Annotated in this window: 49 protein-coding genes (2 of these 49 running past the window's edge); 13 read left to right on the plus strand and 36 right to left on the minus strand. The window is 71.8% G+C overall.

Features of this window, described 5'->3' with window-relative positions; genetic code table 11:
- The 3 genes in view from galK to galT are tightly spaced (at most 11 nt apart) and all read right to left on the minus strand, a layout consistent with a single transcriptional unit that may run on beyond the window.
- Positions 1-825, minus strand: partial view of a galactokinase gene (galK, locus tag ACFY6S_RS15285; RefSeq protein WP_388816261.1) — the 5' portion only. The gene continues 375 nt to the left of window position 1, outside the view; 825 of the gene's 1,200 nt are visible here — the first part of the coding sequence; it begins with the start codon at positions 823-825; the stop codon falls past the left edge of the window.
- Complete coding sequence (gene galE / locus ACFY6S_RS15290) at positions 822-1,790, minus strand: UDP-glucose 4-epimerase GalE (protein WP_388817969.1); 969 nt, start codon at positions 1,788-1,790, stop codon at positions 822-824. Before galE ends, galK begins: the two co-directional genes overlap by 4 nt.
- 11 nt (positions 1,791-1,801) lie before the next feature.
- Positions 1,802-2,845: a galactose-1-phosphate uridylyltransferase gene (galT, locus tag ACFY6S_RS15295; protein ID WP_388816264.1), complete on the minus strand. Its 1,044-nt coding sequence runs from the start codon at positions 2,843-2,845 to the stop codon at positions 1,802-1,804.
- A gap of 309 nt (positions 2,846-3,154) precedes the next feature.
- Between galT and ACFY6S_RS15300 the strand changes: the two genes are divergently transcribed.
- Both ACFY6S_RS15300 and ACFY6S_RS15305 read left to right on the plus strand, forming a co-directional pair.
- A complete protein-coding gene (locus tag ACFY6S_RS15300; protein ID WP_388816267.1) occupies positions 3,155-4,825 on the plus strand; it encodes a sodium:solute symporter family protein in 1,671 nt (556 codons plus the stop codon).
- A gap of 23 nt (positions 4,826-4,848) precedes the next feature.
- The gene (locus tag ACFY6S_RS15305; RefSeq protein ID WP_388816270.1) at positions 4,849-5,148 is read left to right on the plus strand and encodes a hypothetical protein; all 300 of its coding nucleotides are present in this window, start codon (positions 4,849-4,851) and stop codon (positions 5,146-5,148) included.
- A gap of 52 nt (positions 5,149-5,200) precedes the next feature.
- Here the strand turns inward: ACFY6S_RS15305 and ACFY6S_RS15310 are convergent, their stop codons facing one another.
- From ACFY6S_RS15310 to rsmI, 9 genes are all read right to left on the minus strand, one after another.
- Positions 5,201-5,950 carry a LuxR C-terminal-related transcriptional regulator gene (locus ACFY6S_RS15310; protein ID WP_388816273.1) on the minus strand — a complete coding sequence of 250 codons (750 nt, stop codon included), beginning with the start codon at positions 5,948-5,950 and terminating at the stop codon, positions 5,201-5,203.
- A gap of 280 nt (positions 5,951-6,230) precedes the next feature.
- Positions 6,231-8,030 (minus strand): PQQ-binding-like beta-propeller repeat protein, encoded by a 1,800-nt coding sequence (locus tag ACFY6S_RS15315; protein ID WP_388816276.1) that lies wholly within the window; start codon positions 8,028-8,030, stop codon positions 6,231-6,233.
- A 16-nt stretch (positions 8,031-8,046) separates the two neighbouring features.
- Positions 8,047-10,047, minus strand: coding sequence for a PQQ-binding-like beta-propeller repeat protein (locus tag ACFY6S_RS15320; protein WP_388816278.1), 2,001 nt, complete (start codon positions 10,045-10,047; stop codon positions 8,047-8,049).
- Positions 10,048-10,281: 234 nt separating this feature from the next.
- Positions 10,282-12,099, minus strand: a complete 1,818-nt coding sequence (locus ACFY6S_RS15325) for an ABC-F family ATP-binding cassette domain-containing protein (protein WP_388816281.1) — start codon at positions 12,097-12,099, stop codon at positions 10,282-10,284.
- Positions 12,100-12,198: 99 nt separating this feature from the next.
- Positions 12,199-13,116 carry a 4-(cytidine 5'-diphospho)-2-C-methyl-D-erythritol kinase gene (locus ACFY6S_RS15330; protein ID WP_388816284.1) on the minus strand — a complete coding sequence of 306 codons (918 nt, stop codon included), beginning with the start codon at positions 13,114-13,116 and terminating at the stop codon, positions 12,199-12,201.
- Positions 13,113-13,958, minus strand: coding sequence for a 16S rRNA (adenine(1518)-N(6)/adenine(1519)-N(6))-dimethyltransferase RsmA (gene rsmA / locus ACFY6S_RS15335; protein WP_388817971.1), 846 nt, complete (start codon positions 13,956-13,958; stop codon positions 13,113-13,115). The genes ACFY6S_RS15330 and rsmA overlap by 4 nt, the downstream gene beginning before the upstream one ends.
- 261 nt (positions 13,959-14,219) lie before the next feature.
- A complete protein-coding gene (locus ACFY6S_RS15340; protein ID WP_388816287.1) occupies positions 14,220-15,089 on the minus strand; it encodes a TatD family hydrolase in 870 nt (289 codons plus the stop codon).
- A gap of 105 nt (positions 15,090-15,194) precedes the next feature.
- Positions 15,195-15,647, minus strand: a complete 453-nt coding sequence (locus tag ACFY6S_RS15345; protein ID WP_388816290.1) for a hypothetical protein — start codon at positions 15,645-15,647, stop codon at positions 15,195-15,197.
- Positions 15,648-15,818: 171 nt separating this feature from the next.
- Positions 15,819-16,778: a 16S rRNA (cytidine(1402)-2'-O)-methyltransferase gene (rsmI, locus tag ACFY6S_RS15350; RefSeq protein ID WP_388816293.1), complete on the minus strand. Its 960-nt coding sequence runs from the start codon at positions 16,776-16,778 to the stop codon at positions 15,819-15,821.
- Positions 16,779-16,843: 65 nt separating this feature from the next.
- On the opposite strand from rsmI, the gene ACFY6S_RS15355 reads away from it, so the two are divergent.
- The 4 genes from ACFY6S_RS15355 (at position 16,844) to ACFY6S_RS15370 (ending at position 22,793) form a co-directional block, all read left to right on the plus strand.
- Positions 16,844-18,565, plus strand: coding sequence for a dolichyl-phosphate-mannose--protein mannosyltransferase (locus ACFY6S_RS15355; RefSeq protein WP_388816296.1), 1,722 nt, complete (start codon positions 16,844-16,846; stop codon positions 18,563-18,565).
- A 247-nt stretch (positions 18,566-18,812) separates the two neighbouring features.
- Positions 18,813-20,477: a penicillin-binding transpeptidase domain-containing protein gene (locus ACFY6S_RS15360; RefSeq protein ID WP_388816299.1), complete on the plus strand. Its 1,665-nt coding sequence runs from the start codon at positions 18,813-18,815 to the stop codon at positions 20,475-20,477.
- Positions 20,478-20,711: 234 nt separating this feature from the next.
- Positions 20,712-21,563, plus strand: a complete 852-nt coding sequence (locus ACFY6S_RS15365) for an EamA family transporter (protein ID WP_388816302.1) — start codon at positions 20,712-20,714, stop codon at positions 21,561-21,563.
- 75 nt (positions 21,564-21,638) lie between these two features.
- The gene (locus ACFY6S_RS15370; protein WP_388816305.1) at positions 21,639-22,793 is read left to right on the plus strand and encodes a DUF1259 domain-containing protein; all 1,155 of its coding nucleotides are present in this window, start codon (positions 21,639-21,641) and stop codon (positions 22,791-22,793) included.
- Between the two features lie 66 nt (positions 22,794-22,859).
- Here ACFY6S_RS15370 and ACFY6S_RS15375 read toward each other — a convergent pair whose 3' ends face one another.
- Entirely contained in the window at positions 22,860-24,545 is a 1,686-nt protein-coding gene (locus ACFY6S_RS15375) for an alpha/beta hydrolase (RefSeq protein WP_388816308.1), read from the minus strand.
- Positions 24,546-24,842: 297 nt separating this feature from the next.
- A complete protein-coding gene (locus tag ACFY6S_RS15380; RefSeq protein ID WP_388816311.1) occupies positions 24,843-26,063 on the minus strand; it encodes a serine hydrolase domain-containing protein in 1,221 nt (406 codons plus the stop codon).
- A 195-nt stretch (positions 26,064-26,258) separates the two neighbouring features.
- On the opposite strand from ACFY6S_RS15380, the gene ACFY6S_RS15385 reads away from it, so the two are divergent.
- Entirely contained in the window at positions 26,259-27,620 is a 1,362-nt protein-coding gene (locus ACFY6S_RS15385) for a M14 family metallopeptidase (RefSeq protein ID WP_388816313.1), read from the plus strand.
- Between the two features lie 101 nt (positions 27,621-27,721).
- Here ACFY6S_RS15385 and ACFY6S_RS15390 read toward each other — a convergent pair whose 3' ends face one another.
- From ACFY6S_RS15390 to ACFY6S_RS15400, 3 genes are read right to left on the minus strand one after another with little or no spacing between them, the layout of a single operon-like run.
- Positions 27,722-28,531, minus strand: coding sequence for an energy-coupling factor ABC transporter ATP-binding protein (locus ACFY6S_RS15390; RefSeq protein WP_388816316.1), 810 nt, complete (start codon positions 28,529-28,531; stop codon positions 27,722-27,724).
- Positions 28,528-29,289 carry a cobalt ECF transporter T component CbiQ gene (cbiQ, locus tag ACFY6S_RS15395; RefSeq protein ID WP_388816319.1) on the minus strand — a complete coding sequence of 254 codons (762 nt, stop codon included), beginning with the start codon at positions 29,287-29,289 and terminating at the stop codon, positions 28,528-28,530. Before cbiQ ends, ACFY6S_RS15390 begins: the two co-directional genes overlap by 4 nt.
- A gap of 1 nt (position 29,290) precedes the next feature.
- A complete protein-coding gene (locus ACFY6S_RS15400; protein WP_388816322.1) occupies positions 29,291-30,355 on the minus strand; it encodes an energy-coupling factor ABC transporter permease in 1,065 nt (354 codons plus the stop codon).
- Between the two features lie 236 nt (positions 30,356-30,591).
- Here ACFY6S_RS15400 and ACFY6S_RS15405 point away from each other — a divergent pair, with 236 nt between their 5' ends.
- Entirely contained in the window at positions 30,592-31,083 is a 492-nt protein-coding gene (locus ACFY6S_RS15405) for an SsgA family sporulation/cell division regulator (RefSeq protein ID WP_388816325.1), read from the plus strand.
- A gap of 172 nt (positions 31,084-31,255) precedes the next feature.
- Here the strand turns inward: ACFY6S_RS15405 and ACFY6S_RS15410 are convergent, their stop codons facing one another.
- Together ACFY6S_RS15410 and ACFY6S_RS15415 are read right to left on the minus strand one after the other, a co-directional pair.
- Complete coding sequence (locus tag ACFY6S_RS15410) at positions 31,256-33,514, minus strand: MMPL family transporter (protein ID WP_388816328.1); 2,259 nt, start codon at positions 33,512-33,514, stop codon at positions 31,256-31,258.
- A gap of 166 nt (positions 33,515-33,680) precedes the next feature.
- A complete protein-coding gene (locus ACFY6S_RS15415; RefSeq protein ID WP_388816330.1) occupies positions 33,681-34,253 on the minus strand; it encodes a TetR/AcrR family transcriptional regulator in 573 nt (190 codons plus the stop codon).
- Positions 34,254-34,504: 251 nt separating this feature from the next.
- Here ACFY6S_RS15415 and ACFY6S_RS15420 point away from each other — a divergent pair, with 251 nt between their 5' ends.
- Entirely contained in the window at positions 34,505-37,960 is a 3,456-nt protein-coding gene (locus tag ACFY6S_RS15420) for a S41 family peptidase (protein WP_388816333.1), read from the plus strand.
- On the opposite strand, the gene ACFY6S_RS15425 is transcribed toward ACFY6S_RS15420, so the two are convergent.
- From ACFY6S_RS15425 to ACFY6S_RS15445, 5 genes are all read right to left on the minus strand, one after another.
- A complete protein-coding gene (locus ACFY6S_RS15425; RefSeq protein ID WP_388816335.1) occupies positions 37,897-38,934 on the minus strand; it encodes a helix-turn-helix domain-containing protein in 1,038 nt (345 codons plus the stop codon). The genes ACFY6S_RS15420 and ACFY6S_RS15425 overlap by 64 nt on opposite strands.
- 364 nt (positions 38,935-39,298) lie before the next feature.
- Positions 39,299-39,478, minus strand: a complete 180-nt coding sequence (locus ACFY6S_RS15430; protein WP_388816338.1) for a hypothetical protein — start codon at positions 39,476-39,478, stop codon at positions 39,299-39,301.
- Between the two features lie 93 nt (positions 39,479-39,571).
- Entirely contained in the window at positions 39,572-40,564 is a 993-nt protein-coding gene (locus ACFY6S_RS15435; RefSeq protein WP_388816341.1) for an SDR family oxidoreductase, read from the minus strand.
- Positions 40,561-41,463: an alpha/beta fold hydrolase gene (locus ACFY6S_RS15440; protein ID WP_388816343.1), complete on the minus strand. Its 903-nt coding sequence runs from the start codon at positions 41,461-41,463 to the stop codon at positions 40,561-40,563. Before ACFY6S_RS15440 ends, ACFY6S_RS15435 begins: the two co-directional genes overlap by 4 nt.
- Positions 41,460-43,022, minus strand: coding sequence for a flavin-containing monooxygenase (locus ACFY6S_RS15445; protein ID WP_388816346.1), 1,563 nt, complete (start codon positions 43,020-43,022; stop codon positions 41,460-41,462). The genes ACFY6S_RS15440 and ACFY6S_RS15445 overlap by 4 nt, the downstream gene beginning before the upstream one ends.
- 160 nt (positions 43,023-43,182) lie before the next feature.
- On the opposite strand from ACFY6S_RS15445, the gene ACFY6S_RS15450 reads away from it, so the two are divergent.
- Positions 43,183-43,881 (plus strand): MerR family transcriptional regulator, encoded by a 699-nt coding sequence (locus tag ACFY6S_RS15450; RefSeq protein WP_388816349.1) that lies wholly within the window; start codon positions 43,183-43,185, stop codon positions 43,879-43,881.
- A gap of 74 nt (positions 43,882-43,955) precedes the next feature.
- On the opposite strand, the gene ACFY6S_RS15455 is transcribed toward ACFY6S_RS15450, so the two are convergent.
- The 10 genes from ACFY6S_RS15455 to ACFY6S_RS15500 all read right to left on the minus strand — a co-directional run bounded on the left by ACFY6S_RS15455 (position 43,956) and on the right by ACFY6S_RS15500 (position 52,672).
- Positions 43,956-44,825: an ABC transporter ATP-binding protein gene (locus ACFY6S_RS15455; RefSeq protein WP_388816352.1), complete on the minus strand. Its 870-nt coding sequence runs from the start codon at positions 44,823-44,825 to the stop codon at positions 43,956-43,958.
- Positions 44,822-45,640, minus strand: coding sequence for an ATP-binding cassette domain-containing protein (locus tag ACFY6S_RS15460; protein ID WP_388816354.1), 819 nt, complete (start codon positions 45,638-45,640; stop codon positions 44,822-44,824). The genes ACFY6S_RS15455 and ACFY6S_RS15460 overlap by 4 nt, the downstream gene beginning before the upstream one ends.
- Positions 45,637-46,527 (minus strand): ABC transporter permease, encoded by an 891-nt coding sequence (locus ACFY6S_RS15465; protein ID WP_388816356.1) that lies wholly within the window; start codon positions 46,525-46,527, stop codon positions 45,637-45,639. Before ACFY6S_RS15465 ends, ACFY6S_RS15460 begins: the two co-directional genes overlap by 4 nt.
- A complete protein-coding gene (locus ACFY6S_RS15470) occupies positions 46,524-47,489 on the minus strand; it encodes an ABC transporter permease (RefSeq protein WP_388816359.1) in 966 nt (321 codons plus the stop codon). The genes ACFY6S_RS15465 and ACFY6S_RS15470 overlap by 4 nt, the downstream gene beginning before the upstream one ends.
- 110 nt (positions 47,490-47,599) lie before the next feature.
- The gene (locus ACFY6S_RS15475; protein ID WP_388817973.1) at positions 47,600-49,123 is read right to left on the minus strand and encodes an ABC transporter substrate-binding protein; all 1,524 of its coding nucleotides are present in this window, start codon (positions 49,121-49,123) and stop codon (positions 47,600-47,602) included.
- 51 nt (positions 49,124-49,174) lie between these two features.
- On the minus strand, positions 49,175-49,918 hold the full coding sequence (locus ACFY6S_RS15480) for a DUF1684 domain-containing protein (RefSeq protein ID WP_388816362.1): 744 nt from the start codon (positions 49,916-49,918) through the stop codon (positions 49,175-49,177).
- Positions 49,919-50,092: 174 nt separating this feature from the next.
- Positions 50,093-50,890 (minus strand): exodeoxyribonuclease III, encoded by a 798-nt coding sequence (locus ACFY6S_RS15485; protein WP_388816365.1) that lies wholly within the window; start codon positions 50,888-50,890, stop codon positions 50,093-50,095.
- A 60-nt stretch (positions 50,891-50,950) separates the two neighbouring features.
- Positions 50,951-51,526: a hypothetical protein gene (locus ACFY6S_RS15490; RefSeq protein ID WP_388816368.1), complete on the minus strand. Its 576-nt coding sequence runs from the start codon at positions 51,524-51,526 to the stop codon at positions 50,951-50,953.
- Between the two features lie 160 nt (positions 51,527-51,686).
- A complete protein-coding gene (locus ACFY6S_RS15495; protein ID WP_388816371.1) occupies positions 51,687-52,094 on the minus strand; it encodes a rodlin in 408 nt (135 codons plus the stop codon).
- Between the two features lie 167 nt (positions 52,095-52,261).
- A complete protein-coding gene (locus tag ACFY6S_RS15500; RefSeq protein WP_388816374.1) occupies positions 52,262-52,672 on the minus strand; it encodes a rodlin in 411 nt (136 codons plus the stop codon).
- Positions 52,673-52,905: 233 nt separating this feature from the next.
- Here ACFY6S_RS15500 and ACFY6S_RS15505 point away from each other — a divergent pair, with 233 nt between their 5' ends.
- From ACFY6S_RS15505 to ACFY6S_RS15515, 3 genes are all read left to right on the plus strand, one after another.
- The gene (locus ACFY6S_RS15505) at positions 52,906-53,316 is read left to right on the plus strand and encodes a rodlin (RefSeq protein ID WP_388817976.1); all 411 of its coding nucleotides are present in this window, start codon (positions 52,906-52,908) and stop codon (positions 53,314-53,316) included.
- 224 nt (positions 53,317-53,540) lie between these two features.
- Positions 53,541-53,774, plus strand: coding sequence for a chaplin (locus ACFY6S_RS15510; RefSeq protein ID WP_388816377.1), 234 nt, complete (start codon positions 53,541-53,543; stop codon positions 53,772-53,774).
- A 106-nt stretch (positions 53,775-53,880) separates the two neighbouring features.
- Positions 53,881-54,438, plus strand: coding sequence for a chaplin family protein (locus tag ACFY6S_RS15515; RefSeq protein ID WP_388816380.1), 558 nt, complete (start codon positions 53,881-53,883; stop codon positions 54,436-54,438).
- A 49-nt stretch (positions 54,439-54,487) separates the two neighbouring features.
- Here the strand turns inward: ACFY6S_RS15515 and ACFY6S_RS15520 are convergent, their stop codons facing one another.
- Together ACFY6S_RS15520 and ACFY6S_RS15525 are read right to left on the minus strand one after the other, a co-directional pair.
- Positions 54,488-55,750 (minus strand): FAD-dependent oxidoreductase, encoded by a 1,263-nt coding sequence (locus ACFY6S_RS15520; RefSeq protein ID WP_388816383.1) that lies wholly within the window; start codon positions 55,748-55,750, stop codon positions 54,488-54,490.
- 88 nt (positions 55,751-55,838) lie between these two features.
- On the minus strand, positions 55,839-56,884 hold the 3' portion of the coding sequence (locus ACFY6S_RS15525; RefSeq protein ID WP_388817979.1) for an ATP-grasp domain-containing protein. It continues 409 nt past the right edge of the window; the window shows 1,046 of its 1,455 coding nt (coding positions 410-1,455); its start codon lies beyond the right edge, outside the window; it ends in the stop codon at positions 55,839-55,841.

Below are 56,884 nucleotides of genomic sequence, written 5' to 3' on the forward strand. Positions count from 1 at the left end.
CTGCCCCGCGGCGCCCAGCCGCTCCAGCGCGGCCGGCAGTCCCTCGTACGGTACGTCCCGCAGCGCGGGCACCCCGAGCGCCGCCGCCGCCGCCTCGCAGCCGGACCGGCGCTCGGCGTAGGCGCCGTCGCCGAGTTCGTGCTTGACGCGGGTGTCGACCACGAGCAGCCGCAGCCCGTGGGCGGCCAGGTCGAACGGCACCTGACGCTGCGCCATGTCGCGCGCGTCCAGCAGCAGCGCGTGCCCCTCGGTGCAGCAGGCGGACGCCGTCTGGTCCATGACCCCGCAGGGCACGCCGGCGAAGTCGTTCTCGGCGCGCTGCGCGACGACGGCGAGTTCGGTCGCCGAAAGCCCCAGCTCGTACAGGTCGTTGAGGGCCACCGCGGTGACGACCTCCAGCGCGGCGGAGGACGAGAGCCCGGCGCCCGTGGGGACGGTGGACGCCAGATGGACATCGGCTCCGGTGACCGGATGGCCGGCCGCGCGCAGCGCCCAGACGACGCCGACCGGGTAGGCGGCCCAGCCGCCGTTGTCGGCGCGCGGGTTCTCGGAGCGCGGTACGAGGTCGGCGACGTCGAGCCGGAACACGCCCTGCGGTATGTCGGCGGAGTGCACCCGCACGACACCGTCGCTACGGCGCGCGACGGCGGCCAGCGCGCGGTGCGGCAGCGCCAGCGGCAGCGCGAAGCCGTCGTTGTAGTCGGTGTGTTCACCGATCAGGTTGACCCGGCCCGGGGCCGCCCAGACGCCCTCGGGGTCGGTGCCGTACAGCTGCCTGAACTCCTCGACGAGGTCGGAGGCGGTCCTGTCGCCGGTGCTGCTCACCCTTGGCTCTCCTCACTGCGTGCGAACGCCCACGCGTCCGCGACGATGCCCGCCAGGTCGGCGCGGCTCGGGCTCCAGCCGAGGCGGCGGTGGGCCGCTTCGGCGGACGCGACGAGGACGGCGGGGTCGCCGGCCCGGCGCGGGGCCACGGTCTCGGGGACCGGGTGGCCGGTCACCTTGCGTACGGTGTCGACGACCTCGCGGACCGAGAACCCGTTGCCGTTGCCGAGGTTGCAGATCAGGTGCTCGCCGCCGGTCGCCGCTTCCAGCGCGCGCAGGTGGGCCTCGGCGAGGTCGGCGACGTGGATGTAGTCGCGTACGCAGGTGCCGTCCGGTGTCGGGTAGTCCTCGCCGTACACGGAGATGGACTCGCGGCGGCCGAGCGCGACCTGGAGGACGAGCGGGATGAGGTGCGACTCGGGGTCGTGCCGCTCGCCGAAGGTGACGCCGGAGGCGGCGGCGTAGGCGCCCGCGACATTGAAGTAGCGCAGGGAGACGGCCGCGAGGCCGTGGGCCGCCGCCTCGCTGGTGATCATGTGGTCGACGGCGAGCTTCGTCGCGCCGTACGGGTTGGTCGGGGCGGTGGGGTCGGACTCGGTGATGGGGGTGGAGACCGGCTCGCCGTAGGTCGCGGCGGTGGACGAGAAGACCAGCTTGGGCACGCCGGCCGCGCGCATCGCGGAGAGCAGCGCCATGGAGCCGCCGACGTTGTTGTCCCAGTACTTCTCGGGCCTGGCGACGGACTCGCCGACCTGCGAGGACGCGGCGCAGTGCACCACCGCCGCGTAGTCGGGGGTCAGGTGGGCGGCGGCGTCCTGGACGCGGGCCTCGACGAAGTGGGCGCCCGCCGGGACGGCCGCGCGGAATCCGGTGGAGAGGTCGTCGAGGACGGTCACCTCGTGCCCGGCTTCCAGCAGGTGGGCGGTGACCACGCTGCCGACGTATCCCGCGCCACCCGTGACCATGTACCTGTTGCTCACTCGCTCGCTACCTCTCGCAGTCGCTCGGCCGCGGTCTCCGGCGGCACGTCGTTGATGAACACGCTCATGCCGGATTCGGAGCCCGCGAGGAATTTCAGCTTGCCGGTCGTCCGCCGAATGGTGAACAGCTCCAGGTGGAGCGCGAAGTCCGCGCGCCCGGCCGCCCGGAACGGCGCCTGGTGCCAGGCGGCGATGTACGGCGTGAGCGGTTCGCCTTCGCCGAAGATCCGGTCGAAGCGCTTCAAGAGTTCCAGATACATCTGTGGGAACTCTGTGCGGGCCGCGTCGTCGAGTCCGCGCAGGTCGGGCACCCGGCGCTTGGGGTAGAGGTGCACCTCGTACGGCCAGTGCGCGGCGTACGGGACGAAGGCCACCCAGTGCTCGCCCTCCAGCACCACCCGGCCGCCGTCCGTGACCTCTTTCTCCACGAGATCGTCGAAGAGGTTGCGGCCGGTCGCGGCGCGGTGGTCGGCCACGGAGCGGAGCATCAGCGCGGAGCGCGGGGTGACGAAGGGGTACGCGTAGATCTGGCCGTGCGGATGGCCGAGGGTCACGCCGATCTCCGCGCCCCGGTTCTCGAACGGGAAGACCTGCTCGACCTCCGGCAGCTCGGCCAGTTCGGCGGTGCGGTCGGTCCATGCCGCCAGCACCAGCGCGGCCTGTTCCTCGGTGAGGTCCGCGAACGAGGCGTCGTGGTCGGAGGTGAAGCAGACGACCTCGCAGCGGCCGGCGTCCCCGGCGAGGGAGGGGAAGCGGTTCTCGAAGACGACGACGTCGTAGTGCGTGTCGGGGATCTCGCTGAGCCTGCCGTCCCGGGAGGGGCAGAGCGGGCACTCGTCGGCCGGCGGGTGGTACGTACGGCCCTGGCGGTGGGAGGCGATGGCGACCGCGTCGCCGAGCAGCGCGTCGTGCCGGATCTCGGAGGTGGTGGAGATCGGGTCGAGCGGCCGGTGGTCGGGGGCGTCGCGTACGACGTCGTCGCGGGAGTCGTAGTAGATGAGCGCGCGGCCGTCCGCGAGCTTCGTCACCGTCTTCTTCATCGGTTGCCTCCGGGACGACACGCCGACACGATCGCGTGCACATGATCACATTCAACAGAACCGAACACAACAAATCATAAATCAACAGGCACGTCAATGACCGGGCCCGGCGGCCCGGGGTGTCGGGGTCACACGTTCGACCCTCCGGACACTTTCCCGGATTCCCAGGTCTCATCGGGCGATCCCGGGGTACCGATCAGTAGGTTCGCTCAAGGTTAAACAAAATAAACCACCACAACTGTTCATTTACCGACGGAAGCGGCGTAAGTTCCGGCAAGTCATTTCTTGCGACGAAGCGAGTACTCCCCCATGTCATATCTGGCCGAAGGGCTCCGGCTCCCCACGAACGGGCTCGACTACACCATCCTGGCGATCTACTTCATCGTTGTGCTCGGCATCGGCTTCGCCGCCCGGGCCAGCGTGAGGACCAGCCTCGACTTCTTCCTCTCCGGACGCTCCCTGCCCGCGTGGGTGACGGGCCTGGCGTTCGTCGCGGCCAACCTCGGCGCGACCGAGATCCTGGGCATGGCCGCCAACGGCGCCCAGTACGGCGTCTACACGGTGCACTGGTACTGGATCGGCGCCATCCCCGCCATGGTCTTCCTCGGCCTGGTGATGATGCCCTTCTACTACGGCTCGAAGGTGCGCTCCGTACCGGAGTTCCTGCTGCACCGCTTCGGACCGTCGTCCCACCTGCTCTCGTCGATCATCTTCGCGGTGTCGTCCGTGCTGATCGCGGGTGTCAACCTGTACGCGATGGCGATCGTCCTGGAGGCGCTGCTCGGCTGGCCCGAGTGGGTCGCCATCGTGGTCGCCGGGTTCTTCGTCCTCGCGTACATCACCATCGGCGGACTCTCCTCGGCGATCTACAACGAGGTGCTCCAGTTCTTCGTCATCCTCGCCGCGCTGATCCCGCTGACGATCGTCGGCCTCAAGCGGGTCGGCGGCTGGAACGGCCTCACCGACTCCCTCACCGGCTCGCACGGCGGCGCGTTCCTGAGCGCCTGGGAGGGCACCGGGGTCGGCTCGCCCAACCCGCTCGGGGCGAACTGGCTGACGATCGTGCTCGGCCTCGGCTTCGTGATGAGCTTCGGCTACTGGACCACCAACTTCGCCGAGGTGCAGCGCGCGCTGTCCGCGAAGAACCTGTCGGCGGCCAAGCGCACCCCGCTGATCGCGGCCTTTCCGAAGATCCTCATACCCATGGTCGTGCTCGTACCGGGGCTGATCGCGCTGGTCATGGAACCCACGCTCGGCAAGGCGGGCAGCGGGCTCCAGTACAACGACGCGATCCCGGTGCTGATGCGCGACCTGCTGCCGAACGGGGTGCTGGGCATCGCCGTGACCGGGCTGCTCGCCGCCTTCATGGCGGGTATGGCGGCCAACGTCTCCTCGTTCAACACCGTGTTCACCAACGACATCTGGGGCGCGTACCTCAAGAAGGACCGTGAGGACGCCTATTACCTGAAGACCGGACGGGTCGTCACGGCGGTCGGTGTGCTGATCGGGATGGGCACGGCGTTCATCGCGTCCAGCTTCAGCAACATCATGAACTACCTCCAGACGCTGTTCTCGTTCTTCAACGTCCCGCTGTTCGTGGTCTTCATCATCGGCATGTTCTGGAAGCGGACGACTCCGGCCGCCGGCTTCTGGGGGCTGCTGTCCGGCACGGTCGCCGCGATGGTCAACTACTTCTGGCTCTACAAGGGCGGGGTCATCGGCATCCCCAGCGACCAGGGCGCGAACTTCGTCTCCTCGATCGTCGCCTTCGTGGTCGGCGCCGTGGTGATGGTGATCGTCTCGTACGTGACCAGGCCCAAGCCGGTCGAGAAGCTCGCCGGCCTGGTGTACGGCACGCGCTCGCCCGACATGGACGATGTCGCGGCCGAGGGCGACGACGCCTGGTACCGCAAGCCGGCCCTGCTGGGCTGGGGCGCGATCATCCTGGCCGCCGTCTGCTACGTGCCCTTCTCCTTCTGAGCGGGCCGAGAGGAACACATCTCATGAGTGACTACCAGAAGGACGTCGAGGAGCTGGAGGCCAAGTCCGCGACGGCGGCACGCCTCTTCGACATCCGCCGCATCATCGGCGGCCTCTTCGTGGTCTACGGAGTGATCGTCACGATCGCCGGGATCACCGTGTCCGACGCCGACCTGGAGAAGGCGCAGGGCATCAACATCAACCTCTGGACGGGGCTGGGCATGCTGGCGCTCGGCCTGTTCTTCCTGGTCTGGCTGAAGCTGCGGCCGACCGCGCCGCCGACACCGCCGGTGGAGCCGGACGGGACGTCCGGCGGGGCGTGACCCCGGTTCGGACGCGTCGGGTCCCGGCGGGCGCGACCGCCGCCGCCACGCGTCAGCGGTCGCGCGGGCCGGGACCCGGCGGGCCGGGGGCCGGGGCGACGCCCTCGGCCCCCGGCGCCGCTTCGCCCCGGCTCCCGGCGAGCGCCGCCCGGTCCAGCAGCCCCGTACGCGCCGCCAGCGCCGCCGCCTCCAGCCGGGAGCCCACGCCGAGCTTCATCAGGACGCGCTGCACATGGGTCCTGGCCGTGCTGGGCGCGATCCCCATCCCGGCGGCGATCAGCCTGGTGTCCTCGCCCTCGGCCACCCGCACCAGCACCTCGACCTCGCGCGGCGTCAGCATCCGCAGCAGCCGCTGGCCCTCGTCGTCCGGCTGCGCGGCCGGGTTGAGCAGTTCGGTGAAGGCGCCCTGGAGCAGCTGCGGCGCCACCGCCGCCTCGCCGGCCCGCGCCTTGACCATGGCGCGCTCGACGCCCTCGATGCGCTCGTCGTGCCGTACGTAGCCGGACGCCCCGGCGGCGAAGGCGGCGGCGATGCCGCGCGGGCTGGGCACCGGGCCGAGCACCACCACCGCCACCTGCGGGCGGTCCCGTTTGATCCGTACGATCGGGTCGAAGGCCCCCGGCTCGGCGGGGGCCGCCGTACCCAGCAGGCACACCTCGGGTGCCCTGCTCACCACTAACTCCGCGACGCCCGCGGTGGGCGCCGCCGCCGCGAGCACCCGGTGCCCGCGCAGTTTCAGCGCCGAGGCGAGCGCCTCGGCCAGCAGTCGGTGGTCGTCGACCACCATGAGTCGCACGCCCATCGAGCTGCCCCCATCCCACACGTCCTTGATCCCTGGCCCCCCGGCCTCTTGACCCGGCAAGCTACACGCTTGTTCGACATCGCGCGCCCCATACCCGCCAGAAGCCGCTCGGATTGCCGAATTCCCTTTTGTTCAGGACTACTTACCGCTCGTCGTTGACGCGGATCGGGCCCGGAACGCGAGGCGGCGGGGCCCCGGTCCGCGGGTGTCACCCCACGGGCCGGGACCCCGCCGCCGTACGTCTGTCCGCGCGTCCGCCGCGCTCCCGTCGCTTCTCCGGCTACTTCTTCGTCGTGAACGACATCGCCAGAGCGCGCCGCGTGTCGTACTCGCTCGGCTTGCTGAGGAACGGGCTCGCGATGAACATCCGGCCGTCCCGGTAGCGGATCTCCGCCGACCCCATCGAGGCGAAGCTCGTCTCCGCGTCCCGGGTCTTCTTGTCGCCCGGGTTCTCCATCAGCAGCGTCTCCTTGAACGAGGAGCCGCCCAGGGAGACGATCTGGCCGCCCTTGTCGTACGGGGGCGACTTGTACGCGATCAGGTGGGGGCCGTCCATGCGCAGCGGATAGATCATGTAGCGCTCGCCCGCGTCGGCCCGGTCCGTGGTGCTCTTCCCGGTGGCGAGGTCGTACGAGACGATCTCGTTGGTGCGCCCGTACTCCCCCTCGCCCTCGTGCTCGGCGGTCGGCAGATAGATCCGGTCGTTGCCCACGGCGATCAGCGTGCACTTCTCGACATCGGTCGAGCCGCACCGCGCCTCGAACTTGCCGGCGGCGGAGATCTTCGCCCGCAGCTTTCCGGTCTTCTCGTCGATCGAGAAGAAGTCCGAGATGCCACTGCCGTCGCCCGCGGTGTCACCGACGTCGGCGGCCACGACCAGCGGCTTGCTGGAGACGATGTGCGGGTAGTCGACGCCGGACGGCATCCGGTACGAGGAGAGCGGCGCGCCGGTCAGCGGGTTCAGCGGCTGGACGGTCAGCTGCGGGGCGCTGCTCGTCCCGCACCTGCGCACCGCCACGAGCCCGGCGCCGCCGCCGTAACCCGTGTCGTAGCAGCCGTCGGAGCTGACGTCCGGCTTCCAGCGGATGGCGCCGGTGTTCAGGTCGAAGGCGGCGCCGCCGTCGAAGCCGCCGCCCGCGACGGTCTCACCGCTGAGGGTGATCTCGGAGAAGGCGACGTCCCTGTCGCCCGCGTTGGAGCCCTTGACCGACTTGTTCCAGATCAGTTCGCCGGCCTTCAGATCGATCACGCCGACCTTGGAGCAGCGCGGGTACTTGTTCGCCGCGGTGGGCTTGGTCGGCGCGAAGGCGATCGGGGTCTTGTAGTCCTCGCTGACGTGCTCGGTCTGGGCGCACAGCTCGCCGGGCAGCGGGATGGTCCAGAGCTGGGCGCCCTTGACCAGGTCGTAGCCGACGATCTCGTTGATGCCGGTCTTCACGTACGTGGTGTCGGAGATCCACGAACCGTGTACGGAGGTCATATCGGTGATCTTGGGCAGCGGGACCTCGAAGGCGACCTTGGCCTTGGTGTTGGCCGGTGCCTGTTCCTCGCCGCCGGCAGCGTCCTTGTCGCCGTTCTTGCCGTCGTCGGAGGAGCTGGACGAGCCGTCCTTGGCCTTGTTCTTGTCGTCGCCGCCGGAGGACGTGAGGAAGTAGACGCCCGTACCGATGATCAGGACGACGGCGACGGCCGCGGCGATGATGATCCGGAGCTGGGTCTTCGCCCCCTTGCCGCCGCCGGTGCCGCCGGCCGTGCCGCTGAGGACGGTGGCCGGCTGCTGGTACTGCGGGAACTGCTGGTACGGATAAGGCTGTTGCTGGTAGGGCTGCTGGGGTTGCTGCTGGTACGGGGGTTGCGTGGGCGGCTGCGCGGGATAGCCGTAGCCGGGCCGGGGCGGCTGGGCCGGGTATCCGTACCCGCCGGGCGGCGGGTCCTGCGGAGCGCCGAACCCGCCGGCCGGGGGCTCCTGCGGCGGGCCGAACCCGCCGGCCGGAGGTTCCTGCGGCGGGCCGAACCCGCCCGGCGGCGGGTCGTTGGGCGGCTCGTTGGGCGGCTGGGGCGGCATGGGCGGCTGCGTCATGGCGTGCGTACCTCGGTCACTTACCGAAAACGATCATGGTCTTGGCCTTCAGTTCGTCTGTCGCCTTGGACACGCTCATCCGGGCGGCGAGGAGATAGAAGCGGCCGTTCTCGTAGGCGTACTCCTTGGAGTAGAAGGAGTTCTCGATCTGTGCCGTGGAGTCCGGGTGCTGGAGCAGGATCTCGGGATCGCCGCCGGACGCCGCGACGGCGGCGACCGCCCCGCCCTTCTCGTAGGTGGGGTCCAGATAGGCGAGGACTTTCCCGCCCTCCGTCCCGATCGCCGTCAGCGTGCGGCCGGAGGGCGCCTTGGAACGCCACTTGGGCTCCCCGTCGGCCAGATTGAAGGCGACGATCTCGTTGGCGGTGCCTGCGTCCTTCGCCTTCGTCGACAGGTAGAGGGTGTCGGCGGCGACGGCGACACCGACACAGCCCTCCAGCCTGTCGTCGAAGACGATGCTGGTGCCGCAGGACACCGAGAACTGGTCGCCGCCGCCCTTGATCTGGGCGCGCTCGGTGCCGCTCGCGCTGAGCGAGAGGACGCTCCAGCTCTTCTTCTCGCTGTTCTTCACGGAGACGACCAGCGGATCGACCGAGTAGACCTTGTCCGGCTCCCAGTCCTTGGTGAACTTGTACGTCCACTTGGGCGCGCCGGTGACCGGGTCAAGCTCCTGGATCGCCTTGGCGGTACCGCCCGTCCGGCAGCTGGAGGCGGCGATCAGCTTCGGGCCGCCCGCGAAGGCGTAGGGCTGGCAGTCCGTGGTCGACTTGCCGAAGAGGTCCTTGCCGTCGCTGACGCGGTAGGCGTTGGCGTGGCCGGTGCGGCCTACGGCGAGGGTGTCACCCGTGATCGTCATCGAGAGGTCGCCGAAGAAGTCGAAGGTGCCCTGCTTCTCGATCGGCTTCTTCCAGCCGCCCTTGCCGGTCTTCAGATCGACCATCTGGAGCTGGGTGCAGTCGCTGTTCTCGGTGTTGCCGTCCTTGAACGCGACGACCATCTTGCCGTCCGCCGAGGGCGCTTCGGCCGCGCCGCAGATCGGGGCGGCGACCGGAAGCGTCCACTGCTTCTTGCCGTCCGTGGCCGAGTAGCCGACGACCTGCTTGTACATGGCCTTGACGACGGTGCCGCCGGCGAACCACGGGCCGAACACGTCCGCGCCGCTGCCCGGCAGGTCGACGTCGTTGGTGAGCAGGAAGTCGACCCTGGCCTCGCCGTCCTTGCGGCCGGCGTTGAGATCGTCGTCGACCTCCCGGCCGTCGCCGCTGCCGTCGCCCTCGTCGACTCCGGTGGAGACGCTGGGCGTCGTGTCCTCGCTCTTCGCGGCGACCGGCTTCGTGTCGTCGGCGCCACCGCCGAAGGCCATCCAGACACCGGCGCCGACGACCAGCAGTCCGGCGACGGCCGCCGCGACGATGACGGCGGCCTTGTTCCCGGACTTCCTGCCGCCGGGGCCGCCGGGGCCGCCGGGGCCGCCGGGAGGCATGGTGGGCGCGCCGGGGAACTGCTGCGGCGGGTAGCCGCCGGGCTGTCCGCCGTAGCCGTAGGGTCCTGGCTGCTGCCCGTAGGGGCCGGGGGCCGCGCCCGGCTGGGCGCCGTAGGGGCCGGGCTGCTGGGGGTAGCCGTACGGGCCGGGCTGCTGGCCGTAGGGGCCGGGCTGCTGGTCGTACGGCCCCGGTATCCGGCCCTGCGCCTGGCCCGGTGCCTGCGGATAGCCGTAGCCGGGCGGGACGCCGGGCGCGTTCTGCGGATAACCGTAACCGGGCTCGTCGCCCACCGGGTTCCCCGGAGCCTGCGGCGGCTGGGGCGCCTGGGTCGGCTGCGGCGGCTGGGCCGGGGCCTGCGGCGGCTGGGCCGGGGCCTGCGGCGGCTGGGCCGGGGCCTGCGGCGGCTGGGCCGGTTTGTGCGGCGGCGGCGGGGCCTGCGGTGGCTGGGCCGGCGGTGGTGGGGCCTCCTGCCGCGGATCCCGCGGTGCGCCGGAGCCCTCCTGTGGCGGTTGCTGGCCGGGCGGCTGAGTCATCAGCGCCTTCCCCCTGTTTGGCGCGGGTCCGCCACCCGGTCGTACTCCCCCGCGTACCCGGTGGGCGCGGCCCACCGGAATAGAGCGATCCGGGTGTGGATTCCGCATCGTCACATCAGTCGAGCGGGGCTTCTTTGTATCACTCGAATCGCTGTACGGTACGGGCCGGTCGTCCCCTGTTCCCAAGGGAGAACCGGCCCGTGATGGGGTCGTTACGCGCGCGGCGCGCGGCCGCTACGCGTCCTCCGCCAGCTCCAGCCAACGCATTTCCAACTCCTCGCGTTCGGCCTTCAGTTCGCGCAGCTCGCCGTCCAGTTTCGCCACTTTTTCGAAGTCCGTGGCGTTATCGGCGATCTGCTGATGGAGCGTCTTCTCGCGGTCGTCCATCCGGCCGACCTGCCGTTCGATCTTCTGGAGCTCCTTCTTCGCCGCGCGTCCGTCCTTCGCGGACACCGGCGCCCCGGACCCGCCGGGGGCGGCGGCCGTCGAAGGGACGGCCGCCGGGACGCCGGCGGCGGCCAGCGCGCGGCGGCGCTCCAGGTACTCGTCGATCCCGCGCGGCAGCATCCGCAGCGTCTTGTCCCCGAGCAGCGCCATCACCTTGTCGGTGGTCCGCTCGATGAAGAACCGGTCGTGGGAGATGACGACCATCGAGCCGGGCCAGCCGTCGAGCAGGTCCTCCAGCTGGTTGAGCGTCTCGATGTCGAGGTCGTTGGTGGGCTCGTCGAGGAAGAGGACGTTCGGCTCGTCCATCAGCAGCCGCAGCAGCTGGAGCCGGCGCCGCTCGCCGCCGGAGAGATCACCGACCGGCGTCCACTGCTTGTCCTTGGAGAAGCCGAACTGCTCGCAGAGCTGGCCCGCCGTCATCTCGCGGCCCTTGCCGAGGTCGACCCGGTCCCGTACCTGCTGGACGGCTTCGAGCACCCGCAGCGTCGGCTTGAGTTCGGTGACCTCCTGCGAGAGGTACGCCAGCTTGACGGTCCTGCCGACGATCACCTTGCCGGCCTCGGGCTGGGCCTCGCCCTGGGTACGGGCGGCCTCGGCGAGGGCGCGCAGCAGCGAGGTCTTGCCCGCGCCGTTCACCCCGACCAGGCCGATCCGGTCGCCCGGGCCGAGCTGCCAGGTGAGGTGGGTGAGCAGCACCTTCGGGCCGGCCTGGACCGTCACGTCCTCCAGGTCGAAGACGGTCTTGCCGAGCCGGGCGTTGGCGAACTTCATCAGCTCGGAGGTGTCGCGCGGCGGCGGCACGTCGGCGATCAGCTCGTTGGCCGCCTCGATGCGGAAGCGCGGCTTCGACGTACGGGCGGGGGCGCCGCGCCGCAGCCAGGCCAGCTCCTTGCGGACCAGGTTCTTCCGCTTGACCTCCTCGGTCGCGGCGATGCGCTGGCGCTCGGCGCGGGCGAAGACGTAGTCGGAGTAGCCGCCCTCGTACTCGTGCACCGTCCCGCCCTGCACGTCCCACATCCGGGTGCAGACCTGGTCGAGGAACCACCGGTCGTGCGTCACGCAGACGAGCGCCGACCTGCGGGCGCGCAGGTGCTCGGCCAGCCAGGCGATGCCCTCGACGTCGAGGTGGTTGGTGGGCTCGTCCAGCACGATCAGGTCGGGCTCGCCGATCAGCAGCTTCGCGAGCGCGATCCGCCGCCGCTCACCGCCGGACAGCGGGGCGATCACGGTGTCGAGTCCCTGCGGGAACCCCGGCATGTCGAGGCCGCCGAAGAGTCCGGTCAGCACATCGCGGATCTTGGCGTCGCCCGCCCACTCGTGGTCGGCGAGGTCGCCGATCACCTCGTGCCGGACGGTGGCGGCCGGGTCGAGCGAATCGTGCTGCGTCAGCACCCCGAGCCGCAGTCCCCCGTTGTGGGTGACCCGCCCGGTGTCGGCCTCCTCCAGCTTCGCCAGCATCCGGATGAGGGTGGTCTTCCCGTCTCCGTTGCGCCCGACGACACCGATCCGGTCCCCCTCGGACACGCCGAGAGAGACACCGTCGAGCAGCGCACGGGTGCCGTACACCTTGGTGACTGCCTCGACATTGACCAGATTGACGGCCATTTCACTCCTGCTGCGGGGGGACACGATCGATGTCCCAGGGTAGTCGCCGCCGGAGGGCCGCCGACCGGCCGCCCGGCGGCGGGCCCCGGCGGGCGGCCGTCAGGCCGTGGTCCGCTCCACCACGGTCGCGCCCGCCGCCGGGGAGGTGGCGGTGCGAGCCGTACGGCAGGTGCCCGACGCGAGGAGGGCGCGGGCGACGCGCTCGGCGTCGCCGGGGGTCTTCACCAGGAACGCCGTGGTCGGGCCGGAGCCGGAGACCAGGGCCGCGAGCGCGCCGGCGTCCGTGCCGGCCGCGAGGGTGCGGGACAGGGCCGGGCGCAGGGCGAGGGCCGCGGGCTGGAGGTCGTTGGAGAGGGCGGCGGCGAGGGCGAGGGCGTCGCCGGTGCGCAGGGCGTCGAGCAGCGCCGGGTCGGCGGCCGGGGGCGGGACGTCGGTGTGCGCGGTGAGCCGGTCGAACTCCCGGAAGACGGTGGGGGTGGAGAGCCCGCCGTCCGCGACCGCGAAGACCCAGTGGAAGTCGCCGCCGACGTCGAGCGGGGTGAGCACCTCGCCCCGGCCGGTACCGAGCGCCGCGCCGCCGATCAGGCTGAACGGCACGTCGCTGCCCAGCTCGGCGCAGATGCCGAGGAGTTCGTCCCGGGTGGAGTTCAGCGACCAGAGGGCGTCGCAGGCGAGCAGGGCGCCGGCGCCGTCCGCGCTGCCGCCCGCCATCCCGCCGGCGACCGGGATGTCCTTGTCGATGTGCAGGTGCACGCGCGGGTCGATGCCGTGCCGCTCCGCCAGCGCGACGGCGGCGCGGGCGGCGAGGTTGGTGCGGTCCAGCGGGACCTGGCCGGCGTCCGGGCCGGCGCAGGTCACGCGCAGTTCGTCGGCGGGGGTCACCGTGATCTCGTCGTGGAGGCCGACGGCGAGGAAGACGTTGGCCAGGTCGTGGAAGCCGTCGGGGCGGGCGGCGCCCACCGCCAGCTGGACGTTGACCTTGGCCGGAACCCGTACCCGTACCCGTTCCGCGCTCACGCGCCCGCTCCCTTCGACTCCGCGATCCGCGCGAACTCCTCGACCGTCAGCGACTCACCGCGCGCCTGCGGGGACACCCCCGCGGCGACGAGCGCCGCCTCCGCCGCGGGCGCGGAGCCCGCCCAGCCGGCGAGGGCCGCGCGCAGGGTCTTGCGGCGCTGCGCGAAGGCCGCGTCGATGACGGCGAAGACCTCGGTCCTGTCGGCCGTCGTCCGTACGGGTTCGCCGCGGCGCACCAGGGAGACGAGCCCGGAGTCCACGTTGGGCGCGGGCCAGAAGACGGTGCGCCCGATCGCGCCGGCGCGTTTGACGTCGGCGTACCAGTTGGCCTTCACGGAGGGCACTCCGTAGACCTTGTTGCCGGGGGCGGCGGCGAGCCGGTCGGCGACCTCGGCCTGGACCATGATCAGCGTCCGCTCGATGGTCGGGAAGTGCTCCAGCATGTGCAGCAGCACGGGCACGGCCACGTTGTACGGGAGGTTGGCGACCAGCGCGGTCGGCGCCGGGCCGGGCAGCTCCCGCACCCGCATGGCGTCCGAGTGCACCAGCGAGAAGCGCCCGGCGCGGGCCGGCATCCGCGCGTCGATCGTGGCGGGCAGCGCGGCGGCCAGGGTGTCGTCGATCTCCACGGCCGTCACCCGGTCGGCGACCTCCAGCAGCGCCAGTGTGAGCGAGCCGAGTCCCGGGCCGATCTCCACGACGACGTCGTCGGGGCGCACCTCGGCGGTGCGGACGATCCGGCGGACGGTGTTGGCGTCGATGACGAAGTTCTGGCCGCGCTGCTTGGTGGGGCGCACGCCCAGCGCCGCCGCGAGTTCGCGGACGTCGGCCGGGCCCAGCAGGGCGTCGGAGGCGGCCGGGGGCGCGGCGGGGGCGGCGGTGGCGTCGTCGTCTGGGGCGTCGGGCTCTGTGGTGCTCACCCGCTCAGCCTACGGCGGCGCCCACCGGCCGCCGGACACCGAGCCGGGCCCCGGCGGCGCGCGCCGCGTACGCGCCGCGCGGGTCAGGGCACACGCCCCGCGGGTCGGGACAGGCGCGGCGCCCGTCCGCGAGGCGATGCGAACGTCGGCGAGGCGATACGCACGTCCGCCGGCGCGTCAGTATCAGTAGCCGAACGCGCGCGCCGTGTTCCGCGCGATCGCCTCCGCCATCGCGTCCTCGCCGATCCCGCGCACTTCCGCCATCGCGCGCAGCGTGACCGGAATGAGGTAGGGCGCATTCGGTCGCCCACGAAAAGGCGCCGGTGTGAGAAAGGGCGCATCCGTCTCGACAAGAATGAGCTCCGACGGCGCTATTTTGAGCGCGTCGCGCAACGATTGAGCATTCTTGAAGGTGACATTACCGGCGAAGGACAGGTAATAACCGGCGTCCGCACAGATCCGCGCCATTTCCGCGTCACCGGAATAACAATGGAACACCGTGCGTTCCGGCGCCCCTTCCTCGGCGAGAATACGCAGGACATCGGCGTGGGCGTCGCGGTCGTGGATCACGAGCGCCTTGCCGTGGCGCTTGGCGATCTCGATATGGGCGCGGAAGGAACGCTCCTGGGCGGCCACGCCCTCGGGCCCCGTCCTGAAGTAGTCGAGCCCCGTCTCCCCGACGCCGAGCACCTGCTCCAGGGCGGCCAGCCGGTCGATCTCGGCGAGCGCCTCGTCCAGCGCCGCTTCGCCGCCGGCCTCGCGCGCGTCCTGGCGCGACCAGCCGTCGGGGTCGCCGTGGACGATGCGGGGGGCCTCGTTGGGGTGCAGGGCGACCGCCGCGTGCACGTTCTCGTACGCCCCGGCCGTCTCGGCGGCCCAGCGTGAGCCCTTGAGGTCGCACCCCACCTGGACCACGGTCGTCACACCGACGGCGGCGGCGCTCTCCAGCGCCTCCGCGACCGTGCTGTCCTGCATGTCCAGGTGGGTGTGCGCGTCCGCCACCGCCACCCTGAGCGGCTCGGGCAGCGGCGGCGGATCTTGCTTCGAACTCATGGGAACCGATCCTACGAGAGCCCCGCGCGCTCCGGGGCACGAGCGCCGTCCGGGCCGCTCAGCCGTCCGGGCCGCTCACGGGACCGGCCGCCCCCGCTCACGCGCTCATGTGCGGTGGTGGTGCTGGAACGGGTGCAGCAGATCGGCGAGGTGCCAGTGCTGGTGCGCGCGGTCCGGGTCGTCGGGGCCGTCGGCTGTCCGCTCGTCCGGCCTCGGTTCCCGCGCCGCCGCCTCGGCCTCCGCGGCCTTCGCCTCCGCCGCCTTCCTGGCCGCCCGGGACATCTTCGCCGGGTGGTGGTGATCGCTCATCAGAGCCTGTACGGACGACACCTGTCCGGACCGCATGATGCGGACGACATGACCGCCGCAATTCACGCAGGTCGGGCTGGACAGCGGGGAAGGAACCCGTATCCCGTCCGTCTTGTATACGACAACATTCTGGCCCGAGCCGTCGACATAGTGCTCTATGTCGTAGGACTGCTCCCAGCCGTGTCCACAGCGCATGCAGCAAAAGGCATATGCCTCGTGGGCGACGGCGGTGCCCGTGATCTCACTCATGCCAGCTCCTCTCCACTGGTCCAGTGGACGCCTCGGAAGACGGGAGCGCATCATCGCTGTCGATAAATGGAGTGGTCTTGGCCTTTTCATGCCACAAAGGCCAGGGACAAGGCCCGGCACACGGTCTGCGCTTTACATTTCACGATAGTCCTTTGCCGTTCGCCGGGCCGCTCACGGCCGCCCCGCCGCCGGGCCGGCCCCCGCGGCCCCCGCGCCGCCGGCCGCCCGCGCCGCGTTCTTCGCCGCCACCACGGCGTCGAACACCTCGCGCTTGGGCAGCCCCGTCTCGGCGGCGACCGAGGCGATCGCCTCCTTACGGCGCTCCCCGGCCTCCTCCCGGTCCCGGACCCGCCGGACGAGTTCCTCGGCGTCCAGCTCGCCCGGGTCGGGCTCGGGCGCGCCCTCGACGACGACGGTGATCTCGCCCCGTACGCCCTCCGCCGCCCAGCTCGCCAGCTCGCCCAGGCCGCCGCGCTTGACCTCCTCGTACGTCTTGGTCAGCTCGCGGCAGACGGCGGCCCTGCGCTCGGCGCCGAAGACCTCGGCCATCGCGGCGAGGGTGTCGTCCAGCCGGTGCGGTGCCTCGAAGTAGACGAGGGTGCGCCGCTCGGCCGCCGCCTCGCGGAGCCTGCCGAGCCGCTCGCCCGCCTTGCGCGGCAGGAAGCCCTCGAAGCAGAAACGGTCCACGGGCAGCCCGGACAGCGCCAGCGCGGTCAGCACGGCGGAGGGCCCCGGCACGGCCGTCACCCTGATGTCCCGCTCGACCGCCGCCGCCACCAGCCGGTAGCCGGGGTCCGAGACCGAGGGCATGCCCGCGTCGGTGACCAGCAGCACCCGCGCCCCGTCCGCCAGCGCCTCGACCAGCTCGGGGGTCCTGGCGGTCTCGTTGCCCTCGAAGTACGACACGACCCGGCCACGCGTCCGCACCCCGAGCGCCTGGGTGAGCCGGCGCAGCCGCCGGGTGTCCTCGGCGGCGATCACATCGGCCGTCTCCAGCTCGGTGGAGAGCCGGGGCGGCGCGTCCGCGACATCGCCGATGGGGGTCCCGGCGAGGACGAGCGTGCCCTGCGTGCCGTCCGCCCCGTGCCGCTTGTGGGTCCCGTGCGTTCCCTGCGTTCCGTGCGTTTCCATCACATCCGCCATCCTCGCAGGGCGCGACGCGCCCCTCGCACAGCGGCGTTCCCTACGATGGCGCGGTGACCAGTACCGCACCCTCAGCCCTCCAGGGGCACGACGCCGAGGACCAGCCGCCCTCCTGGCCTCAGCGGATGCGCCGATTCGGCCATTCCCCACGGCCGGTGACCGGTCTGCGCGAGCGGCTCGTACCGCCGTACACCCGGCCGTCGGAGCGGCTCTGGGCCGTCCTCGGGGTCTCCCCGGCCCGCGCGGAACGGATCGTCCGCTGGTCGGCGTGGGGCGGTCCGCTGCTCGTCGCGCTGGTCGCCGGGTTGCTGCGGTTCTGGCACCTGGGCAGCCCCAAGGCGGTGATATTCGACGAGACGTACTACGCGAAGGACGCCTGGGCGCTCATCAACCAGGGGTACGAGGGCAGCTGGCCCAAGGACATCGACAAGTCGATCCTGAAGGACCCCTCCTCGGTCCCCGTCCCGACCGACCCCGGCTATGTGGTGCACCCGCCGGTGGGGAAATGGGTCATCGGGCTCGGCGAGCACCTCTTCGGCTTCAACCCGTTCGGCTGGCGCTTCATGGTGGCGCTGCTCGGCACGCTGTCCGTGCTGATGCTGTGCCGGATCGGCCGGCGGCTGTTCCGTTCGACGTTCCTGGGCTGCCTGGCGGGCGGGCTGCTCGCCGTGGACGGGCTGCACTACGTGATGAGCAGGACGGCGCTGCTCGACCTGGTGCTGATGTTCTTCGTGCTGGCCGCGTTCGGGTGTCTGCTGATCGACCGCGACTGGGCCAGAGGCCGACTGGCGGCGGCGCTGCCGGTGGACGCCGAGGGCCTGCTGCGCCCGGACGCCGGTGTCGCGCGGACGCTGCGGCTGGGGTGGCGCCCGTGGCGGCTGGCCGCCGGGGTGATGCTGGGGCTGGCCTTCGCGACGAAGTGGAACGGGCTCTACATCCTCACCGCCTTCGCGATCATGGCCGTGCTGTGGGACGTGGGCGCGCGCCGCACGGCCGGTGCGGTACGGCCGTACGCGGCGGTGGTCCGGCGCGACATCCTGCCGGCCTTCGTCTCGACGGTCCCGGTCGCGATCGGTACGTACATCGTCTCCTGGACCGGCTGGATCGTCACCGACAAGGGGTACTTCCGGAACTGGGCGGCGACGGCGGGCCAGGGCGGCAGCTTCACCTGGCTGCCGGACTGGCTGCGCAGCCTGTGGCACTACGAGACCGAGGTCTACTCCTTCCACGTCAACCTGACGTCGGGCCACACCTACCAGTCGAACCCGTGGAGCTGGATCGTCCTGGGCCGCCCGGTCTCGTACTTCTACGAGGACCCGGCGGCCGGCACGGACGGCTGCCCGGCGTCGACGGCCGGCAAGTGCGCCCGCGAGGTGCTGGCGATCGGTACGCCGCTGCTGTGGTGGACGGGGGCGTTCGCGCTCTGTTACGTGCTGTGGCGCTGGTTCTTCCGCCGTGACTGGCGCGCGGGCGCGATCGCCTGCGCGGTGGCGGCGGGGTGGGCGCCGTGGTTCCTGTACCAGGAGCGGACGATCTTCCTCTTCTACGCGGTCGTCTTCGTACCGTTCCTCTGCCTCGCGGTGGCGATGCTGATCGGCGCGATCGTGGGGCCACCGGGCTCGGACGAGCGGCGCAGGACGGTCGGCGCCGTCGGCGCGGGGGTGCTGGTGCTGCTGATCGTCTGGAACTTCATCTACTTCTGGCCGCTGTACACGGGGACGGCGATCCCGCTGGACTCGTGGCGGTCGCGGATGTGGCTGGACACCTGGGTCTGACGGGGCGGGCGTCCCGAACCGGACGGCCCGCGCCCGGCCGGACGGGCTGGTTCCGGACCGGCGGGGCCGATTGCGGACGGATGGGTTCCGCACGGAGGGGGACCGCTCGTCCCCGCGCGGTAACTCTCGGTCCGATAACACTCGCCCCCCGCGCCCCGGTGGTCCCGTAGAGTGCCGCTCGACCGTTCCTTGACATGGCTCGGCTGATCCGTGATCGAGGAAGCTCCTGGGGAGGGGTACCGCATTCATGCGCAGTGGAGCGAAGACCGCCGTCATAGGCGGAGTTTTCCTGGTGGTCGCGGGCGGAGTCGGCTACGGCGCGTACAACGTGTACGGGAACCTCAGCGGCGACACCGTCTCCACCGCGCGCGAGGTGAAGACCGGTCCGCTGAGCGCCGAGGAGATCGACACGGCCGCGAAGGACTTCCTCACCGGGTGGGCGAAGGGCGAGGACGGCGAGACTCTGGCCCAGCTGACCAATGACGCCTCCGCAGCCGCGAGCGTCATCGAGGACTACCGCGACCTGGCCCATGTCACCGGCGCGGTGATCACTCCGGGCGCCGCTGTCGGCACGAAGGTCCCCTTTCAGGTGAAGGCCACCGTCGAGTTCGGCGGGAAGAGCGCGCCGTGGTCGTACGACTCGGAGCTGACGGTGGTGCGCGGGCAGACCACCGGTCGCCCGCTGGTCGACTGGGCGCCCTCCGTGATCCATCCGAAGCTGACGGGGAACAACCACCTGGTCACGGGGGAGTCTTCGACCCCGCAGATCGAGGCCGTCGACCGCAACGGCGTGGAGCTGACGAAGGAGAAGTACCCGTCGCTGGGGCCGATCCTGAACGAACTGCGGGAGCGGTACGGCGAGAAGGCGGGCGGCTCGTCCGGTATCGAGCTGACGCTGCGCGGGGACGGCGGCGGCACCGGGGACTCCGGGGACGGCAGCGGCGAGGGGGCGTCGACCCCGGCCGCCGAGACGCTGCTCACGCTCTCCAAGGGCGCCCCCGGCAAGCTGAGGACCACCCTGGACACGAACGTGCAGGCCGCCGCGGAGCGGTCGGTGAAGCAGTTCAGCGAGGCGTCCGTCGCTGCGGTCAAGCCGAGCACGGGTGAGATCCTGGCCGTCGCCAACAACCGCGCGGACGGCTTCAACGCGGCGATGCTCGGCAAGCAGGCGCCCGGCTCCACGATGAAGATCGTCACCGCCGCGCTGCTGATGGAGAAGGGCCTGGCGGCGGCGGACAAGCCCGCCGAGTGCCCGCCGGACGCGATGTACGAGGGCCGTACGTTCCAGAACCTGGACAGGTTCTCGCTCGACAACAGGCCCTTCTCGGAGAGCTTCGCGCGCTCCTGCAACACGGCCTTCATCAAGCTGATCGACGACGTCGGTGACGATTCCGCGCTGAAGACGGAGACCGAGGAGGTCTTCGGGATCGGTCTCGACAACTGGAAGACCGGCGTCCCGACCTTCGACGGCAGTGTGCCCGCCGCCGTGGGCGGCGAGGCGGCGGCCCAGTACATCGGGCAGGGCACCGTGCAGATGAACGTGCTCAACATGGCGTCGATCACCGCGACCGCCAAGAACGGCACGTTCAAACAGCCTGTGCTCGTCGCGCCCTCCCTGGACGACCGCGAGGTGGCCACGGCCGCCCGCTCGCTCGCCCCCGACGTGGCGCGGCAGCTGCGCGGCATGATGGCGCTCACGGCGACCAGCGGTACGGGGGCCAAGGCGATGTCCGGGCTCGGCGGCGACAAGGGCGCCAAGACCGGCTCCGCCGAGGTGGACGGCCAGGAGACCTCGAACAGCTGGTTCGCCGGCTACCGCGACGATCTCGCGGCGGCGGCGGTCGTCCAGGCCGGCGGCCACGGCGGCGACGCGGCGGGCCCGGTGGTCGCGGCGGTGCTGGGCGCGGGCTGACCGGGCCCGGGCGGCGCCCGCGCACGCCGTAAGGAGCCGTACGTGTGAGGTTCGCAGCCGTGCCGCGCACGGGTGCGGGGCCGTGCCGCGCGCGGGCCCGGTGGGCGGAAAGCCCCTGGTACGCGGGGTCCGGGGCGCGCTAGCGTGCGGAGTCATGAGTACTCCGGACCCGGCGGCCGCCCGCCCTCCCCACATAGGTCATCGGCCCGCTGAGGCCCCGCGCGAGCGGCGGCCGTGACCCCGATCGTGGCCGTCGCGGTGCTCATCGCCGCCGTGACGCACGCCAGTTGGAACGCGATCGCGCACAACATCCACGACAAGCTGGCCGCGTTCACACTGATCGGCGGTGGCGCGGCGGTGATCGGCGCGGTCATCGCCTGTTTCGCGCCCCTGCCGGACGCGGCGGCCTGGCCGTATCTGGCGGTCTCGGGGGTGCTGCACGTGGGCTACCAGCTGCTGTTGATGCGCTCCTTCAGCCTCGGCGACTTCGGCCAGATGTATCCGATCGCGCGGGGCACGGCGCCCCTGGTGGTGACCGTCGTGGCCGCCCTGGTGATCGGGGAGTCGCTCGACGCCTGGCAGACGGCGGGCGTCGCCGTGGCCTCGGCGGGGCTGCTCGCCCTGGCCCTGTGGGGCATCAGGGGCGCGGGGTCGGCACCGCGCGCACCCGCCGTGACGGCGGCCGTGGCGACAGGGCTCTCGATCGCCGCGTACACGGTGGTGGACGGTGTGGGGGTACGGAACTCGGGCTCGGCGATCGGCTACGTCGCCTGGCTGATGATCCTGGAAGGGGTGCTGATTCCCGCGTACGCCGTGTACACCCGCCGTCGGCAGCTGCTCGGACAGCTGCGCCCCCATATGACGCTCGGTCTGCTCGGCGCTGTCCTCTCGATGTTCGCGTACGGCCTGGTGCTGTGGGCGCAGACCCGGGCCGCCCTCGCGCCGATCGCGGCGCTGCGCGAATCGTCGATCATCGTGGGCGCCGCGATAGGGGCCGTCTTCTTCAAGGAGCGTTTCGGGACGCCGAGGATCGCGGCGGCGGGGCTGATGGTGGTGGGGATCGGGCTGATGCTCCACACGAGTTGAGCGGGCGCGGCGCGGGACCTGGACCCCATATCCTCCGGTCGTCCGTGCTTTCATCCGCCCGGAGGTGTAAGTGTGATGAAAAAAGAATCACAAAAAAACGCTCCCCCCGCGTCCCCAGGGACCCGTCGGGTCGACCCGGTCGACCTGGTCGGCCCGCCGGAAGCAGCCGCCCGGACGGACGGGCGTAAGAGCAGGCGGACGCCCACCCCGCGCAGACGGCTGCTCGCCGCCGCCGCGTTCGCGCCCCTGCTGACCGGGGTCGGGATCGGCACCGCCCGCGCCCGGTCGGCCGTGGCACCGGAAGCCGGAGGCGCCGGAACGGGCGAGCCGGGCGACGAGCCGGCCGGACCGGTCCAGCCGGTGCCGACCACGGAAGCCGACTGGAAGAGCGTCGCGAAGGCGCTGGGGCGGCCCGGCAATCTGCTGCGCGGGCTGTTCTACCACACCGAATTCCCGCGCAGGGACCTGCACGTGGTCAGCCGGGGCGTCACCGTGACGCCGGGGCTCGCCCTCGGGTCGCACGTGTCCTTCGTCCGGTACGCCGACGGCAGCGCGTCCGTGATGGGCGATCTGAACGTCACCGAGGGCGAGCTTCAGCGGGTGACCGACTCGCTGTTCCAGCACGGCATCGAGGTGACCGCGCTCCACAAGCATCTGCCCGCCCACGCTCCCGATGTCTGGTGGCTCCACATCCACGGCCACGCCCACGGCACGGACCCGGTGCCGCTGGCGCGCGGGCTGCGGGCGGCCATCGGCCGCACCGCGACCCCGCCCGCCGTGGAGCCGGGGCCGCCGCCCGCCCTCGATCTGGACCTGGCGGGGATGGAGGCCGCGCTCGGGGTGGCGGGCTCCAACGAGGACGGCATCCACAAGGCCGTCTTCGCCCGCCGCGAGACCGTGATCCACGAAGGGAAGGCGCTGCCCCGGGGGCTGGCGGCGACCTCGGCCTTCAACTTCCAGCCGCTGGGCGGCGGCCGGGCCGCCGTCAACGGGGACTTCGCCATGGTCGCCGACGAGGTCCAGACGGTGCTGAGCACGCTGCGGCGGGGCGGGCTCGAACTCGTGGAACTCCACAACCACGGCCTCACGGAGGAACCGCGCCTGTTCTTCGTCCACTTCTGGGGCGTGGACGACGCGGTCAGGCTGGCCCGGGCGCTCCGGCCGGCGGTGGACGCCACCAATGTGGGACCGGTCGCGTTGATGGAAGGCAGCCTGCGCGTCGACCCCTGACCCGGCCGGAGGGGGCGGGACCCACCGCGGGTCCCGCCCCCTCCCTCCCGCGTCACACCGGAACGGTCAGAAACGGTCCGGGGAGCGCTGCGGGAGCGGGGTGCCGGGAAGCACGTCCCGCTTCTGGTTCTTCCGGGCCTCGGCGTTCGACTCCGCCGTCGCCTCGCAGGTCACGTCCTTCGCCGGCAGCTTGCCCGTGGTCAGATAGGCCGTCACCTCGCCGTCCGTGCACGCGTTTCCGCTCGGGTAGACGCCGTGGCCCTCGCCGCCGAGGACCGTCAGCATCCGCGACCCCTTCAGGTCGGCGTGCAGGGCCTGACCGCTCTGCAACGGGGTCTGGGGGTCCCACTCGTTCTGCACGATCAGCGAGCGGACCTTGTTGTTCACGACGGTGGCCGGTTCGACGGACTTCCCCCAGAACGCGCAGGGCTTGACGCTGGAAGCGAAGTCGCCGAACAGCGGATAGCGGCCCTTGTCCTCGATGGCGTCCCGCCGGTAGCTCTCCGGGTCGTGGGACCAGGCGGCCGAGTTGTCGTTGCAGACCACGTTCCAGAAGCTCGCGCTGCTGTTGTCGTCCGGTTCCTCGGAACCGTCCGGTGTCTCGGAGCGGTCCGGTGCCTCGGAGCCGTCCGGTGCCTCGGAGCCGTCGGCCGGGCGGGCCGTTCCGGCGGGCGCGGGAAGCTTCTTCGCGGAGGCGGGCTCCCCGGCGGCGGCCTTCTTCAGCTCCACGACCGCCTCGGTGGCGAACTCCGGGGTGAAGACCGCGCCGCGCATACCGCTGCGGATGTCGTCACCGGTGGTCGGCTGCCCGTCGATCTCGATGGGCTTCTCGTCGGCCTGCGCGACCAGGTCCCAGAGGGTCTGCCCGACCTCCTTCGGGGTGTCGCCGAGGCCGTACTTCTCCGAGCGTTCGGCGGCCCACTCGGTCCACCGGTCGAACGCGGGCTCGGCGCCCTCCGCCCACCACTGGATCATCCCCCGCCAGGCGCGCGCCGGATCGACGGCGCTGTCCAGCACGAACCGGTCGGCCCGGGCCGGGAAGAGCTGGGTGTAGACGGCGCCCAGGTAGGTGCCGTACGAGTAACCCAGGTACGAGATCTTCTTCTCGCCGAGGATCGCCCGCAGCAGATCCATGTCGCGCGCGGTGTTGCGCGTGGTGATGTGCGGGAGTGTGTCGCCCGTCTTCTCCCGGCACTTGTCGGCGACGTCACGCGCCCAGGCGACGTCCTTGTCGAACGTCTCCTCCTTGTACGGCCGCAGCCAGTCCTGCTCCTCCGGCTCCAGACCGCAGGAGACCGGGCTGCTCCGTCCCACACCGCGCGGGTCGAAGCCGATGAGGTCGTACTTCTGCCGCACGGACTCGGGGAGCCTCTCCCCCAGGCTCAGCGGCATGTAGCGCCCCGGCCCGCCGGGGCCGCCGGGGTTGGAGAACAGGACACCGTGCCGCTTGTCGGGCGCGGTGCTCCTGATCCGGGATATCGCCAGGTCCAGCTGTTCGCCCCCGGGCGCCCGGTAGTCGAGCGGGACCTTGATCGTGGCGCACTGGAACTCCGCCGGGGCGTCGGCGTCGCACCGCTTCCACTTCGGCTTCTGCTTCACATACCGGTCCAGCGCGCCCTTGGCTGCGGAGGTGGAGGCGGCGGCCGGAGCGGCGGTGGCCTGGGCTGCGCCGGCCGTCGACATGGTGAGGGCGGGGGCCAGCGTCGCCGTGACGCTGACAGCCAGCAGGGGCGCGAGACGTCGTCTACGCACGTAATCGTTCCTTCCGGTCGCGTGTTCGGACAGGAACGATCATTCAGTCGGCGTGCCTCGGAGAACATCGGCCGCGCGGCCCCAACTCCCGTACCCCTTTGGAGTGATGTGACCCTCGCGCGTGGTCCCTGAGGTGTAGGGGGCGGGGTCGGGAGGCGCCCCGTACGTGCCGCGCGTCGGCCGCTGGGCGCGGCCGTGCCGGCGGGCGCGGCCGTGCCCGGCCCCGCGCGCACGCCGGATTCCTCCCTCGAACAGCGGGGCGTCCGGTGTGCGCGCGGGGGCGCGGTTGACCGCGCGTCAGCCGGCCTCGCCCGGCGACGAGGTCGCCGCCTTCACCGCCCGTACCAGCGCCTGGGCGCGCGGGTCGGCCGTCACGCCCTTGCGCATCCCGTTCGTCACGTATCCCAGCGCGATCCCCGACTCGGGGTCGGCGAAGCCGAGCGAGCCGCCGCGCCCCGGATGCCCGAAGGAGCCGGGCCCGAGCAGCGGCGCCGCCGGGCCGTGCAGCATGAAGCCGAGCCCGAAACGGGTGTTGACGACCAGGACGCGGTCGGGGCCCGCCGACTCCTCCGTACGGGCCAGGGTCAGCGTCGCGGGTGCGAAGAGGCGGTGGCCGTCGACCGGGCCGATCATCGCCGCGTAGCAGCGGGCCAGCGCGCGGGCGGTCGAGATGCCGCCGGAGGCCGGGAGTTCGGCGGCGCGGTAGGCCGGGTCGTTCTCGTCCGGCAGCGGTTCGATGACCGCGAAGGCCCGCCGCGTCAGCGATCCGGGGTCCCCGTACGCCGCCGAGACGGAGCGCTTGGGCCGCAGCCTGAGCGCGCCCCCGACCGCCGTGGGCTCCTCCACCGGGCCGATCCTGCCCACCCGGTGGGCCTCCTCGTCGGGCAGCCCGACCCAGAAGTCGAGGCCCAGCGGACGCGCGATCTCCTCGGCGATCCACCGGCCCACGGACCGGCCCGTGACCCGCCTGACCAGCTCGGACATCAGCCAGCTGTAGGTGTGCGCGTGGTAGCCGTGGTCGGTGCCCGGCTCCCACACGGGACTCTGCGCGGCCAGGGCTGCCGCGCCGGACTCGCCGTCGAGCGCCTGTGCCGGGGTGAGCGGCCGGTCCAGTACGGGCACACCCGCGCGGTGCGACAGCACATGGCGTACGAGGACCCGCTCCTTGCCGGCGGCCTTGAACTCGGGCCAGTAGGTGCCGACCGGGGCGTCCAGGTCGATCTGGCCGCGCTGGTGCAGCAGCAGCGGTACGGCGGCGGCGATGCCCTTGGTGGCGGACCGGACGACCTGCGCCGTGTCCAGCGCCCAGGGCGCCGCGTCCCCGCCCGGCGCGCCCTCGCCGGAGGCGTTCCCGGCCGGTGGGGCGACGTCACGGGTGCCTGCCCAGAGGTCCACCACCTTGTGGCCGTCCCGGTAGACGGCGACCGCCGCGCCCTGTTCGCCCAGCCGGTCGAAGTTCCGTACGAAAGCGTCCCTGACCGGCTCGAAGCCCGCCTCAACCGTGCCCTGGACGTCCACGCCCGCGCTCCTGCCGTCGTCCCGACCCGCCCCGGCGGCGCGGCCCCCTCTATGGTGCAGCATCCCCGCCGGCCGCCCGGACCCTCCCGGACCTTCCCTGCCCCTTCCGGACCGGCCCGGCCGAATCCATGCTCTTGACCGGAACATGCCACGCCCGCACGATGACCCCTCCACTCCACACCCCCTGGAGGCTTCATGCGTAAGCGATTACGCGGAATCGGCGGCCCCGGCCGCGGCCGGCCGGCGACCCTGGCCGCCGCACTGCTCCTGACTCTCGGACTCGCCGCCACCGCCACGGCCACCACCGCCTCGGCCGGCCCCCGGCCGCCCGCCACCAGCGGCACGGCCGCGGGCGGGCAGGACACCCGGCAGTACGAGATCCAGCTGCACTCCACGTCCGCGACGCGCACCGCGCTCGCCAGGACCGGGGTGAGCATCGACGAGTTCGACGACGAGCGCGTCGTCGTCTCCGCCGGCCCCGGGCAGCTGGCCGGGGTGCGCGCGCTCGGCTACGAGCCGACAGCCCTGGACGCGGTCCCCGACCGCACCGGAGGCGGCGCGGTCACCCCGTACGACTTCCCGCCGGCCGACTCGGCGTATCACAACTACGCCGAGATGACGGCCGAGATCGGGTCGGTCATCGCGGCCCATCCGTCCCTCGCGAGCCAGCGCGTCATCGGCACCTCGTACCAGGGCAGGAACATCGTCGCCATCAAGGTCAGCCGCAATGTGGCGGTCGACGAGAACGAGCCCGAGATCCTCTTCACCCACCATCAGCACGCGCGCGAGCACCTCACCGTGGAGATGGCGCTGTACCTGCTCAAGGAGCTGACCTCCGGCTACGGCACGGACTCCAGGATCACCACGCTGCTCGACACCCGGGAGATCTGGATCATCCCGGACCTCAACCCGGACGGCGGCGAGTACGACATCGCCACCGGCTCGTACCGCAGCTGGCGCAAGAACCGTCAGCCCAACTCCGGCTCCACCGCCGTCGGCACGGACCTCAATCGCAACTGGGCCTACCGCTGGGGCTGCTGCGGCGGCTCCTCCGGCAGCGCCTCCTCGGAGACCTACCGGGGCAGCGCCGCCGAGTCCGCGCCCGAGGTGAAGGTCGTGGCGGACTTCGTGCGCGGCCGGGTCGTGGGCGGCACCCAGCAGATCAAGGCCGCGATCGACTTCCACACCTACAGCGAACTGGTGCTCTGGCCGTTCGGCTACACCACCGCCGACACCACCACCGGCATGACCGCCGACGACCGCAACGCCTTCGCGACGGTCGGCCAGAAGATGGCCGCGAGCAACGGCTACACGCCCGAGCAGTCCAGCGACCTCTACATCACGGACGGTTCGATCGACGACTGGCTGTGGGGGCAGCACAAGATCTTCGCCTACACCTTCGAGATGTACCCGAGGACGAGTTCGTCCGGCGGCTTCTATCCGCCCGCCTCGGTCATCAACCGCGAGACGAGCAGGAACCGCGACGCGGTCCTGCAACTGCTGGAGAACGCGGATTGCATGTACCGCTCCATAGGCAAACAAGCGCAGTACTGCTGACCCCCACACCCCGGCCCCGACGCGCGACACACCGCCGGGGCCGGGGTGCGCGGGGTGGGGCGTGCCGGGCGCTGTCGGGTCCGGGGCGTACGGCCGCGCGCTCAGGCGGCCGGCCCGGTGGGGGTGGTGCTGCGCGCCCGGTCGACGGCCGCCGGGTCGAAGCCGAAGGGCAGCTCCAGGCGGTGGGCCCCCATCAGCTCCGCGTCGCCCAGCAGCCGCCCGGTGGGGCCGTCCGCCACGATGACTCCTTCGCTGAGGATCACGGCGCGCGGGCAGAGTTCGAGCGCGTACGGCAGGTCGTGCGTGACCATCAGTACGGTGATGTCCAACGACCGCAGGATGTCGGCGAGTTCGCGTCGCGAGGCCGGGTCCAGGTTGGACGACGGCTCGTCCAGGACGAGGATCTCCGGCTCCATCGCGAGGACGGTCGCCACCGCGACCCTGCGCCGCTGGCCGAAGGAGAGGTGGTGCGGTGGACGGTCCGCGTACTCCGCCATGCCGACCCGCTTCAGCGCGGTGGCGACCCGCGTCTCCAGTTCCGCGCCGCGCAGCCCGGCGGCGGCCGGGCCGAAGGCGACGTCCTCCCGTACGGTCGGCATGAACAGCTGGTCGTCCGGGTCCTGGAAGACGATGCCGACGCGGCGCCTGATCTCCGCCAGGTTCCGCTTCGCGACCGGCAGCCCGGCGACGGCGACCGTACCGGCGCCGGCGGTGAGGATGCCGTTGAGGTGCAGGACGAGTGTGGTCTTGCCGGCGCCGTTGGGGCCGAGCAGCGCCACCCGCTCGCCCCGGCCGACGGTCAGGTCGACGCCGAACAGGGCCTGGTGGCCGTCGGGGTAGGCGTACGCGAGCCCGCGCACCTCCAGCGACGGCGGCAGCGACGGCGACGGCGACGCGGTGGGAGTGGTCATAGCGTCCAGCCAAGCAGACAGATCGCGAGCGCCGATACGGGGAGGGCCGCCGCGTACGCCCACTGTGTCCGGTCCGCCGTCACCTCGTCGATGACCGGCATGGTGCCCGCGTACCCCCGGCTCACCATCGCCAGATGCACCCGCTCGCCGCGCTCGTACGAGCGGATGAACAGCGCGCCCGCCGACTTCGCCAGCACGCCCCAGTGGCGCGGGCCGCTCGCCTCGAAGCCGCGCGAGCGCCGGGCGATCGACATCCGCCGCATCTCGTCGGTGATCACATCGCCGTAGCGGATCATGAAGGAGGCGATCTGGACGAGCAGCGGCGGCAGCCGCAGCCGCTGGAGGCCGAGCAGCAGGGCGCGTAGCTCGGTGGTGGAGGCGAGGATCACGGAGGCGGCCACGCCCAGCGTCCCCTTGGCCAGGACGTTCCAGGCGCCCCACAGTCCGGGGACGCTGAGCGACAGGCCGAGGAACATCACCTGCTCGCCGGGGACGACGAACGGCATCAGGACGGCGAAGGCCACGAAGGGGATCTCGATCAGCAGCCGCCGCAGCAGGAACCCGGCCGGGACGCGGGCCGCGGCGGCGACCGCCGCGAGCAGCACGGCGTACAGCGCGAAGGACCCGACCGCCTCGCGCGGGGTGGAGACCACCACGACGACGAAGCAGAAGACGGCGGCGAGCTTGCAGTGCGGGGGCAGCGCGTGGACCGGCGAGTGGCCGTGCCGGTAGAGCTTGTGGGCGTGGCCCGCGCCCATGTCAGACGCTTCCGGCGGGGATCCGGCCGGCCTCCTGGGTGCCACGCCTGCGGCGTACCGCCCAGAAGACCCCGCTGCCGACGGCGACGGTGACGCCGACACCGATCACGCCCGCGAGACCGCCGGAGATCCGGCCGTCGGCGATGTCCTTGACGCCGTAGCCGGCGAGCGGGGAGTCGTCGGTGTGGTGCGGCTCGGTCTTCTTGTCGATGCCCTGGTCGGCGGCGACCTTCTCCAGGCCGTCGGGGCTGGCCGAGGCGTAGAAGGAGACGAACCCGGCCAGCACCAGCGCGGTGACCAGACCGGTGGCCCAGAACGCGCGGGTGGAGCGCGCGGCCACCGGGGCGGCGGGCGCGGGCGCGGCGGGCTCGGGCGCCGCGTCGACCAGCTCCCCGCCCACCCGCAGCTTGAGCGGCGCGGTCAGCCCGCGCGCCCCGTACACCAGGTCGGGGCGTACGGCGAGGACGGCGCCGACGGTCAGCGCCGTGATCACGGCCTCGCCGACGCCGATCAGCACATGGACGCCGAGCATCGCGGCCAGCACCTTGCCGATCGGGATGTCCGTGGTCCCGCCGAGCGCGTACATCGCGGTGAAGGCGAGCGCGGCGGCCGGCACGGAGACCAGCGCGGCCACGAAGGCGGCGGCGGTGACCGAGCGCCGGGTGCGGGGCAGGACCTTCACCAGGCCCCGGAAGAGCGCGTACGCCACGACGGTGGTCACCACGGCCATGTCGGTGATGTTCACCCCGAGCGCGGTGAGCCCGCCGTCCGCGAAGAGGATGCCCTGCATGAGCAGGACGACCGAGATGCACAGGACTCCGGTGTACGGGCCGACGAGGATCGCCGCCAGCGCCCCGCCCAGCAGATGACCGCTCGTCCCGGCGGCCACCGGGAAGTTGAGCATCTGCACGGCGAAGACGAAGGCGGCGACGAGTCCGGCGAGGGGCGCGGTGCGCTCGTCCAGCTCGCGGCGGGCGCCGCGCAGGCTGACGGCGACGGCGCCCGCCGCGACCACACCGGTGGCGACCGAGACGGGGACGTTGATGAATCCGTCGGGCACATGCATGTCGGGGCTCCGCTCCCTGTTACGGCGAGGACCGTGGCTGCGGCGAGGACGTGTGGGCGGGTGAACCGTCTGATGATAGAGCCCTCTTGCGAACTCTTCGCAAGAGCAAGAGACATGCGAATGCCCCGGCAGATGGAGCACAGAGAGGGCACAGGTGGCGAATCTGCACAAAATGACAGATTTTGTAGACTTAAGTCCTAAATATTCAATAAACCGATACGCCGAGGAGCGATTCGATGTCACCCGTCGTCGAACAGCCCGCCAAGGCCCGTCTCATCACCGACGCCCCCCACCCGAGGACCGTCTCCGTGACGCTCCGCTACGACGACGCCGATCCGCCGGCCCTGCGTATCGTGTTCCCGCCCGAGCTGTCACTCGACCGCGAGCAGGGCGAGGTGGTCTGGACCTTCGCCCGCGATCTCCTCGCGTCCGGTCTGCGGCAGCCCTCGGGGGACGGCGACGTCCGGGTGTGGCCCTGCGGCCGGGCCCAGACCGTGATGGAGTTCCACGCGCCCGCCGGCGTCGCTGTGGTGCAGTTCGACTCGGCGCCGCTGCGCCGGTTCCTGGAGAGTTCGTACGCGCTGGTCCCGGCCGGCCAGGAGCGGCTCGGCAGCGAGGTACGGCCCGGCGCCTACGACCGGCCCGGCAGCGAGGAACGGCCCGGCGCCTACGACCGGCCCGGCGCCGAGGTGCAGAGCGAGCCGAGCGGGCTGCTGCACCGGAGCTGAGCCCCTCCCGCCGGACCCGGCACGGACACGGCACGGACACGCGGCCCGGTCCACACCCCCCACCGAGGTGTGCGACCGGGCCGCGTGTTCCGCTCCGGCCCCCGTCCCCACGGCGCCGGCGCGTTCCGGGGCCGCGCACCGCTCACGCGCCGGCCCCGGAGTCATGGGTGGGTCAGACGCGCACCAGCTCGCGGTCGGTGCCCGGTCCCCCGTCGGGGCCGTTGCCACCGTCGGAGGAGCCGGCCAGCGTCTTCTGGAGCGCCTCGCCCTCCACGTCCACGTTGGGCAGCAGCCGGTCGAGCCAGCGCGGCAGCCACCAGGCCCGCTTCCCGAGCAGCGCGAGCACGGCGGGCACGATGGCCATCCGGACCACGAAGGCGTCGAAGAAGACGGCGATGGCGAGACCGAAGCCGATCATCTTGATCATCGATTCGCTGGAGCCGATGAAGCCCGCGAAGACGGCGATCATGATGACGGCGGCTGCGGCGACCACCCGCGCGCCGTGCCGGAAGCCGGTGACGACCGCCTCGCCCGGCCGCTCCCCATGGACGTACGCCTCACGCATCCGGGTGACGAGGAAGACCTCGTAGTCCATCGCGAGACCGAAGACCACGCCCACCATGAAGATCGGCATCATCGACATGATGGGACCGGTCTGCTCGACCCCGAACAGGCTCCCGAGCCAGCCCCACTGGAAGACCGCGACGACGGCGCCGAGCGCGGCGACCACGGAGAGCAGGAAGCCGAGCGCGGCCTTGAGGGGCACCAGCACCGAGCGGAAGACGAGCATCAGCAGCAGGAACGCGAGGCCGACGACGAGCGCGAGGTACGGGACGAGCGCGTCGTTCATCTTCTCCGAGAAGTCGATGTTCATCGCGGTGGCGCCGGTGACCAGGACATCGGCGCCGTCGTCCGACTTCACCGTGGCCCCGGTGTCACGGATGGAGTGGACCAGGTCCTCGGTCTTGATGGAGGAGGGGCGGTCCTTGGGAATGACCGTGATGGTCGCGGTGTCGCCCGCCTTGTTGAGGGCGGGCGGGGTGACCACCGCCGCGTCGTCCATCTTCTTGATGCTGTCGGAGACCTTGGTGGCCGCCGCCTTGGCGTTGTTCTCGGCCTTGCCGTCGACCACCACCATCAGCGGCCCGTTGAAGCCGGGGCCGAAGCCGTCGGAGAGCAGGTCGTACGCCTTGCGCTGGGTGGTGCTGGTCGGCTGGGAGCCGTCGTCGGGCAGGCCCAGCTCCAGCGAGGCGGCCGGGACGGCGATGACGCCGAGCCCCACGACGGCCGTGAGCAGGACGGTGACCGGCTTGCGCAGGACGAAGCGCGCCCAGCGGGTACCCATGTTGGGCTTCTCCTCGCCCTGTTCCTCGCCCCCGGCCGTACGGGCGGCCTTGTCGTCCATCGCCGTGCGCTGCTTGCGTCCGTGCACCCGCTTGCCGGCGAAGCCGAGCAGGGCGGGGATGAGGGTGAGCGCGATGAGGACGGCGATCACGACCGTACCGGCGGCGGCGAAGCCCATCTTGGTGAGCATCGGGATGTTGACGACGGCGAGGCCGACGAGCGCGATCACGACGGTGAGCCCGGCGAAGACCACGGCGGAGCCCGCCGTGCCGACGGCCCGTCCGGCCGCTTCCTCGCGGTCCCGGCCCTCGGACAGCTCGTTGCGGTAGCGGGAGACGATGAACAGCGCGTAGTCGATCCCGACCGCGAGGCCGATCATCATCGCGAGGGTGGAGGTGGTCGAGCCGAGGTCCAGCACGTTGGCGAGCGCGGTGATCGTGGAGATACCGACGCCGACGCCGATGAGGGCGGTCAGCAGCGGCAGTCCGGCCGCGATCAGCGAGCCGAAGGTGATCACGAGCACGACGGCCGCGATCGCCACCCCGATGATCTCGGTGGCCCCGGTCTCCGGCATGGCCTGGAGCGCGTCACCGCCGATCTCCACCGTCAGCCCCTGGTCCCGGGCGTCGGTGCCGGCCTCTTCGAGCGCGGTGCGGGTCTCCTCCGTCAGCTCCATCGAGCTGACCTTGTACGAGACCTGGATGTACGCCGTCGCACCGTCCTGCGAGAGGCCGTTCGCGGTGTAGGGGTCGGTCACCGAGGCGACCTGCTTCGAGCCGTCCGTCAGCTCCTTGACGATCGTGCCGACCTCGGCCTTGTGGCCCGCGTCGGACATCTTCTCGCCGTCGGGAGCCTTGAAGACGACCCGGGCGGTCGCGCCGTCGGCGCTGGCTCCGGGGAAGCGCTGTTCCAGCAGGTCGAATGCTTTCTGCGCCTCCGTCCCCGGTATGGAGAACGAACTGGAGGTGGCGGTGGACGCGGAGGCGGCGCCGACACCGGCGAGCGCCAGCAGCGCCACCCACACCAGGGCGACATAGTGGCGGCGCCGGAAGGCGAGCCGGCCGAGCTTGTAGAGGAACGTGGCCACGAGGGCGTACTCCCGGGTCTAAGGGACGAACAGGGCATGGGGAGCCGGCCCGACGGCAGAGCGGTACGCGTCAGGTGCTGCGGGTGCTGCGGATGCTGCGGGTACTCATGCGGGTACCAGGGGATACCAGCGGGTACTGACGGGTGTCGCGGAAGAAACGCGGAACTCAGACGCCGAGGGCGGGGAAGACGACGGCGTCGATGTAATGACCGAGGAACGCCTGGTCAGGCGGCAGATCCTCGATCAGCTGCCGGGCGGCGAAGGCGCCGACCAGCATGTGGGTGACATATTTCAGCGCGGGACTGTCCGCGGGGATCTCCCCGCGGTCCACGGCTCGCCGGAGCATCGCCTGGAGCCCGTTGACCTCGGGCTCGACGAGCAGTTCCCGCAGCGCCTGGTACAGATCGGGATTGTTGTGCACGGCGTGGAACAGACCCCGCATCAGCGCGGCGTCCTTCTCCACCTGGCAGTCGTCGACGTGCGTCACCATCGCGAGGAAGTCCCCGCGCAGCGAGCCGGTGTCGATCTGGTCCGCGTGCAGCGGCTTGTTGCTCCGCATCGCCCGGACGACCAGCTCCGCCTTGCTCCCCCACTGGCGGTAGAGGGTGGCCTTGCTGGAGTGGGTACGGGCGGCGACGGCGTCCATGGTGAGGGCGTCGTAACCGACCTCGCGCAACAGGTCGAGCACAGCGGCGTACAGCTCGGCCTCGCGCTCGGGCGTGAGTCTGCTGCGTGCCATGGCCGGCCTTCCCTGATCTGGACCCGATCCGGACCCGATCCGGACCTGATCCGGACCCTGATCGGAATTTTGTTCCGAGCCCTGGTCCGCAATCCGATCCGAACGAAACGGTTTCGTACAGTACGAAGATAACCCCGCCGCCGAACGAAACGAAACCGTTTCGCTTGTGGTCTGCGCCACAGAGCCCGGCACCGGCCCGAAGGAGTCCTTCCCGGAGGCGGGACGCGCCCGACAAGTGCAGCATGGGGGAGGTGAGTGACGAGACCGCGTACCTCCGCTTCCCGCACCTGCACGACGACACCCTGTGCTTCGTCGCCGAGGACGACCTCTGGATCGCTCCCCTCCCCCCGGCCGGGCAGCGGCCCGGGCGGGCCTGGCGGGTGACCGTGGACCGGACCAGGATCGGCCACCCCCGTTTCTCGCCCGACGGCCGCCACATCGCCTACACGACCTGGCGCAGCCTCGATCCGGAGGTCCACCTCGCCCCGGTGGCGGGCGGACCCTCCCGGCGGCTGACCTACTGGGGCGCCACCGACGCCCGGGTCTGCGGCTGGACCCCGCCCGACAAGGACGGCGAGGCGCAGGTACTCGCCGTCTCCTCGCACGGCCAGCCCTTCTCGTACTTCGCCTGGGCGTACAGCGTGCCCACCGACGGGTCGCCCGGCGGCGCGCTGCCCTGGGGCCCGGTGTCCGACATCGCCGTCGCCGACCTCGGCGGGGAGCGCCGTACGCTGCTGCTCACGGGGAAGCCGCCGCACGAGCCCGCCGCCTGGAAGCGGTACCGGGGCGGGGCGACCGGCCGGCTCTGGCTGCACGGGGAGCGGCTACTCGCGGATCTCGGCGGCCATCTGGACTCCCCGATGTTCGTGGCCGGGCGCATCGCCTTCCTCTCCGACCACGAGGGCGTCGGCAACCTCTACTCCTGTCTGCCCGACGGGACCGATCTGCGCCGTCACACCGACCACGACGCCTTCTACGCCCGCCACGCCTCGTCCGACGGGCGGCGAGTGGTCTACCAGTGCGCGGGCGACCTCTGGCTGGTGGACGCGCTGACGCCGGACTCGGTACCGCGCAGGCTCGACGTACGCCTCGGCGGGCCGCGCCCGGGGCGGCGCGGCTACCAGGTCCCGGCGAGCCGCCACATCGACGGAATCTCCGTGGACCTGACGGGCCGGGCGAGCGCCGTCTCCGTACGCGGCAGCCTGTACTGGCTCACCCACCGCGACGGCCCGGCCCGCACCATCGCGGACACGCCGGGCGTACGCGTCAGGAACCCGGTGATGCTCGGCAGCGGCGGCCAGGTCGCCTACGTGACGGACGCGGACGGCGAGGACGCCGTCGAGATCGCGTATCTGCCCCGGGCGAGCGGCGACCGGCAGCCGCGACGCCTCGCCTCCGGGCTGCTGGGCCGCGTCCTGGAGATGGTCGCCGACCCGGACGGGGAACGGATCGCGATCGCCTCGCACGACGGGAGGCTGCTGTTGGTGGATGTGGCGGACGAGACGGAGGAGGCTGACGAGACCGCCGACACCGACACCGACACGGGCACGAAAGCGGCCACCGGCACCGGCACCGGCACGAAAATCACCCCGGACACCACCCCGGACCCGGCGGACACCACCCCGGACACCACCCCGGACCCGGCGGACACCACGCCCCCCACCCCCGTCACCGAACTCATCCGCTCCCTCAACGGCCCCGTCACCGACCTCGCCTTCTCCCCCGACGGCGGCTGGCTCACCTGGTCGCACCCCGGCATCGGCCGCTCGCTGCGCCAGATCAAGCTCGCCAAGATCTCCGGCAGCTTCGCCCGTACCGTCGTCGACGTCACCAACGGCCGCTTCGAGGACGAGAACCCGGTCTTCACCAGCGACGGCCGCTATCTCGCCTTCCTCTCCTGGCGCGGCTTCGACCCGGTGTACGACGTGCACACCGGCGATCTCTCCTTCCCGCTCGGCTGCCGCCCCTATCTCGTCCCCCTGTCCTCCGCGACCCCCTCCCCCTTCGCGCTCTCCCCGGACGGCCGGCCGGCGGCGGGCGGGCTCGATCCCGCGCTGAGCGACTCGGGCGACGGCACGGTCACGGTCGAGGTCGAGGGCCTCGCCGACCGGGTCACGCCCTTCCCCGTCACCGCGTCCAAGTACTCGGCCCTGCGCCCGGTCGCCGGCGGCGGGCTGGTCTGGCTGCGCTGGCCGATCTCGGGGGCGCTCGGCGAGACGTTCGCCAACCCGGCGGACATGTCGGGGCGGCCGACCCTCGAACACTTCGACATCGCCAAGGCGCGCAGGAGCGAACTCGTCTCCCATCTGGACTGGTTCGCGACGAGCGGCGACGGCAGCAGGCTGGTGGTCGTGGGGGACGGCGAGCTGCGTGCCGTACCCGCCACCGAGCCGGGCGACCTCGACACGACCGTCTTCCTCGATCCCCGGCGCATCCTGCACGACGTCGACCCGGCGGCGGAGTGGCGCCAGGCGTACGCGGAGGCGGGGCGGGTCATCCGGGCTTTCTTCTGGGAGCCGGAGATGTGCGGCATCGACTGGGACGGTGTCCTCGACCAGTACCGGCCACTGCTCGAACGGGTCTCCTCCCCCGACGAGTTCGCCGATCTGCTGCGCGAGGTGATGGGCGAGCTGGGCACCTCCCACGCGTACGTCACCCCGGCCAGACGCAACGAGGGGCCGCCGCACTACCAGCGCGCGATGGGCCTGCTCGGCGCCAACCTCGTGTGCAGGGACGGGGATTGGACGGTCAAGCGCATCCTGCCCGGCGACTCGTCGGACTCCCGGGCGCGCTCACCGCTGGCCGGTACGGGCATCCGCGAGGGCGCGGTGCTCACCCATGTGGACGGGCGCCCGGTGGACCCGGTGACCGGCCCGTACCCGCTGCTCTCCGCCGCCGGCGGCACCACGGTCGAGCTGACGTTCCGGCCCGCGGCGCGCGAGGGCCGCGAGAGCCGGGACGACCGGCACCGGCGGGTCGCGGTCGTGCCGCTGATCGACGAACGGCCGCTGCGCTACCAGGACTGGGTGGCCAAACGCCGGGAGGCCGTACGGGAGATCAGCGGCGGCCGGTGCGGCTACCTCCACATCCCCGACATGGGCGGCTCCGGCTGGGCGCAGTTCAACCGGGACCTGCGCCTTGAGGTCTCGCGCCCGGCGCTGATCGTGGACGTACGGGGCAACGCGGGCGGCCACATCAGCGAGCTGGTGGTGGAGAAGCTCAGCCGCCGTATCGTCGGCTGGGACCTGACCCGCGACGCCCAGCCCGTCTCGTACGCCTCCAACGCCCCGCGCGGCCCGGTGGTCGCGCTGGCCGACGAGGCGACCGCCTCCGACGGCGACATGATCACGGCGGCGTTCAAACTGCTGAACCTGGGGCCCGTGGTCGGGCAGCGCACCTGGGGCGGGGTGGTCGGCATGACGGGGCGCCACCGGCTGGTGGACGGCACGGTGATCACCGTGCCGATGAACGCGGCCTGGTTCGACGCGTACGGCTGGTCCATCGAGAACCGGGGCGTGGCGCCGGACGTCGAGGCCCTGCGCACCCCCCTGGACTGGGCGGAGGGGCGGCACGCGCAGCTCGACGACGCGGTGTGGATGGCTCTCGACCTGCTGGCCGGACACCCGGCCAGCATCCCGCCGGGCTACGGCGCGGTCCCGGACCTGCGGCGCCCCCCGCTCCCCCCGCGCAGCAACGTACGGAGGTGAGAGACCCGCACACCGGCGCCCCCGTGGGCCACACCCCCGTCCTCACCGACCGGGGCCCCGGCGTCTTCGCCGGGGCTCGCGCAGCTCCCGCAGAGGCCCGGTTCCACGGCGCGGAAGGCGCGTTCGCACCGCTCGCAGTTCTGGATCGGGTCCAGCCGGGGCGGCGCCTCCCGCTCCGGCAATGGCGGCGGCAGCGACGCGGCGAGCCGATGGCCGATGAGGCCCGCCGGGTGACGCAGGGGGTCGGCCGGAAGGCCGTCGGCGAGGGCGCGCTGTACGGCCACGGGCTCGACCCCACGCTCCAGCCAGGCGCAGACGGCCGGGGCGAGGCGCCGGATCGCCTGCTCGGAGAGCAACAGCCGGGGGTCGTACGAGCGGAGCCCGGCGAGGAGTTCGGAGGCGGCGCGGTGGCGGGTCGGATCGGAGGGCTCGGGATGGCCGGGCCCGGGTAGGACGGGAGGCGCCGGGGCGGGCACGGGCACGGGCAGGGGTAGGGGCATGCGCACGGCCGTGACCCCCGCCGGAGGCGTCGGCACCGGCACGGGCTGCCGTGTCGGCACGGGCTGCCGCACCGGCACCGGCTGCCGCGTCGGCACCGGCGGTGTGAGGCCCGGCGGCATGTCGTACACGACGGTCCGCGTCACCCATCGGTTGCCGGCGGTGCGTTCCCTCGTACGGCTGAGATACCCGTACGACTCCAGCTCCCGCAGCGCGCGGGCGACGGTCACCTCGCCCTCCGGGAACCGCCGGACGAGGTCCTTGATGCCGATCTTGGCGCCCTCGGGAAGCGACTGGATGTGGAGGCCCAACCCGATGGCCACCAGCGACAGTTCGCGGTGCTGGGCGAGGTGATTACCGACGACGGTGAAGCGCTCGGTGTGCCGGTGCCGTACGCGGATGACGCCACTCGGACGAACACTCGACGAAACGCCGGAGCAAGGGCGCGCGGGCGCGTTAAGCTGCTCAACAGCCATGGGGAAGGGCTTTCTTCCTCGTTGGTCAGGTCTCCGGACCCGGGTTGCCGCCCGGCCGGAGGCCATTCACGTATGTGGAGTTGTTTCGGCACAGAGCGTAACCCCACCCACCACCCCCGCCCGACCGGATGTCGGTGTCTTCACCCGTCCGAGTGAGTGAACGCGAGGGGGGACCGGGTGAGTTGGGGAAGGTTGTTTCCAACTGCCTTTCAAAAGCCTTGAAGCCCTTCACCTCGCGCGCCCGAGGGTCCTGCCCCGCCGGGTCGCGCATGTCCGCGACCCGGCGGACTCCGTCACCCACGACCTCCGGCGCACCCGGCCGAAGCCGGGTGCGCCTTCCGCCTTCACGCGCGGGACGGGCGTGTCAGTGGTCGAAACGGTCGTCCATCTCGTCGCGCGCCTCCTGCGCCCGGGACGCGGTCCGGTCGCCGCCGTCCTTCATGCGCTCCCCGGCCTGCGACTGGTCCTTGCTCTCGTCCGCCTTCGCCTTCGCCTGGTCGGCGAGTTTCTGTGCCTTTTCCTTGAACTGGTCGGCAATGCCCATGGAATATCAGCTCCTGATTTCTTGGGGGCCCGGAAACCTGTGAGGGTGGGGTTCCGACCAGATTGACACGAGCCGATATTCCACGCATTTCGGTCAATTACGCAGCGTACGGTCCCGTTCGTCGGCCGCTCCGCCCGCGCCCACGAGCCCCCTGGCCACCTCCCCGAGCCGTGGTTCGAGGCGCCGCATCTCGCGCCGCCCGACCGTCGCGATGACCCCGGGCAGATAGCCCCGTATGCCCTGGGCGCCGCGCAGCCACCACTGCGCGTAGACGTGCGGGGCGCGCCGCTCTATCCCGGCGACGAGGCGGTCCACGGCCGGGCCGAGGGGGTACGTGCGGTTGGCGGGCCAGGGCAGCCGGCGGCGCAGCTCGCGCATCACGGCGTCCTGGTCGGCGCCCCGCACCATGTCGGTGTCCGTCCAGGACAGATAGCCGACGCCGACCCGTATCCCCTGGTGGGCGACCTCCGCGCGCAGGCTGTGCGCGAACGCCTCGACGCCCGACTTGGACGCGCAGTAGGCGGTCATCATCGGCGCGGGGGTGATCGCGGCGAGCGAGGCTATCTGGAGGAAGTAGCCACGGCCGCGTCGCAGCGCCGGCAGGAAGGCCCGCGCAGTCACCGCTCCGCCGATCAGATTGACCTCGATGACCCGGCGCCAGGCGTCCGGGTCGGAGTCCGCGAACGGCCCGCCGGTCGCCACCCCGGCGTTGGCCACCACGATGTCGACCCGGCCGAAGCGCTGTTCGACCTCAGCCGCCACCCGGGCCATCGCGGCGGTGTCGGTGACATCGGCGTACCAGTGGTCGCCCTCCCCGTGCAGCCGCCCGGCGACCCGCTTCAGCTCCGCCGCCTCCAGACCCACGAGCGCCACCTTCGCGCCGCGCGCGGAGAGTTTGCGCGCCAGCAGCTCACCGACGCCGCGCGCCGCGCCCGTGATGACGGCGACCTGCCCTTCGAGCTGCCGGAAACTCCGCCGGCCACCGCCGCGAGTACCGCCCCTAGCACCCCCCGCACCACCCGTACTGCCAGCCCCACCCGTACCACTCGTACCGCCCGTACCGCCCGTACCGCCCGTGCCGCTCATGCCGTCGCCTCCTTGGCACCCGTGGTGAGATACGTGGCGCTCAGCTCGCGGATCGTCCCGATGACGGCCTCCGGCGCCTCCACCGGTGTCATGTGCCCGACGCCGGTCAGTACGTTCAGCGATACGCAGTCCGGCAGCGCGGCGGCGAGCGCCCGCGCCTGGCCCGGCGGGGTCAGCCGGTCCTCGCTGCCGCCGATGACGGCGGTGGGGACGGTCAGTTCCCTCACCTCCGCGTCGAGATCCAGCTCGTCGAGGACGTGCGACCAGCCGGCCCGGACGGGCCGGGGGCACGCGTGCACGAGGCGCGCGCACTCCGTGACCCGGTCGGGTGCCGCGCCCGCGCCCATCGTCCCGTAGCGCAGCAGCCGCTTGGAGAGCGGTGTGACCGGTCCCAGCGGAAGGGACGCCCCCAGGATCCGCCTGGTGAGCGCCGACCGCACGCGCCCGGCGCGCATCGGTACGAGGCGCACGCCGGAGGTCAGCCGCGAACTGGCGGTGCTGCACAGCAGTACGGCGGCGGCGTGCTCCCGGAAGCCGGGCCGGCGCGCGGCGGCCATCATCGTCATGCCGCCCATGGAGTGCCCGGCGAGCACGGCGCGCTCGCCGGGTTCGAGGGTGGCCGCGAGCACCGCCTCCAGATCGTCGGCGAGCGTGCCGGTGGAGTAGCCCGTGCGCTCCGAGGGCGCGGGGGTGCGGCCGTGTCCGCGCTGGTCGTAGACGATCACCCGGTGGTCGGCGGTGAGGTCCGCGAGCTGCGCGGCCCAGAAGCGCAGGGAGCAGGTCCAGCCGTGCGCGAGGACCACGGCGGGCCGCCCCGCCTCACCGTGCACCTCGGTGTGGATACGGGAGCCGTCGGCGGAGCGTACGGACACTTCGCGCTCCCGGACCGGCCGCCTCATCGGACGGACTCCTTCGCGCTCGCGGTGCGCGGCCCGGGGGGCCCGGTGCGCGACCCCGCGCGGATCACCTCGTACTCCGCGAGGTTCACCTGCCGGGTCGCCCGCCGGAACTCGGTGGTGGTGCCCGGCCAGACGGTGGTGTTGCGGCCGTTCGCGTCGAGGTACCAGCTCGTGCAGCCGCCGGTGTTCCAGACCGTGCGCGCCATCCGCCGCTGCACCCGCTGGTTCCAGACCTGTACGGCCGAGGGGCGCGGCGCGAGCGCGACCCGCTCGCGGCCGGTCCCCCGGCCGCCGAGGCCGTCCAACTGCCGCAGATAGTCGGCCAGGTAGTTCAGCTGGGCCTCGATCATGAGGATCATCGAGGAGTTCCCGAGCCCGGTGTTGGGCCCGATGATCGTCATCCAGTTGGGGAATCCGGCGGCGGTCGCGCCGCGCAGCGACTCCATGCCGTCCTTCCACGCCTCCGCGAGCGTGATGCCGTCCGCTCCCACCACCCGCTCGGCGATCGGCATGTCCGTGACATGGAAGCCGGTGCCGAAGACGATCGCGTCGGCCTCGGCGCGCGTTCCGTCCGCCGCGACGAGTGTCGAGCCGCGCACCTCGGCGAGACCGGAGGCGACCACGTCGACGTTGGGGCGGGCGAGCGCCGGGTAGTACGCGTTGGAGAGCAGGATGCGCTTGCAGCCGATGCGGTACGCGGGGGTGAGCTTGGCCCGCAGCGCCGGGTCCTTGACCGCCTTGGTCATGTTGGCGCGGGCGAGGGCCTCGACGAGCCCCAGCTCGTTCGGGCGTTTGGTGAACGCCTGGACCTGCAACTCCCTTATGGACCAGAGCAGTCCGCGCCGCAGGCTGCCGGTGAAGGGCAGTGCGCGGTGCAGTCCGCGTTCCGCCCCGGTTATCGCCCGGTCGACCCGGGGCATCACCCACGGCGGGGTGCGCTGGAAGAGGGTCAGCCGGGCCACCTCGGGCTGGATCGCGGGGACGATCTGGATGGCGGAGGCGCCCGTACCGATCACGGCGACACGCTTGCCGCGCAGGTCGTAGCCGTGGTCCCACCGCGCGGAGTGGAAGACCTTGCCGGGAAAGCCGTAGAGCCCGGGGATGTCCGGGATCTTCGGGTCGGAGAGCGGGCCGGTCGCGGAGACGATCACATCGGCGGTGAGCGTGCCGCGGCCGGTCTCGATCTCCCAGCGCAGCGCGTCGTTGTCCCAGCGCATCAGCCGCACCTCGTGGTCGAGGCGCAGATGCGGCCGGATTCCGAAGGTGTCGGCGATGTGCTCCAGATACGCCCTGATGTGCCGCTGCCCGGAGAAGGTGCGCGGCCAGTCGGGGTTGGGGGCGAAGGAGAACGAGTAGAGGTGCGAGGGCACGTCACAGGCGCACCCGGGGTAACTGTTGTCCCGCCAGGCGCCCCCGACGGACCCGGCCCGCTCCAGGACGACGAAGTCGGTGATGCCCTCTCTGCGCAGCCGGACGGCCGCCCCCAGACCGCCGAATCCGGATCCGATCACCGCCACGCGCACATGCCGGCCTTCGCGTACGTGCTCGTACTGGCCCATACCGCCTCCTGACCCACCCACCGGGCAAACGCTGCCAGCAATCACTGGCACAATCGGAGGGTAGGGCAGGTCCGTACTGATGGGTAGGGGGCGGACCAAGCCAACTCCGCGGAAGCGCGCACCGGCTTCCCGGCGCGGAAGTGCACATAGGCTTCACGGCATGGCTGAAGGTCGCGAGCACCGCGAGTACCGCATGGAGGAGCTGGCCCGGGAGGCGGGCATCACGGTCCGCACCGTGCGCTTCTACCGCGAACGCGGGTTGATCAGGCCGCCCCGGCGCGAGGGCCGGATCGCCTGGTACGACGACGCCCACCTGGCCAGACTGCGGACGATCGCCGCCCTGCTGGAGCGCGGCCACACCCTGAACGGCATCGCCGACCTCGCCGCCGCGATCGAGACCGGCCGGAACGTCGGCGAGGTCCTCGGTCTCGGCGAACCCACCGAGGAGACCCCCGTACGGCTCTCCCCCGAGGAACTCGCGGACTACTTCGAGGGCGAGGTCACCGCCGAGAACCTGACGGCCGCGCTCGACCTCGGCTATCTCGCCACGGACGGCGCGGTCATCGTCCACATCAGCCGCCGGCTGCTGGACGTCTCGGCGGCGCTGGTACGGGAGGGCGTGCCGCTCGCGGCGGTCCTGGACGCGGGCCGCGATGTCCGGAGGCACGCGGACGCGCTGGCCGAGATCTTCGTCGGCATCCTGCGGGCCCGCGCCGGCACCGCCATGACCGATCCGGCGAAGCTGCGCCCGTTGGCGCAGAGCGTGGTGGCGGCGGAGCTGTCGATGGCGCTGGACCGCCGGCTGCGCCCGGAGCCGGCGGCCCGGCCCGCCGACCCCGACCCCGACCCCGATACGTAGACCCAACGCGCGGACCCGACACGCAGACCGGTCCGCGCGCGGGCCGCCGCCGCGCCGGCCCGGCCGCCCCCGCGTCAGCCGTCCGCCGCCGGAAGCCTCGGCACGCTCGCGATCAGCCGCCGGGTGTACGGGTGGGACGGCGAGCCCAGTACGGAGACGGTGTCGCCCTGCTCCACCACCCGCCCGTACTCCAGCACCGCGGTCCACTCGCAGAGCGCGGCCACCACCGAGAGGTCGTGCGAGACCATCGCGATGGTCAGCCCCCGCGTCTCCTTCAGCTCCAGCAGCAGATCGACGATCCGCACCCGGGTCGTCACATCCAGAGCGCTGACCGGCTCGTCGGCGAGCAGCACGCGCGGATCGCACACCGTGGCGCGGGCGATCGCGACGCGCTGGCGCTGGCCGCCGGAGAACTCGTGCGGGTAGCGGTCCGCCGCGTCCGCCGGGAGCCCGACCGCTTCGAGCGCGGCGCCGACGCGGGGATCGTCCCGCCGTACCCCACGCCCCCGCCCGCGCGTCGCCCGCCCCCGTACCCCCGGCTCGGCCGGCCCGGCGGCCGTCGGCCCGGAATCCGTCGCCCCCGGCCCCGTCAGCCCCAGCGAGCGCAGCGGCTCCGAGACGATCCGGCCGACCCGCTGGCGGGGGTCGAGCGAGGAGTACGGGTCCTGGAAGACACTCTGCACGCCCCGCCGGAAGCGGCGCATCTGCTCCCGGTCGCGCGGCCGGAGTTCGGCGCCGTCGAAGACGATCCGCCCGCTGGTGGGACGGGTGAGGCCGAGCAGCAGCCGGAGCAGCGTGGTCTTCCCGGCCCCCGACTCACCGACCAGCCCGACGCTGCGCCCCGCCGTGATGTCCAGCGAGACGCCGTGCAGTACGGCGGGCGCGCCCCGGTAGGCGAACGCGGCGTCGTCGGCGGCCAGGATCGGCCCGCTCGGCACAGTCATCGGACGATCCGTTCCAGAGCGCTTTCGAGATGGCGGGCGCTGCCCACCAGGTCCCGGGTGTACGGGTGGACGGGCCGGCTCACGATGTCGGCCACGCTGCCCGACTCCACGGCCGTACCGTCCTTGAGCACCAGCACCCGGTCGGTGACGGCGGAGACGACCGCCAGATCGTGGCTGATGAACAGCAGCGCCATGTCCCGCCCCGCCACGAGTCCGTCCAGCAGCGCGAGCACCTCCGACTGCACCGTGACGTCCAGCGCGGTCGTCGGCTCGTCCGCGATCAGCAGCGCCGGTTCGCAGGCCAGGGCCATCGCGAGGGCCACCCGCTGGCGCTGGCCGCCGGAGATCTCGTGCGGATACGCGCGGGCGATCCGGTCGGGCTCGGACAGCCGTACCTGGTCGAGTGCCTCCTCCACCGCGCGGCGCAGCGCGGGGCCGCGCAGTTTCCGGCCGTGCCGCAGCCGCAGCGGCTCGGCGAGCTGGGCGCCCAGCCGCATCAGCGGGTCGAGCGCGGTGAGGGGCTCCTGGAAGACGACGGTGGCCGCGCGGCCACGCAGCCCGTTCAGCCGCCGCTCGGTGGCGCCGACGACCTCGGCGGGCGGTGCGCCATGGGCGGTCAGCGTGATGGAGCCGGACGCGGTCATGCCGGGCGGCAGCAGCCCCATGACGGCGAGCGCGGTCAGCGACTTGCCCGACCCGGACTCACCGACCAGACCGAGCCGGGAGCCCGCGCCGATCGAGAACGAGACGTCGGAGACGAGATCGCGTCCCCGGTCCGTACGGATCGTCAGTCCGCTGACGTCGAGCACGTTCATCGGCTCCTCCGCCGGGTGGGGTCCAGGGTGTCGCGCAGCCCGTCGGCGACGAGATTGACGCCGACGACCAGCATGACCAGCAGCACGCCGGGGGCGATGACCCCGGTGGGAGCGGTGAACACGGTGGCCTGTGCCTCCTGGAGCATCCGCCCCCACGAGGCGTTCGGCGGCGGGGCGCCCAGCCCGAGGAACGACAGGCTCGCCTCGGCCATGACGGCGAGACCGAACTGGAGGGCGAAGTTCACCACGAGGGTGGGCCAGATGTTGGGCAGCACATGGCCGGTGACGATCCGGGGCCAGGAGGTGCCGGAGGTGCGGGCCGCGGTGATGTAGTCCTGCGCCAGCACCCGTTTGACCAGCACTCGGGTCAGCCGGGCCACCACCGCCGTCATCGCCAGCCCGACCGCCAGCACCGCCGAGCCGAGCGAGGCGGACCGGGCGGCGACCATGAGCATGGCGAGCAGCAGCGTCGGGAAGGCGATCAGCACATCCAGCAGCGTCGAGAGGGTGTCGTCGAGCCAGCGGGTCGCGAACCCCGCCGCGAGCCCGGCGCAGACGCCGAGCGCCGCGCCGAGCGCGGCGGCGCCGAGTCCGGCCCGCAGCGCGATCCACGCGCCCGTCATCAGCTGGGTCAGCAGATCGCGGCCGAGCTTGTCCGTGCCGAGCGGATGCGCGCCGCCGGGAGCGGCGAGCCGCCCGCCCGTGGTGTCGTCGGGGGCGTACGGCAGCCAGACCAGGGAGACCAGCGCGACCAGGACGATGAAGCCGACGAGCACGCAGCCGGTCACCAGGGCGGGCGAGCGCCGGCCGCGCGAGGGCTCGCGGGCGGCGGGCACCGCCGCCTTTCCCGTCGCGTCCACACCGCTCATCTCCCGTACCTCGCTCATCGCGTGCCTCCTGACAGCCGCCCGCGCAGCCGGGGGTCGATCAGCCGCTGGGCGAGGTCGCTGAGGAACCCGATGACCAGGACGGCGAAGGTGGACACGAACAGCACGCCCTGCACCACCGGGTAGTCGTGCTGCGCGACCGCCTGGGCGAGCAGGCTGCCCAGCCCCGGCAGCGCGAAGACCGTCTCGACGACGACCGCGCCGAGCAGTGTGGTGGCCAGTTCGATGCCGAGGACCGAGATCACCGGCACGGCCCCGTTGCGCAGCCCGTGCCGCCACATCGCGCGGTTGAAGGAGGAGCCCAGGGCGCGCGCCGTACGGAGATGGTCGCTGCCGAGGACGTCCAGCGCGGCGGAGCGCACGTACCGGATGAGCGACGCGGACATGACGAGCGCGACCGTGATCACCGGCAGGGCCAGGGAGTTGAGCGCCTCCCCCGGCCGCTCCCATCCGTCCTGCGGGAAGCCCCCGGCGGGCAGCACCCCCAGGCGCAGGGCGAAGACGGTGATGAGGATCATGCCGACCCAGAAGACCGGTACGGCGATGCCCAGTTGGGAGACGCCGCTGATGAGCGTCCCGAACCGGGTGTTCGCCCGCAGCGCCGCCGCGTAGCCGACGGGCAGCGCGACGACCACGGCGAGCAGGAAGGCCAGCAGCGTCAGCGGGACGGTGACATCCAGCCGGGAGGTGATCTCCGGGCCGACCGGCAGCGTACTGACGAAGGAGTCGCCGAGGTCGAAGGTGGCCAGTTGGCGCAGCCAGTGCGCGAACTGTTCCGGCAGCGGGCGGTCGGAACCGATCGCGTGGCGGGCGGCGGCGATCTGCTCCGGGCTCGCGCCGACCGAGAGCAGGGAGTTCGCGGGGTCGCCCGGCAGCAGCCGCAGCAGCAGGAACAGCACCACGCTGGCCAGGAAAAGCGAGCCGGCCAGGAAGACCAGCCGCCGCAGGAGGTACGGGAGCATCAGGACACGGAACCGATCGACGTGAACGAATAGTGCGGCGGACGGGCGGGCCCGGCGCCGGTGGAACCGGCCCCCGAACCCACCCCGTCGCCCCCGGATCCGGCCGGACCTCAGCCCTTCTTGATCCCGTAGGCGTGGAACTGGGAGTTCAGCCCGTTCAGCGGGTATCCGGAGAGCTTGCTGCCGGCCACCACGATCTGCGGATAGAGGTAGAGCCAGTCACTGGCCGCGTCCTCCGCGATCTTCCTGTTGGCCTTCTTCAGCAGGGCCGTCTGCCGCTCGGTGGTGTCGGACTCCTCGGCCTGCTTCACCCACGCGGTGACCTGCTTGTTGTCGTAGCCCCAGTAGAAGTCGGGGTTTCCGTACCAGACGATGTCGCGGTCGTTGACGTGCTCCTGGAGCGTCGCGCTGAAGTCGTGGTTCTTGTAGACCTTCGTGTACCACTCGTCCGGCGTGATGACGTTGATCTTGACATCGATGCCGACCTTGGCCAGTTCCGACTTGATGAAGGTGGCGGCGGTCGGGTGCGGGTCGTAGTTCGGGGTGTCGAGCGTGAAGCTGAAGCCCTTGGCGTAACCCGCCCCGGCCAGCTCCTTCTTGGCGAGCGCCACATCGTACGGGTTGACCTCGGTGAGGTCCTCGTACCAGGGGTCGGTCGGCGGGACCATCGAGCCGATCAGCGTCCCGTGGTCGCCCCAGACCGACTGGAGCAGCTTCTTCTTGTCGATGGCGGAGGTGACGGCCTTGCGCACCTGGACGTTGTCGAAGGGCTTGACCCGGTCGTTGAAGGCGAGCAGCAGCTTGGTGGTCGAATTGCCGTCGTTGACCTTGTAGTTCGGGTTGTTCTCGAACTGGTCGAGGGCGTCGGGGCTCTGCTCGCCGGTCACCACGTCGACGGCGTTGGTGAGCAGCGCGTTGTTGAGCGCGGTGGCGTCCTTGTAGTAGTGGAAGACGACCTTGGCGTTGGTCGCCGGGGTGCCCCAGTAACCGGGGAAGCGGGCCAGGCTCAGCGCGGAGCCGCGGGTCCACTTGTCGAGCTGGTACGGGCCGGTGCCGTCCTCGGACGTCTTGAGGTTCTCGGCGTCCGCGTTGATGATCCAGACGTAGCTGAGGTTGTAGACGAACGAGATCGACTTTGACGACAGCGTCACCTTGACGGTGTCGTCGTCCGGGGTGGTGACCGACTTCACCACGTCGAAGCTGCTCTTGCGCGCCGACTGGGAGTCCTTCGCCATGACCTTCTCGATGCTGTACTTCACATCGGCCGAGGTGAGGGCCTTGCCGGAGTGGAACTTCACACCCTTGCGCAGAGTGAAGGTGTACGTGAGGCCGTCCGCGCCGACCTGGTAGTCGGTGGCGAGCCGCTTCTCGACCTTGCCGTCGTCGGTGAGCGTGAACAGCCCCTCGTAGACGTTGCCGTTGAGCGCCTCGGTCACGCCCTGACCGCCGCCCCCGGTGTTGTCGAGGTTCTGCGGCTCGTAGAGCGACCCGACCCCGATCGTCGCGTCCTTGTCGTACGAGCCGGACGAGCCCTTGGACCCGCCGCCGCCCGAGCCGGAACCGCAGGCGGTGAGGGTGAGGGACAGACCGACCGCCAGAGCGCCGCCGAGCAGCGGTACGGACTTAGTTCTCATCATGGGTTTCTCCTGTTGCGCCGGGGCAGAGCCTGGGGTGAGCTTTTCCGCTCAGTGCACCGCGTAGCCGCCGTGGAAGACCGGAAGCCTCTCGCCCGCCTCGACGGGCAGGTGGATCCGGTTCTGCCGCGGCGGCAACGGACAGTTGTACTGAGCGGAGAAACCGCACGGCGGCACGAACGCCCGGTTGAAGTCCAGCACGACGGTCGCGCTGTCCGCCTCACGCGGAACGAAGAGAAACCGCCCGGCCCCATAGGTGTCGACACCGTTGGTCGGGTCCCCGAAGACCAGCAGAAGCGTTCCGTCGTCGTCGAACGCGGACAGCACGTAGTCGACGCCGTCCAGAGTCACCGCTATGTCGCCCGGAACGACCAGCTCCCGGCTGCCCCCGCTGTCCCGTATGTGCTCGAAGGGCACCCGCCGGTCGGTGGCGACCGGGGTGAACGCCGCCTCGACCACCCAGTCGGGACGGAACGGGTAGGCGTCGATGTCCGCGAAGTTCCGTACGGCCGGGGCGGCGGCGTCCCAGAAGCGCAGCCCGTGCTCGGGCTCCCCGGTGTGCAGGTTCGTCCGCAGCACCGTGGTCACCGTCACCCCCTCGGCCGCCTCGGCGCGCGCCTGCTTCCACGCCACGTCCGGGTCGGCGCGGGACGGCAGCCACCGTGTCTCGACCAGCGCCAGATTCCCGAGGGGCGCCACCACGGCTTCCCGCCGGGCCCCCCGCCACTCCTCGAATCCCGCCCGGGCGGCGGCGACGACGGACGCGGGGGCGCGGGAGGCGGACGGTACGGACATACGGGGCTCGCTTAGGTCGACGCGGACGGATCTCGGTCCGGCGCACCCTCACGGCGAGGTCCAGCCAGGTCCGGAACCGCTGAATCGTACCTACATAGGGCCATTTCAAGCCACGAAAATTCACACTTCGAGACAGCCGTCTCAAAACCGGCCCGTCGCACCGGCCCGCACCCGCTAGAGGTCGAAGACCGCCGTCACCGGCGCGTGGTCGCTCCACCGCTCGCCGTGGGCGGCCGCGCGCTCCACGTACGCCTTGACCGCCCGCCCGGCGAGCCCCTCGGTGGCCACGTGGTAGTCGATGCGCCAGCCAGCGTCGTTGTCGAAGGCCCGGCCCCGGTAGGACCACCACGAGTAGGGGCCGTCCTGGTCCGGGTGCTGGGCCCGTACGACATCGACGTAGCCGGTCTCGTCGAAGACCCGGCTCAGCCACGCGCGCTCCTCGGGGAGGAAGCCGGAGGACTTGCGGTTGGCCTTCCAGTTCTTGAGGTCGGCCTCGCGGTGGGCGATGTTCCAGTCGCCGCAGACGAGGACCTCGCGCCCGTCGGCCGCCGCGGTCGCCTTCAGCCGCTCCAGGTAGGGGAGGAACTCGTCCATGAAGCGGATCTTCTCGTCCTGCCGCTCGGTCCCGACCTCACCGGAGGGCAGATAGAGGCTGGCGACCGTGACACCGGGCAGGTCGATCTCCACGTACCGGCCGCTCGCGTCGAACTCCGCGCTCCCGAACCCGGTCCGGGTACGGTCCGGCTCCCGCCGCGAGAGCAACGCGACCCCCGCGCGCCCCTTGGCCCGGGCGGGCGCGTACAGCGCGTGCCAGCCCTCGGGGGCACGGACCTCGTCCGGCAGCTGGTGCGGTTCGGCCCGTACCTCCTGGAGGCAGACCACATCCGCCGAGGTGCCGGCGAGCCACTCCACGAACCCCTTCTTGGCGGCGGCGCGGAGTCCATTCACATTCACGGATGTCACGGTGAGCATCCAGGCACAGTACCCGCCGCCCCCTGGCGGGCGAGAAGTCGAGTTGTGCCACTTATGTCGCTAATCGACCACGGATATTCTCGTGCCGAGCGCGGCGAACTTCCAGATCGCGCTTCCGGCGTCGACGCCGACGCGGATGCCGCCCGTGCTCGCGCCGGGCGCGGGCTGCGGCGAGGCGCCGTCGACCGCGTTGGAGAAGGCTATGGACAGCCCCTCCTTCACCGCGAAGTAGACGACGTGCTCGATGTCGACCCCGTCGGACCCGGCGCCCTCCTCGCGCCGGAAGGAGACCGCGTACGGGCCTTTCTCCGGGCTGACGGTGCCGGGCCACACGGCGAAGGAGTCGTCGTAGTTGTTGTCGGGGTCGACCAGCCAGACCCGTTGCTCGCCCAGCGAGTAGACGATCCGCCGCCCCTCCCCCGAGGCAGTGGGAATCCGGTGCTTGGCCGTCTCGCTGGGGGCGGGGGCCACCGTCGCGCTCGGGCTCGTCGTCGGGGTGGGTTCGGCCTGAGCGGTGGGTACGACCGGCGGCCGGGGCCCGCTTCCGGCCTGTACGGCGAGCACGGTGACGGCAGCGAGAGCGCCAGCGGTCAGAGCGGTAACCCAGGCCCACGAGGGCAGTCGGCGGCCATGCACAGGTGCGGATCTCCTCAACTCTCCTACCAGCAACGACAATGTAGCCGCTGACCGAGGCGCACCTCTTGCTGCCCCCATGAAGTTGGTCACTTCCCAGGGGTCCGGACACGCCAGAGGCCCGGTCCGGCGTACGTACGCCGGACCGGGCCTCTGGGGGAGATCAGTTGTTGCCCGCACCGTTCCCGGAGAGGATCGGGATGTTGTCCAGGATGTGCGACAGCGCCTCGTCGCCCTTGGCCTGCGTCGAGTTCTCGACGCACTGCTGGTTCTGCGGGGAGGACAGGACGTTGACGTCCTGGACGGTGATCGGCACGAGGCCGATGAGGGAACCGACGTTCGCCTTGAGCGGGAGACCGACGCAGGGCTTGTTCAGCGACCCCTGGACCAGACCGAGCTGGGGGCTCATGTCGCCCTTGGTCACCGCGTTGCCGAAGGCCTGCTCGGCACCGTTGCCGCTGAACGACGTCGGGCCGTCGTCGTTACCGATGGCCAGCGCCGGCGACGCCGCGGCGGCGGTGGCTCCGACGATGGACGCCGCTACAGCAGCGGTTGCCCACAGCTTCTTCATTTTAATGCCTTTCCAGAAGGTCGGATTCCACCGGTGGAATCCGAGCTGTTCAACTCGCCCGAAAGCGGATTGGTTTCGGGCGTTCCCTCGAATGGAGTAGTCACGTTTCCGAGAAAAAGGCCGGCCCACCGCGGATTTCAGCGGCGGGCCGGCCGGTCGGCCGATTCTCAGCGGTTGGCCACACCGTTGCCCGACAGGATCGGGATGTCGTCCAGGATGTGCGACAGCGCCTCGTCGCCCTTGACCTGCGTCGAGTTCTCGACACACTGCTGGTTCTGCGGCGAGGACAGGACGTTGATGTCCTGGACGCTGATCGGCACGAGGCCGATGAGGGAACCGAGGTTCGCCTTGGCCGGCAGCGCGATGCAGGGCTTGTTGAACGAGCCCTGGATGAGGGCGATCTGCGGGCTCATGTTGCCGTACGTCGACATGTTCCCGTACTGCTGGGTGGCGAAGTTGCCGCTCGCGGACGTGGGTCCACTGTCGTTGCCGATGGCGAGCGCCGGGGTCGCGGCGGCCGCCGAGGCGCCGACGACGGAGGCGGCGACGGCCGCGCCGGCCATAACCTTCTTGATCACGATCTGAGTCCCCTTCTGAAGGATGCCCCAAAGTTCCCGGAGCCCCCTGAGCAACTCCACCTCCCCCTCTTTGGTTCTGGCCCTTCACTCCAACGGTCTATTACCGGCGATCACCCAGCGGCAATGCCGCGCCCGCCCGCAAGCCGATCGGGTGAAGCAGGAGAACCAAACCGGGAATGCCCGGTTGTGCAGGTCGCTGCATCTGCATTTCTCAGGAAAAGGAACACATCGTGATCAAGAAGATTATGGCCGGCGCGGCCGTGGCCGCCTCCGTAGTCGGCGTCTCCGCTGCCGCCGCGGCACCCGCTCTCGCCATCGGCAACGACGACGGCCCCACCTCGTTCAGCGGCAACGGCGCCAAGAGCGCGTTCGGCAACGCGGCCACCAAGGGCGACATGAGCCCCCAGCTGGAGCTGGTCCAGGGCTCGCTGAACAAGCTCTGCGTCGGTGCGCCGGTCAAGGCCAACGTCGGCTCCATCATCGGCCTCCTCGTGCCGGTCACCGTTCAGGACGTCCAGGTCCTGTCGAACCCGCAGAACCAGCAGTGCACGGAGAACTCGACCCAGGCCAAGGGCGACGAGCCGCTCTCGCACCTCGTCAACGACATCCCGGTCCTCTCGGGCAACGGTGTCGCGAACGGCTGACCAAGCCGCGGAACCGGCCCGGCGCAACGACGCTCCGGGCCGGTTCTGCTTTCTCCGGTAGGGCAGTCGGGTGAACTCACCAATGGACACAAATAGGGACAGTTTCCTCGTCGCGATCTGATCGTTGGACCTTCAGCAGCGGACGTTGAGAGCTCAGCAGGCTGATGCTCGCGTGCCACGACCGTCGTGCGGACGTATTCGCCGCTGCGGAAAGGGCTGACAAGATGAAGTGCATGAAGGCCGCGACGATCGTCGCGGGAATGGTCCTGGCTCTGGGTGCAGCGGCCCCGGCCATGGCCGACGCCGGTGCCGAGGGCGTTGCCGTCGGGTCCCCCGGCGTGCTGTCGGGCAACGTCCTCCAGATCCCGGTCCACGTGCCGGTGAACGTCTGCGGCAACAGCATCGACATCATCGGTCTGCTCAACCCCTCCTTCGGCAACGTCTGCGTCAACAAGTGACGTCGTAAGACACGTCGCGGGGTGTTTCCCGGCCGGTCCCGAAGCGCAGCCGTCAGGCGCTTCGGGACCGGCCTCGTTTGGCATCGCTCTCACTCAGGAGAACCACGTGCGAGACCTCATCAGCAAGGGACTGCTCACCGCCGCCGCGGCGTCGAGTGTGCTCTCCCTGAGCGGCGGATCCGCCCAGGCGGCCGATGCGGACGCGACCGTCGCCGGATCGCCCGGCGTGGCGTCGGGCAACAGTCTTCAGCTGCCCCTCGACATCCCCGTCAACATCTGTGGCAACACCGTCAATCCGATCGGGTTGCTCAACCCGGTGTTCGGCAACGCGTGCGTCAACGGCACGCCCGCGGCTCCCCCGGAGCGGCCCCCGGTCCCCGAGACCCCGGAGGCCCCCGAGGAAGCGCCGGAGGACATCACACCGCCGGAGGACCGTTCCGTACTCCGGCCGACCCCGGCCGCGCCCCCGCACCACGTCCCGCACACCGGGGACACACCGCGCCCGGCCGCCCCCGTGGTGCCGCCCGCCGAGAACGCGGACGCCCCGCGGCTCGCGGCGACCGGTGGCGATCCGCGTCTCCTCGCCACCGCCGCGTCGAGCGTCGGCCTGATCCTCGGCGGCGCGCTGCTGTACCGCCGCGCCCACGTCGCCGCCCGCCGCTGACCGACCGCTCCGTCCGCCCCGGCACCGTCGCGTCGACCGGGCGGGCCGGCTAGGCCACGGTGCTGCGCTCGCTGTCGGCGCCCTGGCGCTGGCGGACCTTCGCGAGGGGCCCGACCCGCAGGCCGACCCGGCGCCGTACCCCCGCCACCAGCCGCTCCGCGGTGTACGACGCCCCGTACACGAAGCGCATCGACGGGCCGAAGGACGGCGCGCTCAGCAGCCCCGCCAGGAACAGTCCCGGGTGCGAGGACTCGAAGACGGCGCTCGCCTCCGGGGCGCTGCCCGCCCCCACCGTCCGCAGAGCGCCGCGCAGTTCGTCGTCGAGCAGGCCGAGCCGTTCGAGGCCGGGGGTGAAGCCGGTGGCGGCGATGACATGGTCCGTCTCCACGGTCTCCACCCGGCCGGTGGTCGCGATCAGCTCCAGCCGTACCCGGCCGCCGGCCGGCTCGGCCGCTGCCACGCTCTCGCCGAGCCGCACCTCGACGGCCGGTTCGAAGCGCTCGCGCAGCCACCAGGCGCCCGCCGGGCCCAGGGCCGAGGTGAAGATCCTCGCGCGGGTCGACTCGGGCAGCCGGCGGAAGATGCCCGGGGTCTCCGCGTACAGCCAGTTCTTCCAGCCGCAGCCCAGGCCGGTGTGGGGGGCGCGGAGTGACTCACCGACGGGGCGCTGCCTCGGCGGCGGCAGGGTGTTCCAGACGAGCCGGGACGACCGGGCCACCACCCGCACGGTGGTGCCCTGTTCGGAGAGGAGCGCGGCCGTCTCCAGCGCCGCCTGACCGGCTCCGATGACGGTCACGTCCCGTCCGGCGAACGGCGTCAGATCGGCGTGGTGGCTGCTGTGCGTCACCTGCTCGGGGGCGAGTCCGCGCAGCGGGGCGGGGATGTCGATGAACGGCATCACACCGACCGCGAGCGCGACCGTACGGGTGAGGACGGTCTCGCCGTCCTCGGTGGTGAGCCGGAAGCCGCCGGGGCACGGCCGGACGGCGGTGATCGTGCGTTCGTCGACCGGCGGCGCGGCGCGCTCGGCGAACCACAGCCCGTACGAGGCGAAGAAGCCGACCGGCAGCGGCACCCCGTGGCGGGCCTCCGTCCCCCGGGTGGCGGCGTAGGCCGCGAGACCGAAGGCGCCCTTCGGATCGGAGAGATTCGACGCCCAGGGCTCGGACTTCAGGAACATCCCGGGCGGCATGTGGTCACGCCACGAGGCCATCGGTCTGCCGAACACGCGCAGATCGAGTCCGGCCGCGGCGGCGTGCGAGGCGACGGACAGTCCGTAGGGGCCGGCGCCCACAACTACCAGGTCGTGCATCGGGTATACCGCTCTCTGCGTGTGGGGGTGGGGGTGGTGTCGGGGGTGGGGGTGCGTACGGGCAGAAGGACAGGTACGGGTACGGGGCTCATCCGGTCCGCCTCGGTACGGCGGCGCCCGGCGCGGCGCCGTCCGGGCTGTCCTGTCGCAGCGCCCCCGGAGGGGTGCGGGAGCGCCCGGCACCGCCGGGGCGCCGCCGGGTCGGCAGCGCGCGCCGCAGCCCGCGCCATCCCCTGCGCACGGCGTGCGCCACCCAGGCGAAGGCCATCGCGCAGGCGGGCAGCGGGTCGTCCAGCGCGAACCACGCGGCCTCCGTGGAGCGCCGCCCGGCCCCCCGGGGCCGCCGCCGGCCCCGGTCAGCGCTCCGGTCGCGGGCGGGGGAGGGCGACCGGAGCGCGGACAGGACGGAGAGCAGCGCGTAGTTCTCCACCACGAACCTCCTCCCGTGTGCCGCGTCCTGCGCCGGTACGGCCCGGCCGGTGAGGTCCAGGTGCAGGGCCCGTACGACGTCGATCCCCGACCGGTCCGTGAACAGCCGGAACTGCGCGCCCGGCCGGGGGTTGAAGTCGAGGAGGTGGTAGGCGCCGGTCGCGGCGTCGCGGCGGAAGTCGAGGTCGAGGATTCCCCGGTAGCCGAGCGCCGCGACGATCCGGCGTGCCGTCCGCTCCACCTCCTCGTTCGGCAGCCAGCTGCCGACGGCGGTCAGCCCGGCGCCCACCGGCCAGGCCCGCTCCTTGCGCCCGGCCGCCCCGACCAGGCACGTGCCGCCCGGGCCGCCGCTGTAGCCGTGGAAGAACCAGTCCAGGTCCCGGCCGTGGGGCAGGAACTGCTGGAGCAGCAGCCCGCTGCCCGCCTCCGCGCCGCGCCCGTACAGCTCGCGCGCCTCCTGCGTGGAGCGCACGACCCGGGTACTGCGCAGCCCCGCGCCCTCCGGCAGCAGCCACGGCCGGCTCCACTTCGCGACCACGGGCAGCCCGAGCGACCGGGCGGCCGCCGCGGCCTCGTCCGCGCAGCCGGGGATCACCGTGCGCGGGTGCGGGATGCCCAGGTCCGCGCAGATTCCGGCCAGCTCCGCCTTGTCCGCGACCCGCTCGGGCAGCCCTGACGGCTGTTCAGGCAGCAGGTAGTGCCCGG

The organism is Streptomyces sp. NPDC012835, assembly GCF_042900885.1.
Taxonomy (GTDB): Bacteria; Actinomycetota; Actinomycetes; order Streptomycetales; family Streptomycetaceae; genus Streptomyces.

Coding starts and splice junctions, on each gene's coding strand:
- ACFY6S_RS15450 (WP_388816349.1), top strand. CDS start 43,183: ATGGCTGAAGGTCGCGAGCACCGCGAGTACCGCATGGAGGAGCTGGCC.
- ACFY6S_RS15455 (WP_388816352.1), bottom strand. CDS start 44,825: ATGACTGTGCCGAGCGGGCCGATCCTGGCCGCCGACGACGCCGCGTTC.
- ACFY6S_RS15445 (WP_388816346.1), bottom strand. CDS start 43,022: ATGGGCCAGTACGAGCACGTACGCGAAGGCCGGCATGTGCGCGTGGCG.
- ACFY6S_RS15425 (WP_388816335.1), bottom strand. CDS start 38,934: ATGGCTGTTGAGCAGCTTAACGCGCCCGCGCGCCCTTGCTCCGGCGTT.
- ACFY6S_RS15305 (WP_388816270.1), top strand. CDS start 4,849: ATGAGTGACTACCAGAAGGACGTCGAGGAGCTGGAGGCCAAGTCCGCG.
- ACFY6S_RS15510 (WP_388816377.1), top strand. CDS start 53,541: ATGAAGTGCATGAAGGCCGCGACGATCGTCGCGGGAATGGTCCTGGCT.
- ACFY6S_RS15415 (WP_388816330.1), bottom strand. CDS start 34,253: ATGGCACGCAGCAGACTCACGCCCGAGCGCGAGGCCGAGCTGTACGCC.
- ACFY6S_RS15470 (WP_388816359.1), bottom strand. CDS start 47,489: ATGCTCCCGTACCTCCTGCGGCGGCTGGTCTTCCTGGCCGGCTCGCTT.
- ACFY6S_RS15370 (WP_388816305.1), top strand. CDS start 21,639: ATGAAAAAAGAATCACAAAAAAACGCTCCCCCCGCGTCCCCAGGGACC.
- ACFY6S_RS15340 (WP_388816287.1), bottom strand. CDS start 15,089: ATGAGTTCGAAGCAAGATCCGCCGCCGCTGCCCGAGCCGCTCAGGGTG.
- ACFY6S_RS15460 (WP_388816354.1), bottom strand. CDS start 45,640: ATGAACGTGCTCGACGTCAGCGGACTGACGATCCGTACGGACCGGGGA.
- ACFY6S_RS15385 (WP_388816313.1), top strand. CDS start 26,259: ATGCGTAAGCGATTACGCGGAATCGGCGGCCCCGGCCGCGGCCGGCCG.
- ACFY6S_RS15480 (WP_388816362.1), bottom strand. CDS start 49,918: ATGTCCGTACCGTCCGCCTCCCGCGCCCCCGCGTCCGTCGTCGCCGCC.
- ACFY6S_RS15475 (WP_388817973.1), bottom strand. CDS start 49,123: ATGAGAACTAAGTCCGTACCGCTGCTCGGCGGCGCTCTGGCGGTCGGT.
- rsmI (WP_388816293.1), bottom strand. CDS start 16,778: ATGGAAACGCACGGAACGCAGGGAACGCACGGGACCCACAAGCGGCAC.
- ACFY6S_RS15360 (WP_388816299.1), top strand. CDS start 18,813: ATGCGCAGTGGAGCGAAGACCGCCGTCATAGGCGGAGTTTTCCTGGTG.
- ACFY6S_RS15435 (WP_388816341.1), bottom strand. CDS start 40,564: ATGAGCGGCACGGGCGGTACGGGCGGTACGGGCGGTACGAGTGGTACG.
- ACFY6S_RS15390 (WP_388816316.1), bottom strand. CDS start 28,531: ATGACCACTCCCACCGCGTCGCCGTCGCCGTCGCTGCCGCCGTCGCTG.
- ACFY6S_RS15495 (WP_388816371.1), bottom strand. CDS start 52,094: ATGAAGAAGCTGTGGGCAACCGCTGCTGTAGCGGCGTCCATCGTCGGA.
- galE (WP_388817969.1), bottom strand. CDS start 1,790: ATGGTCACGGGTGGCGCGGGATACGTCGGCAGCGTGGTCACCGCCCAC.
- ACFY6S_RS15485 (WP_388816365.1), bottom strand. CDS start 50,890: ATGCTCACCGTGACATCCGTGAATGTGAATGGACTCCGCGCCGCCGCC.
- ACFY6S_RS15440 (WP_388816343.1), bottom strand. CDS start 41,463: ATGAGGCGGCCGGTCCGGGAGCGCGAAGTGTCCGTACGCTCCGCCGAC.
- cbiQ (WP_388816319.1), bottom strand. CDS start 29,289: ATGGGCGCGGGCCACGCCCACAAGCTCTACCGGCACGGCCACTCGCCG.
- ACFY6S_RS15465 (WP_388816356.1), bottom strand. CDS start 46,527: ATGAGCGAGGTACGGGAGATGAGCGGTGTGGACGCGACGGGAAAGGCG.
- ACFY6S_RS15400 (WP_388816322.1), bottom strand. CDS start 30,355: ATGCATGTGCCCGACGGATTCATCAACGTCCCCGTCTCGGTCGCCACC.
- ACFY6S_RS15310 (WP_388816273.1), bottom strand. CDS start 5,950: ATGGGCGTGCGACTCATGGTGGTCGACGACCACCGACTGCTGGCCGAG.
- ACFY6S_RS15345 (WP_388816290.1), bottom strand. CDS start 15,647: ATGAGTGAGATCACGGGCACCGCCGTCGCCCACGAGGCATATGCCTTT.
- ACFY6S_RS15405 (WP_388816325.1), top strand. CDS start 30,592: ATGTCACCCGTCGTCGAACAGCCCGCCAAGGCCCGTCTCATCACCGAC.
- ACFY6S_RS15315 (WP_388816276.1), bottom strand. CDS start 8,030: ATGACGCAGCCGCCCATGCCGCCCCAGCCGCCCAACGAGCCGCCCAAC.
- ACFY6S_RS15520 (WP_388816383.1), bottom strand. CDS start 55,750: ATGCACGACCTGGTAGTTGTGGGCGCCGGCCCCTACGGACTGTCCGTC.
- galT (WP_388816264.1), bottom strand. CDS start 2,845: ATGAAGAAGACGGTGACGAAGCTCGCGGACGGCCGCGCGCTCATCTAC.
- ACFY6S_RS15325 (WP_388816281.1), bottom strand. CDS start 12,099: ATGGCCGTCAATCTGGTCAATGTCGAGGCAGTCACCAAGGTGTACGGC.
- ACFY6S_RS15320 (WP_388816278.1), bottom strand. CDS start 10,047: ATGACTCAGCCGCCCGGCCAGCAACCGCCACAGGAGGGCTCCGGCGCA.
- ACFY6S_RS15430 (WP_388816338.1), bottom strand. CDS start 39,478: ATGGGCATTGCCGACCAGTTCAAGGAAAAGGCACAGAAACTCGCCGAC.
- ACFY6S_RS15300 (WP_388816267.1), top strand. CDS start 3,155: ATGTCATATCTGGCCGAAGGGCTCCGGCTCCCCACGAACGGGCTCGAC.